Origin of the sequence: Pseudoalteromonas sp. Of7M-16 (genome assembly GCF_022347805.1) — a bacterium.
In the GTDB taxonomy this organism is placed as follows: domain Bacteria; phylum Pseudomonadota; class Gammaproteobacteria; order Enterobacterales; family Alteromonadaceae; genus Pseudoalteromonas; species Pseudoalteromonas luteoviolacea_F.
Window position 1 is genome coordinate 1 of the sequence record NZ_JAKRFY010000011.1, and the last position, 57,671, is coordinate 57,671.

A 57,671-nucleotide genomic window follows, 5' to 3' on the forward strand; every position below is an offset into this window, starting at 1 on the left:
GCCATATTAACCGCTTCACTTTTAAAGTCAACTAGAAAATTTAATTTTTCTTAATTAAGCTTTCCGTTTAACTTTGACCTTCACTTTGGTTTGCGTTTTTCGTTGCAGCCCGCCGTGTCAGTGGGTGCGCATTATAGGGAGATCTAAACTTTGATCAAGTGTTTTTTTGAGAAAACTTATAAAAACAACTTAAACGAGCAAAAATCATTCTAAAACAACCAAAACCACAAGCTTTGTCATCATTTTTTAATCAAAATGTCATGACTTTTCGAAAAAGGAATTTAAGTATTGTACAAATTTGAGAAGTTGCAAGAAATTTCTCGGCGCGACTTCACCGCACCGAGAACAAAAGACTCTAGTAGAGTAAGCTGTATAATTTTCTACGGAAGGTTGCTGCTGTCGCGTCACCATCAGGCAAAGACGCGATAATATCTAAAAACCCCTTTTTGGCTTCGCCAAAAGATAGGTCTTTGCTCAGGACCTTAAACAAAGACGTTAGCGCTTCTTCTTTCTGGCCTGCATCTACTTGTGCCTGTGCAAGCTCACATAATAACGATAAATCATTCGGATTTTGCTCTACCGCTTGCAGTAGCTTTTTCACCTCAGGGGATTCTTGTGCCTCTTGTGCTTGAGCTAACTTCGCTTGTAAATTGTGGTAATAGGCATCATGTTGATCCTCAGGGATCGTTGCGAGCAAAGCCGCTGCATCATCTGTTTTCTGTATTTGAATACAGATATCAGCAAACACCAAATTCACTCTCGGATTCCCTTTAGCTAAATCATAAGCCTGTTTTGCATGCGAGTAGGCCCCATTGAGATCTCCAGAAGTCAACGCCTGTTTAGCTTGATCCAATAAGATCAGCTCTGGTGAAGGTAAATGTTCAGTCAGTACTTTAGTGATTTCTTCTTTTGTTTTAGCACCCGCTAACACATCAACTGGGGAGCCTGCTTTTAAAACCACCACAGTTGGAAGCGCCTGTAGCCCAACTTGCTGTGCAAGTTGACCTGCTAAAGCCTGTTGTAGATCGCAATCTAGTGTAGCAATAGTGATGCTGCTACTATATTGCGTAGCCAACTCATCTAAAATGGCTGCCTGTGCAATGCAGTCAGGATGCTGGGCACTATAAAAGCTTAGCAACACTAAATGGTCTGCAGATGAAGATGAAAGTACCTGCTGAATGTTTTCTGGCGTTAATGTAATTTTGTTTTCCATAATGGGGCATTCTTAGTTGCAATTCTATTAGCTATATGGTGACTTGTTTTTCGTTTACAAGGTAATTATATAGAACTATTTGCTTTTTCCTTTGTTAGTCGACTTTCGACGTGTTTTTCTATAACCGCCTTTCTTTTTAAAGGGACTTGCTGTTTGAATACCTTTGAGTGGATCAGTATTTAGCGTCTGAGACAACCCGACTAACTCTGCCAATTCATTCTGCAATGGCAACATAAACTGATTATAAGAGGCAGCTTTTTCGGCGATATTAGTTAGCTGAGATTCCCACAATGCCGTTCTATCTGGTAGCGACAAATCTACTGGAATAGTGTTAATAAGGCCTCTTCCAAGATCCGTCGATTTAATTAATTTACCTTCTCTTGTTAAAAATCGCCTTTTAAAAAGCAGCTCTATTATCCCAGCTCTTGTTGCTTCCGTACCTAAACCGTCTGTTTCTTTGAGAACCTTTTTGATATCACCATTCTTTACAAATCGAGCTATACCTGTCATCGCACTGAGTAACGTAGCTTCAGTATAAAACTGGGGGGGCTGAGTGTGCTTTTCTATTATCAGTCCATCGATACAATGCAATGGCTCTCCAACATCAAGATGTGGCAACTGCTTTTTTTCGTTCTGCTCTTTCTTATTTGATTTAAAAAGAACTTTGAATCCTAAGTTGATAACTGTATCAGCTTTGGCGATAAACGTGCCTCCTGCAATCTTTAACTGAGCTTTGGTTTGCGAGTATTCATAGGGCAGGTAAAACTGAGCCAGATACTGCCTGCAAATCAATCCATATACCTGTTGTTCTTGATGCCCCAACTGTGCCGTTTTGAGGTTTTTTTTGGTGGGAATGATAGCGTGGTGCGCTTCTACTTTTTTATCATTCCAACACTTCCCCTTGATATTTGGATCAGCGTTCTCAATATGTTGCTTTTCTTCACCTTGATTGTTCAATATTGCAGCGAGAATGTCATTACGCTCAGCATAGTGGTCATTTGGTAGATACCGATTATCAGATCTTGGATATGTAATGAGTTTGTGCTTTTCATATAAAGACTGGCAGATGTCTAACACTTGCTTTGCTGACATTGCAAAGCGTTTATTTGCATCAATTTGCAATGATGAAAGATTATAAGGTAACGGCGGGTTTTGCTTTTTTGGTATTTTATCCAAAGCGATGAGATCTGCAGGTTTGTCTTTAATTCGACCTGCAACATTTTCTGCCAGCGATTTGACTAACACTCGCTTTTCTTCATCCATATACGGCAAGCAAGCATCACTGGGCACCCATTTAGCGTCAAATTGCTCACCACCTGTTTTGCGAATTACAGCTGTTACTTCGTAAAATGGTTTAGAAACAAAGTGTTTTATTTCCTCATCACGACGTACCACCAAACCAAGCACTGGAGTTTGAACTCGCCCAACTGACAATACTCCTTGTATACCCGCTTTTTGCCCAGCTAAAGTAAAAGCGCGGGTTAAATTCATACCGTATAACCAGTCAGCTCTGGCCCGCGCCAATGCTGAAACACTCAATGGAACAAAGTCTGCGTTCAGTTTTGTCTGGCTAAGTGCCTTTTTCACCGCACTTGGGTTTAAATCACTGATCAACACACGTTCAACAGTCGCTTTTTTCGTTTTGGAAAGTTTAGCTTCTTGGATAACCTCATCAACAAGCAACTGACCTTCCCTATCTGGGTCGCCAGCATGAACTAGTATTGAAGCTTTCTTTATCAATCGCTTCACTGTCGATAATTGCTTTTTCGTTTTTGGTTTGGCTTTAAACTTCCACTCTGAGGGTACGATCGGTAGATCTTGGATCAACCATTTTTTATAACGCTCATCATAGTCTTCCGGCTCAGCTTGCTCTAACAAATGCCCAATGCACCATGTAACACAATCGCCATTTCCGAGTTCAATAAAACCATCTTGCTTTTTATGCGGTTTTGGAAGGACGTCGGCAATGGCTCGACCAAGGGAAGGTTTTTCTGCAATGTAGAGCTTCATAAACGCCAATAACTGTATATTTTTACAGTTATTCTAGCCAACTCCATCCAACAAATCTAGATGTGTTCTTAATTTATCAGGATGAGTAGCTTATTGTGCTAATTGAATTGACAACAAGCTACTCAAAATTTCACCCCTTACGTTTTTAATAAGCTCAGCTGGCTATGCTTCTGTTCAACTAGTTGCGTCATAGCACTGGCCGCGTGCTCTACATCATCTGCGTACTTAGCTAATTCACGTGCAGCGTCGGAAATATTAGTGGTATTGGCATTAACCTCTTCTGTAACCATGCTTTGCTGTTCAGCAGATGTAGCTATTTGCGTTACTTCATGCGAAATACCGTGGAGCTCTGTAACTAAACTCGCCATAATTTTGGCAGCTTCACGACACAATACCGTTGCCTCATTGCCTTGTTCTACCGTTTGCTCGATAATTTGCTCAGATCCGCGGATCTCGCTTTGTAAATTTTCGATCAAGGTACTGATATCATCTGTTGAAGCTTGTGTCTTTGACGCAAGTGCGCGTACTTCATCAGCTACAACCGCAAACCCTCTTCCTTTCTCGCCAGCACGCGCAGCTTCAATAGCCGCATTTAATGCCAATAAATTAGTTTGTTCTGCAATAGATCTAATTACATCGAGTATTTTCGAAATATCCCCACTGCGTTTTGCAACTTTATGAAATGCAGCTTGCGCAGTTGATACTTGAGTGGCTATTTCTTCGACGGTTTCGGTTGTCGTAACGATACTCTGTTCACACTCCCTCACTGTGCCGACTGCACCATCGGTCGTGGTTGCTGCCTGTTCAGATGCCCTAGCAACTTCGCTTGCCGTCGCACTTAACTCGTTAATAGCCGTGACAACATTATCAATTTCAATATGCTGATTAGATACCTTATTTTTAATGTTAATTGCAGCTTCTGTCGTTACATATGACTGTTGATATGACTGCTCAGCAAGACCTTTTAAATCAGCTATCATAGCTCTCAATTTGTTCGTAAAAACATTGAAACCATTCGCTAAAGAAATAAGCTCGGCATGATGTGTGACTTCTAAACTATGCGTTAAGTCCCCTTCACTAGAAGCGAGGTTTACAATTCTAGCTTCTATGTGGGACAGAGGTTTCGTTATGGTGTTTATCAAAAAGATGCTTAGGGCCAAAGCCACTGAAATCACAATAAACCCGAGCATTAGCAACCAAAGTCCAAAATCGCTGGTTGATTGATGCAGTTGTTGCTCAATCCTATACGCTGACGCAAGCACTTGCTGCTTTGGAACTTCGATCACCAGTGACCATGTCTTGTTTGCCAATTCAATTTCAATTGATTTGGCAAAAAACACCTTACTTTCCGTTTCTGCATAGCCACCTTTTTGGTGCAATGTACCTAGCTTATTTGCCAATGACACATCTAAAACATCACTCAGAGGCTCACCCAATTTATCTGCGTTATGGCTCGCACCGGCAATTAACCCCAACTCACTCAATAAAAATACTTTGCCTTTGCCCTGATATAAATTGTTTGAAAGCTCTTCCACCAGTTTTTGCAAACTAGGCAAATTGACATCAACTCCGATAATGCCTTTAAAGCGCCCGTTCTCACGTATAGGCACAGTCAGAGAAGTCATCAGCATTTCTCGACCAGGCGAAATTTCATATAGATAGGGTTCCATAATACATGGCGCATTTATATCTCTCGCGCACAGATACCACTCAGCTTCACGTATACCAAATTGGTTGCGCGCTTCAGCATATTTTGCGTCAGAGGACTCTACAATGTGTTGCGTGACACCGCCGCTATCTCTAGTAAAGTACATTTCGAGCGCCCCACTTCCGGCAACAGAGTGTGACGCTCCCGATATGTAGTCCGTATCATTTTTATCGTAGCCATTTGGTTCGTAGTGCACATAGATAGAAGAGACGTTTGCGCTTTTTTCAAGTCCACCTCTAAGTAAGGATTGCATATCACTTCTGCTCAGTGGCGAGATATATGTAGATTCAAATGATCCTGCCAGCGTGTTTGGCACTCGATAAGCTGCATTTAAAAATCCGGCTATTCTCTGTCCATAATATAGCCCCTGAGCTGTCAGTCTTGCATTTATTTCCTCCAGCATTGCAGAGTGAACCTCGTCACTTTGCCTGTTATTTTCCTCTTGCAAATGTAACCAAGTCGTCACCACTAGAATCGCTATTACCGCAATAACTAATGTTGTTACAAAGAGCATGAGTTTATTTTTTATCGATACTTGCTGCATACGCGACCTTAAGAAATTCCGTCTATTTTCGTTGGGAACAAGGAGTATTTAACGTTTTAAAAACTACCAACTAAAGTTAACTGACTAAATAATAATAGTTTATTTTACTACAGAAATATTAAAGAATAATTGAAGGTAAGTTTTTGAGCTGAATTTTGCAAGAATAAATTGAGATAAGCGTGGAGGCAGGAAAAAACGATAATTAGTTAAATATTAGAATTGGTGGACGATCAGCAGTTGGGTGCCAAAGACACCCAACTCGAAGAAGGCTTTAATCTTCTTCTATTTTGTCTTTTCCCGTTGTCTTGTCTGTAGAGTCAATGCGGTGATGGATAGCCGATTTTATCAACATATACCCACTGATTGGAGCTGTTATAAGTAAAAACAAAGAAATCAAAATTTCTTTTAAACTCAAACCGTCACCGTACTGACTATAATGCGCCATTGCAGCAAATAATAAACAAGCCATACCCAGTGTCGTTGCTTTTGTCGGGCCATGCAAGCGCATGAAAAAGTCAGGCATTTTTACCAACCCGATTGACCCAACTAAAACTAAAACACCGCCCATTAAAAGTAAAATCGAAATAACTATGTCCACTTTCTCAGCCCCTATTCAATTATGTCGCCGCGTAATAAGTATTTACATACAGCAACGGTACTCACAAAGCCGAGTAACGCAATTAATAATGCGGCTTCGAAATACAATGACGTGCCCATATTCATGCCGTATAGGATAATAAGTGCAATGGTATTAATGTACATAGTATCCAATGCCAGTATTCTATCTGGAACTGATGGCCCTACAACTAGACGCCATAAATTCAGTAACAACGCCAAGCCTATCATGGCAAAAACAATTAAGATGATCGTATCTAACATTCAAAGATCTCCTTCAGTGGCGCTTCATAACGGGATTTAATTGTTTCAATCAAAGTTTGCTCATCATCCAGATCTAAGACATGGATCAATAAATACTTTTGGCAATCCGCCTGCTCACCTTCCAGTGTTTCTGGCCAAGGGTACACTTCAGCACTCACTGTACCTGGCGTTAACGAAACCGTACTTGCCAAAATGGTGATTGGCATTGCCTCATGTAAGTCTAAAGGAACTTTTACAAAGCCTGGTTTCAATTTTTTAGTTGGCCCAAGAATTTTGATAGCAACCTCAATATTTGCAGTCAAAATATCGTAAAGAACCAACATCAAATGTCTTAACGCCCTAAATGGCCTAACGACCAGTGGCTGCTTAGTTCTGAAAGGGTGAGTTATAAGCGGTATTACAATCGCTAAAACTATTCCCAATATAACATGTCCTAGCGCCACTGTATTATTAAGCAGTAACCAGACGGAAAATAGCAATAAGCTTCTAAAAGGCGTTGGTAGCCATTTATATTTAGCTTCAAGTCTCATTTACCTGCCCCCTAATACATGTTGGATAAGGCCGTAAAAATTATGTAATTCAACTGCTGCAAATTGTGCGTAATCAGTAACCGGACCAGCGAAAATCACCATCAGTGGCGAAGCCGCAACGAGCATTAATACTGCAACAATTTGCACTGGATGTGCCTTTTCTTCGGTATTTGCCTCACCCTTACCGGTATGATGCCAAAACACGGTGCTTCCCGCTTTTGAAACTGACACCAACACTGCTAAGCTCGCTATGAGGTATATTGGCCAAAACCAGTGACCATGGGCAGATTCCAATGTTGACTCTAATATCCAAACTTTACCGATAAACCCTGATAGTGGGGGCATACCAATTACAGTGACCGCTGCAAAAATAAACGCACCACCTAAAAATAGAGGCTGTGCTACTGGGCGACCCGCTGTAATACGATCTCCTACTTTACCCCTTTGTTTACCCACTAAATCTGCGATTAAAAATAGCGCTGCGGAAACCAGCGTTGAATGCACAAGGTAATAAATTGCTGCGGCACTGCTATCTACTGTTTGCGCAGCAACTAAAGCAACGAGGGTACCCACCGAAACCACAACAAGATTCGCAATCATTTTACGTAGATCTTGGCTCGCAAGAACCCCAATGGCACCCATAACGATGGTAGCCAATGCCAGCCACCACAGCCAATGCTGTGCCATATGACTTAACTCACCCGCCTGTTCGCCAAAAATTAGCGTGTACACGCGCATCATGGAATAAACGCCAACTTTAGTCATAATTGCAAACAAAGCTGCCACAACAGGCATAGCTGTTGAATATGTATTAGGTAACCACAAATGTAATGGTAACAGCGCGCCTTTTAATGCAAAGACAACCAATAACAGTAGACCACCAATTTTTGCCAGGTAAACATCATCACCTTGCAACTCCATAACGCGCGTTGCCATATCGGCCATATTGAGCGTACCTAAGGTACCGTACAGAATACCTAACGCGATGAGGAATACAGATGACCCCACTAAGTTTAGTATCACATATTGCAGTGCTGCTCGCGTATTACGCTTGTCGCCGCCATGCATAAGTAGCGAATATGAAGCAATCAACAGTACTTCAAAGAACACAAAGAGGTTAAAAGCGTCGCCAGTTAAAAACGCGCCGTTTACACCCAACACAAGGAAATGTAATAGCGGATGGAAAAAACTACCTTGCTCATCATCTCCGGCACAGCTATACAACGCACAGACAAGCCCCAAAAACGATGTCAATGAAACCAATAAGGTAGATAGTGGATCAGCTACGAGGACGATGCCAAAAGGGGCCGACCAATCACCTATCGCATATACCTGAGTACTATTGCCTTTGACAAATGCTAACAATGAAACAGATACGGCAGTTGTGAGCAACCCCATAAAAACTGAAACATAACGTCTAATTTTTAAGTTTTTCCCACACGGCGGCATTAACATTAAAATTGCCGCCAACATAGGCAGTAATACAGGTAAAGAGGTTAAATGTTGACTCATGCCTTACCTTGCTCCTTGACCTGACGCCCTTTAGTTTTGGTTTTGTCAGGTACTACACCATTTACGTGGTCGTTACCTAAGTCTGCACGACCACGGATCGCTAAGATAACCACAAAAGCTGTCATCGCAAAACCGATAACAATTGCCGTAAGCACCAATGCTTGCGGCAGTGGATCCGCATATGTTTCACTGTAACCTAGCACTGCGGCCTGATTCATTGACAATCGACCTGATGCAAACAGAAACAGGTTTACTGCGTACGAAAGCATGGTCAAACCTAGGACCACAGGAAAGGTCCTCGCTCGTAAAATCAAAAACACTCCGCAGGCCACTAATAGACCTACGCATGAAGAATACAAAAGCTCCATTAAATATTCACCTCTTCTTTGGGCGCATTCGCAGTCACTTTACCAAGGCTTGCCAATATCATTAACGTTGCTCCTACAACGGTTACATATACGCCTAAATCAAATACCAACGCACTGGCCAGCTCAATTTCACCAATCAATGGAATATCAAAATAGTCGAACCAAGTTGTTAAGAATGGACGGCCAAAGGCCCAGCTACCCAACCCAGATAACATCGCTATTGCAATACCAGAGGCAATGATTTTACGGTAATTCAAAGTGAATCGTTCTGCTATCCAGTTTGAGCCATGGGCAATGTACTGCAAGATAAACGCAATTGCAGTGACAAGACCTGCGATGAAGCCTCCTCCCGGTAGATTGTGACCTCTTAGGAAAATATAGAAAGAGACTAATAACGCCAGCGGTAATAGGCTTTGCGAAATTGACGCTAGCAACAGTGGATAGCGCTCTTTAGCCCACGGACGACCTTCCGAATCACTGCCCGGCATGAACAGAGGAAGGTGAATGATTAGCTTATAGATACCCAGAGCAGCAATACCCAATACGACTATTTCACCCAAAGTATCAAAGCCCCTAAAATCTACTAAGATGACGTTTACAACATTTGTGCCACCACCACCTGTTTTAGCATTTGCCACAAAGAAGTCTGAAATAGACGACAATGGTCTGGTAATGAGTGCGTAACAAATACTACCAACAATCACACCAATCGCAGAGGCAACCCCTAAGTCTCTTAATGTTCTAATCGAGCTCGATTCTTTAGGTGTTTTTTGAGGCAGGAAGAATAACGCTAACATCAGCAAGATAATGGTTACTACTTCAACAGTAAGCTGAGTCAGGGCTAAATCGGGCGCTGAGAAACGTGTAAAGGCGACAGATACCATTAAACCAACCACTGAGATCATCAGCAGTGCCACCATACGCGTACGATGCCAAATAACAGTACCAATTGCACCAATCATCAATAGACCCGCACCGATCCCATTGTGAATGTCTACAGGTGTAAGCGCATTTTCACCAACAAGTTGACTCATTTCAAACAATGGCCAACCTGCACTTAAGAGTACAACCAACAGCATCAGCATCAAATAGCGTTGCAGTGAACCATTTTCGATTGCGCTAATTTTGTTTTGACTCCAAGTAACCACTGAGTACATCGTTTTTTCAAAACCTTTTTTGGCATTGATAGGTGGCAAAGATGCTTGAAATTGGAATAGATACTTACGCTGAGTGTAAATCAATAAACCACCACATACCGCTATGGCACTCATTAATAGTGGCAGGTTTAGTCCGTGCCAAATTGCGATGTAAAACTCTGGAGCTTCACCACCCAATACCGCGCCTGATGCCAATCTTAATATGCCGTCTACTACAAAGTTCGGGAACATACCTACGATCAAGCAAAGTGCTACTAAGATTTCAATTGGCACACGCATATAGCGCGGCGCTTCGTGCGGCTCTTTTGGTAAATCTACCGGATCACCATTAAAGAATACGTCATGGATGAACCTAGCTGAATAGGCCACCGAAAATGCAGCAGCAATGGTTGCCAAGATAGGTATTAACCAAGACATAGAGCCAAGCAATTGCTGATGTAGCGTTTCTGCAAAAAACATCTCTTTAGATAAGAAACCATTAAGCAGTGGCACACCCGCCATTGAGGCCGCCGCAACCATGGCCAAAGTCGCGGTATAAGGCATAAAACGCCACATACCGTTTAATCTTCTCATATCACGAGTACCTGTCTCGTGATCTATGATCCCTGTGGCCATAAACAACGATGCCTTGAAGGTGGCATGATTAATAATATGGAAGATAGCCGCCACAGTTGCCAACTCAGTATCCAGCCCAAGTAACAGTGTAATAAGACCGAGATGACTGATCGTCGAAAATGCTAAGAGCCCTTTCAAATCATGCTTGAACAATGCGATATACGCGCCAACAAGCAAGGTTATTAACCCGGTTAATCCAACCAAAATAAACCAAATCTCGGTGCCAGCTAATGCTGGGTAAAAGCGCGCAAGTAAAAATATTCCTGCTTTTACCATAGTTGCAGAATGTAAGTAAGCACTCACAGGCGTAGGCGCAGCCATTGCGTGAGGTAGCCAGAAGTGGAAAGGGAATTGGGCAGACTTAGTAAAGGCACCCAAAAGCACAAGTACTAGTGCAACTTCATACAAGTTATGAGCTTGAATAAGCTCTCGACTAGCAAGTATGATATCTAGGTCATAGCTACCAACAATATTACCAATGAGTAGCAAGCCGGCCAGTAACGCTAGACCACCACCACCAGTAATAGCCAGCGCCATTTTAGCACCTTTACGTGCTTCTGACTTATGCCACCAATAACTGATTAATAGAAATGAGCTAATGCTGGTCAGTTCCCAGAAAACCCATAGTTGAAGTACGTTATTTGACATCACAATACCCAGCATAGCTGTCATAAACAGCATTAAGTATGCGTATAGCTTGGGCATAGAGTCATTTTCACTTAGGTAATAGCGAGCATAGAAAATCACTAGTATACCGATACCTAAGATCATAAATACGAATAAAAGTGCCAATCCATCCAATCTGAATGACACATCAAGATCGAGTATAGGCACCCAATCTAGCGTTGCGCGAACAGCTTCCCCAGCAAATACTGCGGGAGCTAAATCAATGGCCAACAAAAGGGCCACAGTGGGTGCAATCAAAGTGATTGCAGTCGACTGATTGCGAGAGAGTTTACCTGTAAATGAAGAGAGTAAACTGCCTAACAAGGATATCAAGGGTATCCAAAGCAAAGTCATAAAGAAGCCTTATATCTTCGATGCCGTTCATTACTATTAAATGCACGTTATGATTACGTCATGGCGATCGTGTTCTGTTTATTTTTTACGTGCATTTTTATCACACATAACGTCTACCAGTTATACTTTATTAGTGTTTGACTTGTCTAGGGTTTCACATACTGGCTGTTCAATTAATAGGCAAGATTAACAAACAATTCAGATCCTGTTCATAAAAGGTGCCCCCATTTAACCCTGACTAGTCGTTTACAGATAGCGCATTCAAATAATTTTGATAATCACTAGGTGCTAATAAAGTTTTATCCAATGACTTTAACCATAATCCTAAATATTGGTTTGACAAGTGGATCTCATGATATTCCATCTTTGATACTGCGCGCTGAGGTTTATGTGATGGCAACTTTCCAAACTTGCATGTTTCACTCTGATACCAACCTTTTGGGGCGTTTTCACCCACGTATAAATTGGGCGCTTTTAGGCCCTCAGTCGCACAGAGCCAATTGGCTTTACTTGCTGAAACTGGGTATTCGTCTTCAAAGTAGGTAAAATGCATCAGTTCATGAATAAATAACTCAAATCCATTTTTACTATTCAATGCCATAACCCCGTGGCGCACATTGGCCAGGCCAGGTTTATCTGTCATGATCACTAAGTGCCGCGCTTGTTTTGTAATTCGTTGCCCTATTAAGGGTTGTAAGTCACAACGAATAAACTCTTTTACTTTTCCTTCGCACTTTGCGAGATCACCAACATAATAGGGTTCAGAGAAACAATACGGTAACGCTGTGGCAAATGAGCTGTTCATATACTTAGATTTTAGCCATGTAAGCCGTTCAACACTTAGTAACGACTCAGCAAGTAAAACAACCTTGTGCTCACACTGCATACTTTGCTCTTGGCGGCCAAATACAGAAAAGCCCAATGTGTCTGCGCTATCAATATCAATTTCGCCTACAGGTTTACTTTGAACCATTGCATTTAGTGTCGAATATGGCTCTATCTCTCCAAATCGCTTCAACACACTGTTCATATAAGAAAACTGCTGTTGCTGCCTCAGCAGTTCTAATAAGCGTATATGGGATGATCTCGGTGCATGGCTCCAGTGCTGTTCAAGCACTAGCAACGCTTGTTGATGCTGATCTTTTTCAATGAGTCTAATTGCCCACTCAAACGCAAAAAAATCATATCCAGAGCGCCGAAGAGCCAAAACTTGGCTATTGCTCAATCGCTCAGGTGTCTGTTTTATTCGCTTGTAAGCAACACTGCCTAAGTTAAAACCTGACTCGGCTTGCGCGACAAAGGCGGCTATTTTCTGTGGGGTAAGGTCTTTAATATAAGTAAATTGTTGGCTGCTACTGGGCACAGCCAACAATATAAAAATGATGCCAGCAATATACTGACGAAACATCATTTAACCAGCGCTTTTTTGTAAAAGCGCTTGCCTAAGCAACTGCAACTCTAGTTTTGCATATTTGTGTTCTACAAACTCATATACATTAGTTGCCAACGTCAACCTAAAATACTCCGCAGCTTTCAAGTCGTTGCCTGCTCGAAGATGACGCTTGGCTATATAGAAATAGGCTTCACAAAGTCGCTCAGCATATTCCTTCTGCGACTGAACGCCTTGGGTAACGCCTGCAAGAAACTGTTCTTCATTTAGTTGATTTAAGTACAGTTGAACAATTTGCGTTGACCATGCAGAAGGGCTCAGCTTTTGGCTGTTAATTGCCAATTGCTCTTTAGCTACAACCGGATCAACGTCATTTTGAGCTAAAAACAACCATAATACTCTATAAGCATCGTCGTCTGCACTTGCCAAAAATCGCGTAAAATCGTCTACAGCAAGTTCGGCCCTATCTCCGTAATAAAGCGCAATACCTCGGTTTAAATATGCGTATTCATAACTTTCATCTAACTCCAATACGGAGTCAAAACGCTCATATGCTTGGGTAAACTCTTGACGTAAAGTGTGATGTATTCCCAAAAAATTATAGGTTTCTGCCAAATCTGGCTTAAGCTTCAAAGCCCGATTGAAGTCGATTTGTGCTAATTGAGGTAAACCCAAGCTATCGTATAGTTTACCGCGTATGTGGTATAACTCTGCTCTTTGAGTTCGCGTCAACTCTGGGCTATTGAGTAACTCACTGTACCGGGCCACTTCAATTTGAGCGCGTGGGTCTGGTTGCAATGGCTCAGTAAATGGGATTGGCAACAATGGCAGCATGGCACTATGCTCACCAGCTTTTTGCGTGCTCTGACAGCCCAATAAGCTTAATCCTAACAATGGTATTAATAAAAATCTCAAGGTACTTCCCTCTATGGGCCAGAAAATTGATGATGTCAGCCATTAAAGCACAAAAAAAGGGGCCATTCAGCCCCTTTTAACGAAACTTATTGTTTCTTTACAGAAAATTACTCACCTTTTGGAGCTTGCTCTGCTGCAGGCTCTGATGGCTCTAGCGCTTCTTTGATACTTAAGCGAACACGGCCTTGGCGGTCAACTTCCAGAACTTTAACTTTAACTTCTTGACCAACTTTTAAGTGATCAGAAACATTGTTAACACGCTCTTTGCTGATTTGAGAAATGTGAACTAGGCCATCTTTACCTGGTAAAACATTTACAAACGCACCGAAGTCTACGATACGGTTTACTTTACCGTTGTAGATAGTGCCAACTTCTAGTTCAGCAGTTAACGCTTCAATGCGAGCAATCGCTTCTTTAGCGCTGTTGCCGTTAGTTGCAGCGATCTTAACTGTACCGTCATCTTCGATTTCGATCGTCGTATCAGTTTCTTCAGTTAGCTGACGAATTGTAGCACCACCTTTACCGATAACATCAGCAATCTTCTTCGGTGGAATATTCATTGTATAAATACGCGGAGCAAATTCAGAAAGCTCTTGTGAAGGCGCTGCAATTGCTTGGTCCATTACGCTCAGGATGTGCATACGAGCTGCTTTCGCTTGACGTAGAGCAATCTGCATAATTTCTTTCGTGATACCTTCAATCTTGATATCCATCTGAAGTGCAGTAACACCCGCGCTGCTACCTGCAACTTTGAAGTCCATATCACCAAGGTGATCTTCGTCACCAAGGATGTCTGAAAGAACAACGAAGTCTTCGCCTTCTTTAACTAGACCCATAGCAATACCAGCAACAGATGCTTTAACAGGTACACCTGCGTCCATAAGAGCAAGTGAAGTACCACATACAGATGCCATTGAAGATGAACCATTAGATTCTGTAATTTCAGATACAACACGTACTGAATATGGGAATTCTTCAAGGCTTGGCATTACCGCTTGAACACCACGCTTTGCAAGGTTACCGTGGCCGATTTCACGACGTTTTGGAGAACCAATGAAGCCTGTTTCACCTACACAGAATGGAGGGAAGTTATAGTGAAGCATGAAGTGATGCTTGTGAGTACCTACTAGGTCATCCATCATTTGTGCGTCACGCTCAGTACCTAGAGTAGCAGTTACTAGTGCCTGAGTTTCACCACGAGTGAAGATTGAAGAACCGTGAGTACGCGGAAGTACACCAGTCATCACGTCAAGCGCACGAACCATATCCGGTTCACGGCCATCAATACGCTTTTCACCAGCGATGATGCGACCACGTACGATTTTCTTCTCTAAAGAGCTGAATAGTTTACCAACTTCTTGCTCGTCTAGCTCTTCGCCTTCAGCAAGTTCAGCAGTTAGCTTTTCAATTACTTCAGCTTTTGCTTCAGATAGAGACTCTTTACGCGCTACTTTGTCAGTAATAAGGTAAGCCGAACCAACTTTCTCTTCTGCAATTGCAGCTACTTTGTCTGCAAGTGCAACGTTTTTCTCAGGTGCAGTCCATTCCCAAGCTGGTTTGCCAGCTTCAGCTTTAAACTCTTCAATTGCTTTGATGATAGCTTGAGATTGATCGTGACCATAAACAACCGCACCTAACATCTCTTCTTCAGTTAAGATTTCGGCTTCTGATTCAACCATCAATACTGCATTTTCAGTACCAGCTACAACTAGATCTAGCTTACTTTCAGAAAGCTCTTTTACAGTTGGGTTAAGTACATATTGACCATCGATGTAACCAACACGAGCTGCACCGATAGGGCCATTGAATGGCACACCAGAAATAGCTAGTGCTGCAGAAGTACCGATCAACGCAACCATATCAGGTTGAATTTCAGGGTCCGATGAAACAACCGTCGCAATTACCTGAACTTCGTTTACAAAACCATCTGGAAATAGAGGGCGGATAGGACGGTCGATTAGACGTGCAGTCAATGTTTCTGAGTCTGAAGGACGACCTTCACGCTTTAAGAAACCACCTGGAATACGGCCAGCTGCGTACATTTTTTCTTGATAGTTTACAGTAAGAGGGAAGAAGTCCTGACCAGGCGCAGCTTCACGCTTACCAACAACAGTAACTAGTACTGAAGTATCACCAATGCTTGCTAAAACCGCACCGTCAGCTTGACGCGCGATAGCACCAGTTTCCAGGGTCACTGTATGTTGACCTAATTGGAATTCTTTAATTATTGCTTGCACAAAAATATTCCTTAAAAAATATATTAAAACGCCAACAACAACCAATTACAGTCTTAAATAGAACACCCAAAAAACTTTGGTACTCATATAGATCTACTTAAGCACTACAATTGGCAGAAGTATCGGCGCTTGCTCAGCACTATGCTTGAGCGAGGGTAAGTATACTGCTAGTACACGCACAAAAAAAGGGGCGAAGTCGCCCCTTTTTTATTGTCGGATAAAAATCCAACAATTCATCAAATTCTTAGCGACGTAGGCCAAGCTCTTTGATCAACGCAGCGTAACGCTCAACGTTCTTACCTTTTAGGTAATCAAGAAGGTTACGACGTTGGCTAACTTTACGTAGTAGACCACGACGAGAGTGGAAGTCGTGTTTGTGGTCAGCAAAGTGGCCTTGTAGTTTGTTGATATCAGCAGTTAGAAGCGCTACTTGAACTTCAGGAGAACCTGTGTCGCCTTCTGCGCGAGCGAATTTTGCTACGATTTCTGCTTTTTCTTTGTTGCTTAGTGACATAATAAACTCCAATTTAAATAAATTTAATGCTTTAGCCGATCACTAATTCAGCCAAAGCGACAAAGCGGCGGCATTGTATCAGTAATTCATGCCGCTGACAAAATTATTGTGCACTCGATAGCGCTCTTTTTGCTTTAAGGTGGCCATGTTTGTTACGTTCACCGATACCAATAAAGGTATCTTCGGCCATAACCTTAATTACGCCCTCAGGTACTTCGCCTACAACAACGGTTTGGCCATGGCTAAATGCAACACCTTGCTCTTTAGTTAAAGTGATCGTTGGTAGATCAACAAGTGCTGTATCCATTGGCAGTAACAGCTCGTCAATATAGGTAGATGGCTCAACCTCATCATCTTTAGCTTGTTGTAACTTTTCTTCTAAAGCTTCAATGGTGATCATCTTTTCAGCTGGATAATGACCTACGCCACTACGGTGAAGCATAATAACGTGTGCACCACACCCCAGTTTCTCGCCTAAATCATCAACGATAGTGCGAATATAAGTACCTTTTGATACATGCACAGTCATTTGAATTTGTTGGCTTTCAACATCATATTCATCAAGCGTAATGCTATAAACGTTGATTTTTCGACATTTACGCGGTACTTCAATTCCTTCACGAGCATACTTGTATAGTGGCTGACCTTGATATTTCAACGCAGAATACATAGAAGGATACTGGTCTGATTCACCTAAAAAGCTCGCGACCTCCTGCTCCAATTGCGCTTGGGTAATGTCAACTGAGCGAGTCTCAACAATTTCACCATCGGAGTCTGATGTAGTAGTTCGTTCACCTAGTTGAGCACGAACAACATATGTTTTATCCGTATCTAATAAAAACTGAGTAAACTTGGTTGCTTCACCAAAACAGATTGGCAACATGCCCGTTGCAAGCGGATCCAAAGCACCAGTGTGCCCGGCTTTTTGCGCAAAATAGATGCCTTTGGCCTGCTGCAGAGCTTTGTTCGATGAGATCCCTTGAGGCTTGTGTAAAAGTACAATGCCATCAACCGGGCGACCTTTACTACGGCGGGCCATTACTCTTCACCACCTTCTGCTGAGTCAGTATCTTCGCCACGCTTTTCTTTATCTGAACGAATCACTTCATCAACTAAATTGGAAATACGCATACCTTCCATCAGTGAGTTGTCTAGGACAAACTTTAGCTCTGGCATAATACGCGCACGAATACGCTTGCCTAAGATCGAACGAATGTATCCAGTCGCATCGTTCATAATAGCGAGGTTTTGTTTTGTATCCTCATCACTCTTACTGTTTAATACAGTTACAAAGATCTTTGCATAAGATAAATCACGAGATACTTCAACTGCAGATACAGTTACCATACCAAGTCTTGGATCTTTTATTTCTCGTTGCAAAATAACCGCAATTTCTTTTTGAATTTGCTGTGCAACACGATCCGTACGAGAAAATTCTCTCATTGTCACCACTTTTAATAAGCTATTGATTTTTATGTTATAAAAATCTAAAAAACACAAACACAAATGGGGGCTAACGCCCCCATTTCAAGGTTTAGACCCTGTTAGAATTACAGTGAACGCTGTACTTCAACAGTTTCGAATACCTCAATCTGATCGCCAACTTTAACGTCATTGTAGTTCTTAACACCGATACCACATTCCATACCGTTACGAACTTCTTGAACGTCATCTTTAAAGCGACGAAGTGATTCAAGCTCACCTTCGTAAATAACCACGTTTTCACGTAGTACACGAATTGGCGCGCTGCGCTTCACAATACCTTCAGTTACCATACAACCTGCTACTGCACCGATCTTAGGCGACTTGAACACGTCACGTACTTCAGCAAGACCAATAATCTCTTGTTTGAACTCAGGCGCAAGCATACCAGCCATTGCTTGTTTCACTTCTTCAATTAGGTCATAGATAACACTGTAGTAACGTAGATCTAGGTTTTCTGCTTCAATCACTTTACGCGCAGACGCATCCGCACGAACGTTGAAACCAACGATGATTGCATTTGAAGCTGCTGCAAGTGTTGCATCTGTTTCAGTGATACCACCTACACCACTACCTACAATCTTCACTTTAACTTCGTCAGTCGACAGTTTAGTAAGTGAATCTGAGATTGCTTCAATTGAACCTTGTACATCAGCTTTAAGAACAACATTAACTTCAGAGATATCGCCTTCAGTCATGTTTGTAAACATGTTCTCAAGTTTCGCTTTCTGCTGACGAGCAAGCTTCACTTCACGGAACTTACCTTGACGGTATAGTGCAACTTCACGCGCTTTACGCTCATCTTTAACAACTGTTGCTTCATCACCTGCCGCAGGTACACCAGAAAGACCTAGGATCTCTACAGGAATTGATGGGCCAGCTTGTGAAATTTCTTTACCGTTTTCGTCTCTCATTGCACGGACACGACCGTACTCAAGACCACATAGAACGATGTTACCTTGCTCAAGCGTACCGCCCTGTACAAGTACAGTTGCAACTGGACCACGGCCTTTATCAAGACGAGATTCAATAACAACACCTTGTGCCATACCTTCTTGAGGAGCTGTCAGCTCTAATAGCTCAGCTTGCATCAAGATAGCTTCAAGAAGGTCATCGATACCTAGACCAGTTTTCGCTGAGATATGAACAAACTGCGTGTCACCACCCCACTCTTCTGGAATAACATCCAATTGAGCAAGCTCGTTTTTAACGCGATCAGGGTCGATGCCCTCTTTATCCATTTTGTTTACAGCGATGATAAGCGGTACTTCAGCAGCTTTTGCGTGCTGTACAGCTTCTTTCGTCTGTGGCATTACGCCATCGTCAGCAGCAACAACTAGTACAACGATATCTGTTGCTTTTGCACCACGTGCACGCATTGATGTAAACGCCGCGTGTCCTGGAGTATCTAGGAACGTGATCATGTTGCCATCAGTTTCAACGTGGTATGCACCAATGTGCTGCGTAATACCACCGGCTTCACCATCTGCTACTTTCGCTTTACGAATGTAGTCAAGCGTTGACGTTTTACCGTGGTCAACGTGACCCATTACAGTAACAACTGGTGCACGTGGACCAACGCTCTCGTTGTCGCTACGGTCACTCAATACTTTCTCTTCAAGTTCGTTCTCTTTAACAAGAACAACTTTATGACCCATTTCTTCTGCAACATACTGAGCAGTTTCTTGGTCAATAACTTGGTTGATTGTTACCATTTCACCAAGCTTCATTAGTGTTTTAACAACTTCAGCACCTTTCACAGCCATGCGTGATGCAAGCTCAGATACTGTAATTGTTTCACTAATGCGCACTTCTTGCTTAACTTCCGCCGCAGGCTTTTGGAAGCCATGTTGAAGAGATGTAGGCGCTTTAAGCTTGCCTTTTTTACCACGTGACTGTTGTGCGTTAGTTTCGCCTTTCGCTTGTGGCTTTTTCTTTTTCTTACGACGTGCACTTTTCTCTTCACGTGCATCAGACTCATCTTCTGCTTCACGTGCATAGGTAGAAGTAGTCATATGGTGATCTGCAGAAGCTTCGCGACGTTTGCGCTCTTCTTCTTCAGCTTTCCAACGTGCTTCATTCTCTTCTGCTAGACGACGAGCTTCTTCAGCTTGACGATTTGCTTCTTCTTCAGCTTTTTTTACAGCTGCTGCTTCTGCTTCGGTACGAAGACGTTCTGCTTCGATTTTCTCTTGCTCTTGTTGGGCGCTATCCACTTCTTTACTCTGCTGTTCTTTCGCTTGACGTTCTGCTTCTGCTTTACGTTTGGCTTCTTCTTTAGCTTTGCGCTCAGCTTCCTCTTTGGCTTTTCGCTCTGCCTCCTGTTGGGCGTTGCGTTCAGCTTCTTCTTTCGCTTGTTGCTCAGCTTCTTGTTGAGCTTTCAATTCTGCTTCTTTGCGCGCAGCTTCCTCTGCAGCTAAGCGTTCTTGCTCTTTTTGCTGCTCGATTGCGCTCTTTTTAACGTAAGTGCGCTTTTTACGTACTTCTACCTGAACCGATTTAGCTTTACCAGTAGAACCAGTAACACTTAAGGTACTCTTGCTTTTACGCTGAAGAGTCATACGCTCAGGGCCATCTGAACCTGTACCGCCATGCTGCTTACTCAAATGGTCTAGCAACTTGGCTTTTTCAGATTCACTTACCTGATCGCCTTTGGCTTTGGTGATCCCTGCATCTGTTAACTGCTGCAGTAATTTATCAACAGTTGTACCAATGTTCTCGGCTAGTTTCTCTATGCTCACTTCTGCCATGTTATGCGTTACCTCCCGTTAATAAACTACTCTTCACTAAACCAGCAAATGTTGCGTGCAGCCATAATAAAGTCGCCCGCTTGCTGTTCAGATAATTCAGTGATCTCAACTAATTCGTCGATACCTTGCTCTGCTAAATCTTCAAGGGTGATTACGCCTTTGCTCGCCATCACAAACGCTAAGTGGCGATCAAGACCTTCAAGGTCTAGTAAGTCTTGAGCAGGTTCAGCACCTTCTAAAGACTCTTCATCACGAAGTGCTTTAGTCGTCAATGCATCTTTTGCACGTTTACGTAACTCTTCGACAGTTTCTTCGTCTAGTCCCTGAATTTCTAGGAATTCAGCAACTGGTACGTATGCGACTTCTTCAAGAGTTGAGAAACCTTCGTTAATCAAAAACTCTGCAAAGTCATCATCGATATCTAGGTTGTCTGTAAATAGGCTAATAAGTTTATCAGATTCTTCGGCGTTTTTACGCTCCATATCTTCAACTGTCATTACGTTTAGTTCCCAACCAGTTAGTTGGCTAGCTAAACGTACGTTCTGCCCATTACGGCCAATCGCTTGTGCTAGGTTATCTGCTTCAACCGCGATTTCCATCGTGCGTGAATCTTCATCCATCACAATTGACGCAACTTCTGCAGGTGCCATTGCATTAATAACGAACTGAGCTGGATTGTCATCATATAATACTATATCAACACGCTCGCCGCCTAATTCTGTCGAAACAGCTTGTACACGTGCACCACGCATACCAACACATGCACCTACCGGGTCAATACGCTTGTCATTTGATTTAACCGCAATTTTGGCACGTGAACCAGGATCACGAGCTGCACCTTTGAGCTCGATCATCTCTTCACCGATTTCCGGCACCTCAATGCGGAATAGCTCCATCAGCATCTCTGGTTTAGAACGAGTTACAAACAACTGTGCGCCGCGTGCTTCAGGCTTCACTTCATATAGCAATCCACGAACGCGGTCACCAGGACGGAAGCTTTCGCGAGGTAGCATATCTTCACGGTAAATTACCGCTTCAGCGTTGTTGCCTAAATCAATTACAACGGTATCGCGCGATGCCTTTTTAACAACACCGGTTACCAGTTCACCCTTTTGGTCTTTGTATGCATCAACAACTAATGCACGCTCAGCTTCACGTACTTTTTGCACGATAACTTGCTTAGCCATTTGGGTAGTAATTCGGTCAAATTGAATTGATTCAATTTGCTCTTCAACGTAGTCACCTAGTTGCAACTCTGGCTCTTCGACCTGAGCAGCTTCAAGGGTGATTTCAGAGTATGGATGCTCTAGTGAGCCATCTTCTAATGGCTCAGCTACTTGCCAACGACGGAATGTATCATATTCACCCGTTTTTCTATCAATAGAAACACGTACTTCAATTTCACCGTCATGTTTTTTCTTTGTAGCAGTCGCCAGTGCGAACTCTAACGCCTCAAAAATTTTCTCTCTTGGGACTGCTTTTTCATTGGATACAGCTTCTGCAACCAACAAGATCTCTTTTGCCATAGGTTTTGCCTCGCTTGCCCTGGTCCTTCGCACTTAATCTTAAAATTTGGCGATGATATTAGCTCTTTCGACATTGCTTAGCATAATGTGATGCTCTTGCCCGTCGACAGTCAGCGTGATCATGTCGCCTTTAACTGCTATTAGATCGCCTTTAAAGTTGCGGCGACCATCTTGTGGAAGTTTAGTGCGCAAACGCACTTCTTCACCTTGCGCGTCCTCATAATGAGCTTGTTTGAATAATGGTCTATCCACACCCGGTGAAGACACTTCTAAGTTGTATTCATTTGTAATGGGATCTTCTACATCCATAATCGCACTAATTTGGCGACTTACTTCTGCACAATCGTCAACATTAATACCATTCTCATGTTCGATGTACACTCTCAGTGTAGAATGACGACCAGCTTGCACAAACTCTAAACCGAGCAGCTCAAAACCACACGCTTCAACAGCAGGCTCTAGCATAACGGTTAAATCTTGCTCGAGTTTTGACACAAATTACCTCCATACAAACAAAAAAAGGGCTCATGGCCCCATCAATTCAGCTGCATGCTCTTGGGCCTAAATTGCTATTATCTAGCACTAGACACAACAACGCCCCGAACCAAGCGGGGCGTCACACCAAAAACAAACTGTGTGGCCAAAGGCCGTGCTTGGTTGCGGGCTGTACCAGCCTAAATTAAGCTTGCGCTTAAACGCAAAACGCGCATTACCATGAATGCGCGACCTAATAAGAAATAATCAAATTTCTTAATATTGGTTGCGGGAGCCGGATTTGAACCGACGACCTTCGGGTTATGAGCCCGACGAGCTACCAAGCTGCTCCATCCCGCGTCCACATGCAGCGATATGCTGCTCAATTGGCGTGTATTATAGAGATTGTTCCATTAATACGCAACCACTAACTAGATAAATTAGACACACCTAAACATCTTCAGAATTGATTAAGTACTTCTTTAACAATCATTAACATACATCACTTGTACCCGTTTTAGTTTGCTCTATACTTCACTTTTCTTACAATCCGGAGACAATTAAATGAATAAAAGGTCATTCCAGATAACTTTGACAGCGTTATCAACTTTGTTTTTCAGTGGTATTGCAACTGCAAACACATGCGCTAGCGCCGGTCCACAAACACCACGGGACATCGACAACCTTTACGGGGAAAACAAACGCATCTTTAGCCTCGCGCCTCCTTCTTCACAAATGAACCTGTGTAATATTCATTTCCACAAAAATGCAGAGCACAAAGCAAAAGACTTCTCTGTATTTGCAGGTGACGGTAAATATGGTGGTTACCAGTGTAATGCTACATCAAGCCTAACAGCCGCAGAGTTAAAAGCGCCAAAAGGAAAAGTTTGTAAAAACGTAAAACCTGGAGATACCATCGAAGTACATTGGGTACACAGTTCATGTGATGTCAAACCAGGTAAAGGACTGGGCTCTTGCCTTAATGATCAATGTGCAAACCCTGACTTACGCGTAGAAACACAAGTTTTCCTAGTTGTAAATGATGAAGATGCACTAGACTTCAATGACTTGAGCTACGACGGTAATATTGTTGATGGTTATCATCAGCCTAAACATATCCCAAATACGACCGGTAAACCTGTTGAGTTTTTAGGGTCTACAACGGGACCAAGTTACAACGATAAACAATGCTCTCCTTTACAAGTTACTTGGAGTGTTCGTCCAGCTTGTGCCAAAATCGACATCAATAGTCTCGCCGAGTGGTGTGAAGACAACGTCTTTGAAGAAGATCATGCACACGGTGTCAGACAGCTGGTAACCGATCCTAAGTTACTATCAACTATCAAATAAGCATTAGATGATATGCAGAACTACAATATTTGTATTTCTGCATTATTGATAAATAAGTTTGCAATCATAAAAGTCTACTGGCTATACTCAAATCAAATGCGGTTTTTTCGTACAACACAAAACACGCATCATAGGTAGTCACCCAAGTTTATTTTGTTTTGTTTGCTGTATCAGTTTGAGTGATAGCGAAACAGAGTTGATTAAAAACTTGAGCACGGATCCGCTCTAATCGTAATTGGAGCGATTATGAGTATTTCACCTTATCAATATCAGCTTTTAAGTCAGTCATTTGCGACTATCAAACCAAATTTTCACTGTTTTTGCGTGAGCTTTAACCACCGCTTAAAAATGCATCCAATGTCAATGGTCATTCCTAGTGCTGAGTCACAAATTTTAGCCATTGAATATCAGCTTAGGGCATTTATTCAGCAAAGTCTTATCCGTATGGCGAATCAAAAGGAGCTCTGTAGTTACATTGTCGGCAATATTGCCACCATTAAGTCCCTTCACCCATCGGCCTGTGACATTAGAATTTTGTGCAATTGCTTTTTAGACACGTTAAAGGTCCATTTAGGCAAACAATTTACACTTGCAGTGAGAAATGCTTGGAAGCGAGCACTGCATATTATCGCCAACGTACTCAAATCGGAACTATTTGGCATGTCAAATATTGTTTACTTAGATCAAGTTCGGCAAAAAAGACAAATTAGTCATTCTTGATGTGAAGGTGACAATCAAACTTGGAATCAGTAGACTGACCCTAATTTAGGTTAATTTAGGTGAGTTTATGAAACGTATCGCTATTTTATTGGGTTTGAGTGCATTGTTAACCACAGGCTGTGATGTATTTGAAGACTCTAAAGCCCAAATTGAAGCGCAATACTTAGCAGAAAACCAAGAGTTGCAAGCCGTTATTGAGCAGATCCGTGAACATGGATTGGAAGCAATGGCGCACAGCGCTCAAGCAGGAACAATGGCCAGCTGTGTTGCCAGCAAACTTGATGGCGATCCAATGGGCGCACTTGTGGAAGTTGAAGGCGCCTTGCAAGATGGTGCAAGCGTGGCGGAGCTTGCAAATTCTATCGCGAGTTTAACTGAGCAAGAAATCAGCTTAGAAAGTATCCCTGAATTGCTAAAAGCAGGCGCGGAAACTGTGACCTACTTGAAAACACTGTTAAGTACATACGATTTGGCTGAACTACAAACTCAGTTTAGTACTTTACTAGAGCAAGGTCAGACCAAAAGCGAAGACATTGGCACACATTTGCGTGGCTTGATTGAGCAATGTAATTAATTTACTAAGGTCATGCTTTATCTAAAGCATGACCTTGTTGCATCCAACTAGAATAAACGCCATCGACGCTTTTTAGTCCGCACTTTATGAACCCAATTGACCTCAATGGTGGTTACTGCCAGCACGTCTCTTTGAGCTTTAGCAATAAGTTCATAACTGACACTTTCAACAGATCCAAAATTTAGCGTATAACTGAAACTATCTGTATTGGCCCAACACTGTAAAATGCGTTTAGATTCACTCTCTCTAAGGCAATAATCCCCTGCTTCAGGCGCTGATATATCAAATACAACATCAGCATAACAGGTACGTCCTTGGTTTAGCGCAACACATTTTGTTGGTGAAGCATGCAATATCCCTTTACGTTTGTCGTTGGCTATTGACTCAGTCGTCAATGTAGCCAGCGATGCCCAAATTACCCAAGTGAATCTAGAATACATACTTCACTCCAGTAAAGAAAACCCGTGCATAGTTTGAGTCAACTAGGGGGCTACTTTTTACCCCGCCAGATCCTATTAACACTGAAGCGCCCGCGCTGTATACCCAATCTTGTGCAATTGGGTAGTTAATTTGCGTCTGGACAAATACTGTTGCGCCGTCTCCAGCCGTAAACCCATGCAGGTAATCATTTACTTCAGAAGGAGATACACCGTAAAAATAGTTGTTGAAATTCTGAGAGTAATAATTGGCACCAAAATTCAGCCACAAGTCCCAGTTTCTTAACTCAAAGTTACGCGTCGCCTCGACATGAAAAACCCAGCCATTGGATTCACCAAGTACATCGTACACCAACTCCGCAACAGCTAAAAAGTTGCCAATATTTCGATAATAGGCAAGGCCAATAGACTGATCGACTTTACGTGATTTTACGCCCCTTAACTCTTCAACAACATCGTCTTCATTAGAGTAATAACCAGTTTCAGAAAACGGGATCTGATAGTTACCAAATATGGCATCCAGCCCCCATTCTTCCTCCTGAACCAATTGATACCCAAGGTCAGAACCCCCAAAAAAATCGCCTGAATGTGTATTCAAGTAAAACTTTTTATATTGAAGCTTGGCATCGATTAACGGTGCAAGAGAAGAGAATTCATGCTTGGAGCCAATAAGCTTTGGTAGCTTGGTATTGACATAGAATGCGCCTAAACTCAATTGCCATTCAAAGTCATCTTCATCATACCAAGGCTCAGCATGTGCTTTCCCCATAATCACCATGCAAAGTGCAAGGAACACAGAAATTATATTATTCATTACTTATTATCTTTATTTAGCATTTGTGCCTAAATTCAGTACCAGATCATACCTGAGCACTTCTCATACAACAAGAAAACAATTTAAAACCCAGCAATTAACATTTTTTTAATCATATTGTCATCTTCACATTTTTAAATGCGCACTCTCACAATCGAGTAATTATTCAATACGGAAATAAAATGAAAAAACTCCTTTTAGTTTCTTTACTTATGGCTAGTGCCGGAAATGCTTATGGGTTTAGCCAAGAAACACATAAACGGATTGTTATTGATGCTGTTAATTATATGGCACAAAATCCACAAACGACAGAATATCGCAAGCTGCTATCATTCGCCCAATCAAAAGGGATGAGTATTACTCAACTTGGCGAATTGATGGGACAGGCTGCTTATGACGTCGACGACTTTGAAGACACGTTTTTATGCGGCGCGATCACAGGAGACTGTGTCCAAGCTCCGATCTGGGGGGTAGCAGAAAGTATCGTCAAATACACCAGTTACTGGCACTTTCAAAACCACACCCAAGGCGCTGACCAACATGGTAATGACTTTGGCGGTTACAACTACGATAAACTCACTGTTTGGGGAGCCATCGATAATATGGCAGCAACCTGGCTGAAGGGAGATTACCTCGATGACGGCCCAGGTGGAGAAACTGGGTGGTTCAGTGCCGACGACAGCGAATACAACAGCTACGGGATCACTGAAAAAAATTACCGTATCGACGGACACTCACATTACAACATGTATGACGACTTTGAAGAAATGCCTTTTCAGCCAATCGATAATCTTGGGCAATATTGGTATCAGAGCTATCTAAAAACTGGCAACCCGCAAATTTTAGGTTTTGTTTTCCACACAACGGATCTACTACAGCCTCACCATACATGGACTACCTCAGATCTCAACCATTCAGATTGGGAGTCATGGGTAAAAGATTATTACGACCAAGAAAACCTGAACGATATGGCATTAGTTAAGCAAGCAATGCAAAGTTTCACAGCATTAAATGCAAAAGATACCGATATTCGTCCACTACTGACCGAAGGCGGCGCTTTTTCATACGCGCAAGGTGGCATAGTGCTCAATTCCAAAGATCATTATGACAGGTTAAATACTGCCAAAATGGTGATCCCCCATTCAATCGCGATGGTAGTCCACCTACTTAATCATGCGATGGTGGCACGTTAATGCGTTTTGCTATCTTTTTATGGGTAAGCTTTGTTAGCTTACCCTGCTTCTCAGCACTCGACCACATTACTGAAGCAGAGCTTGCATTAATGCACAGCTTGTACCAAGCACAAGACAGGCAAATATCTAAAACAAGCCTTAAGACTAGGCTATTAGAAAACCAGTTTCTCCTATCACACGCACGTAAACTAAACTTATCTTTGTTAGATAGGCATGCATCCGTAGGTTTTGACAATGCATATCATGTACGTAGATATATAAGCTCTATGTTATTTCATAAATTTCCACAGCTTACACATACGAAACGAAAAGCACTTCAAATATCATTGTCAGCTGAAGAACTAAAATCACTATTGGGCCCATACCCTAATAATGGACAATATACTGAACAGCAAAGACAAAAGTGGCGTCAGATATCAATGAGTAAACAACCAAAAATCACCCTTGATGACATATTGGCGAGTCAATCTATGCAAGGTAGATTTTCATTGCATGAAGGGGATATTGGGCTGCTAAGCAAAGACGTTGAAGATCTTATCAGCTTTCATCAATTGAAGAATAAGGCTGCACCTCTGCTCGCTGAGCAAAAATTGTCTCTCACTCGACTTAACCTGCTCGCACTTGGTGAGTTGCTGAGGCCGTCGATCCAAGCTTATTTAGGCGTTAAATCTCAACTGCACGGCGAGCGAAGCGATTACGTTGACAATATCAGATCAGATGTTTCTGATCACGAAATAGCTCAATTTTATATCACTCATAAAAAAGAGTTTAAATACTTACAGCATATTTCTGCATTCGCAGCAATTTTTGAGAATCAACAAGACGCAATGGCGACATACAGCAATGCAAGTCGAAACAACACTCGGCAGATATTGTTAAATAGTGGCCTACGCAACCACTTTAGTACATCCAAAAACGTTCAGCATCTTGTGCAGATCAGTCGCCACCACCCGAAAAAGTGGTTGGCACAAGTGGCATTTAATAATCAGGTAGATGAATTGTCCAGACCTATCCGCACACCTCAGGGTAAATGGGCATTGATATATACCACGAAACCAAGCTTCGCGTATCATGTAAAAGACAGTGAAACGGTCCGCTACCGCGCATTGCAACATATCACTCAGCACAAAGCCAAAACCGCATATACACACCTTTTTAATCAGTGGTTACACTCAGAAAAGACTAAAACATGAAACAGATACAATTGATCTTATGCGGCCTTTTACTGTTCGTAATCCTTATCGGAACTTGGGCGCTGATATCAGCGCTTCAAGTTACCATCATTGCAAGCCCCCCTTCAACGAAGGCCTTACCGGCTGCTCACTCAGCCCAAACTAAAACACCAATGGTTAACGAAACAGACCTCTCCCTAATTCACCTAAGTAGTAAAGACTCACCTTTGAGTAGCTCACCCAGAGGGCCTGCCATATCTGACATTACCGAAGGTGACGTATATATCCCCCCCATTGTTCAATCACCACCACAGAGCAATACCTCCTACAGTGGTGACTTAGACGATCATCAAAGTTACAACGCGTATTTATTGGCAAAGGAGCATGCGCTAAAACATGAGTTTATCGCAGCTGTAGATAAAAAAGTTGCAAGAATTAATAACTTGCTTGAGCGAGGGGTCCAAGCAAATCTACCTAGCGAGCAGCTACAAGAAGCCAGAGATAAAATAGCCGCTCTTAAAACAATGAAGGCTCAACTAATCAAGGAGTTAGATTCAGTTAGAGTCGACAACTAACTCGCCATCACTTTGCTTTTGTGATAGGTATGCTGTCAATATTCGCTCATAGATCCGTTCAATCGTCACAAGATCTGTGATAGGCACGTGCTCATTCACTTGATGGATTGATTCATTCTTGACGCCACACTCAACTACCTGAGTATTTTCATTGGCAAAAAAACGGCCATCAGATGTACCACCAGCAGTACTCAATGTCGGATAGTTACCCAGCTCTTCAGAGATAACAGTTTCAATCAAAGACAAAAAACAATTGTGCGCTTGTTTACCCGTATAATATGACTCACATGGACGTTCCCAAGCAACACTTACTTCCGCGTTTACAGTGTCGCTTACTGCTGCCAACCTTTGGCATATTTCATCGCTTTTATAACTATGACTATAACGAACATTGAATGTAATTTCACAACTTGCAGGAACGAGATTATCAACAATATTTGGTACGGTAAGTCCAGTTACTTGCAGTGTCGTTTTTGACCCAGCCACATCCTTTGGCCAATTCAATTGGGCTAATTTCGTCACCAACTCTCCCGCAATATGCGCTGCATTTTTGGCTAATTCGGGGTAAGCCACATGTCCAGCCTTCCCTTTCACGATAAATCTGCCAGAAATAGCGCCGCGCCGGCCATTTTTAATGGTATCCCCCACCAGCTTATGAGATGTAGGTTCACCAACCAAGCAGGCATCCAGTGCAACACCTTGGCGTCTTAAATACTCCGCGATTAACACAGAGCCATCCGTCGCTTCACCTTCTTCGTCAGATGTGATCAGCCAATACAATGTGCCACTGAAATTTAGTTCAGACTCACATAAAGACCTCGTCGCATTGAGCATCGCGGCAATCGAGCCTTTCATATCGGCCGCACCGCGACCATATACGATACCGTCGACAATTTCCCCGGAAAACGGGTCGACAATCCAACCATCAGTAGTCGCTGGGACAACATCAACATGGCCCGAATACGCTAATGTAGGGCCCTCTCCAAAACGTCGATGCGCAATCAAGTTTTTAACGCCGTTGGATTCAATAACAACGACCTCAAACTCTAGCTTTGACAATTGTTGTGAAAGGTAAGCCAAGGTTCCTGCATCATTTGGGGTTACTGATCGAGCTCGGATCAATTGTTGCAATATATCTACAACGGGAAAATGAGCTTGCTGACTGTCTTGAAGAACTTGAGGCATATTGAATAACCAATCGACTGTTTGCTCCATTAAACGTGCTCAAAGTGTCCAGATTATGTCGAGTTAATTGCATATTTATTACTAAAAACAGAGAAAAATAGGGACTCATAGCCTATTGGGCGATACTTTATTGCTAATTTTCAAGGTAATTCAGCTAGAAAACTTAATCCAAATCAAACTTTCAAAACCTTCTGAAATATGAAAAGTCAAACTTGATCTAGAACAGCTTTTTTTCCTCCAAAGCCCTTACTATGAAGCCATTAAACAAGAGCCACCTTGTATAGGTTCAGGAGATGAAAATGAATAAACTAACAGCTGCTTTGATTTCAACTTTATTAGTAACAGCACCTTTAGCTCACGCTCAGTTTAGCGTCAACGTTGGTGCTATTCATGTTAACCCTATTGACTCAGCATCGGCTATCAATGAAAACAGAGCGCTTGGACTTGCAGCGGATTCAGATACTCAGTTAGGTATTACTTTCGACTATCACTATAACGACAATATTGTATTTGAGTTAGTTGCTGCTACGCCATTTTCTCACACTGTTGAAGGTGCTGGCGGCTTAGCTGGGAATGACATCGCAAAAATTAAACAATTGCCACCCACCCTGCTAGCCCAGTATCACTTTTTTGACAGCAGCGCGAAACTGCGCCCGTTCATTGGCGCAGGTTTAAACTACACTGTCTTTTTTGATGAAGAACCAACAGCAGCATTAAAACAGACACTTGGTACTGACAATGTAAAAGTAGACTTAGACAGCTCTTTCGGATTGGCATTACAGCTTGGTTTAAACTACGAAATCAATGAAAAATGGGGCTTACATGTCATGGTATCGAAAATGGACATAGACACAGATGCTACTGTCTATGCTGACGGCAAACAAGCGTTAACATCAGATGTCGAAATCGACCCATTTGTCGCAATGATTGGCGCAAAGTACAAATTTTAATTGTGAACAGGTATAAATTCTCAATCTTGGGCCACTTAAGTGGCCTTTTTATTGTTCACTTTTTTTTGCTCTAACATCTCTTTCCAATGCACTATTTCGTTGGGAAGCTCAGGCTGCTCTCCATTGAATTCAGCGACTTCAAGTAAATCCTCAACAGAAACGATGCCTTTTTTACTCTTAAATACACCCCGTACGTATGCGATAGCATGCAGCCCTCTTTCTGAGTGAAACTTTTGTTCTATATAAAAGTATTTGTGATCCCAGCCAACAACTTGTGTCGTTACTGAAAATTTTTGCAACGGCTTTATATCTCGGATATAGGTTATTGCAGTGGCATTCACAATTGGAAACCACTTCCTTTTTAGCAGTTTTCCCAGCAAACCTAATCGCTCTGTCATCCATGTTCGAGCAAGATCCATCATCGCTAAATATCGCGAATTAGTAAGGTGTAAATTGATGTCACAGTCACTTGGTAAAGCCCTAAAATCAATTGTTGTAGGTTCTAACATGCCTTCGTGGCTTTTGTTTTGTCTAATTTTCCAAAACAATAGGAGTAACCGAAAATATAAATTCATGCTTCAATTGGTCTAACCAGTAATTTGTAGCGCCAGTGTATCATAGCACTTATTAGCAACAAGCATGTTCAGTGATATTTTCGACAATATGTTAAATTCATAGCAATTTGCTATATTTAACAAACTGAATTAAGTTTTAATTATCTTTAAGATAAGTATTTATTTATGAATAATATATTCAAACTTGGTCTTTTTTTAACTACGTTTAGCTTTAGCAGCAGTGTTTTGGCTAACTTTGATTTGACTGGAAAAGGCGTAGTCACATACCCAACTGGCATATCAAAAAACTTTGATTTTGGTTTCGGGTGGCAAGCAACGAATAAAAAGTTTCGCATCGGGAAAAAAGCCTATTCAATGTCTCAACTACCTGAGTCCTATTCGATTGCACTCACTCTCAGTAAAGATGAAACAAGAGTGTGGATACAAGAATTCAATGCGGGTTACATCGAGTCATTTGAATGGAAAATCGGGGATAATACACTCAAGTTGGCTAAGAGATCTTTCAACTCCCCAGTAAAGGGGAACTACATTTTGACACTCAATAAAGTGGATTACTTTTTAAGTAGAAACAATGTGAGCATCGATGTGTATTTTGAGGAATCCGGTGTTAAATATGTCAGGTTGGACGGCGTGACTAGAAATATGGGTACTAAAAAGTAAGTACCCACATACAGTTTATACCTTCACAGTTTTTCGATTAATGCCATACTCTCGCAGTTTGTTAGCAACTGCTGTGTGGCTAAGTCCTAACCTTTTGGCTAACTGCCTAGAACTTGGGTAAGCAGGATACAACTTTCTCAGTAAAGTTGCTTCGAAACGTTTCACCGCCTGCTCTAACGTCCCTTCAAAATCTGACTCCAAATAACCTAAGTCGTGTGTAAATGTCGGCAGTTGCATATTTTCAATGCGTAACTCTTTGTCATCCAATAAAGATACGGCACGATAAATGGCATTTTCGAGTTGACGAACATTACCCGGCCAAGGGTACTGCTCTAAAAATTCTAAGCACTCTGGGTGTAAAGAAGGCACTGCTTGACCATTTTGCTGCGCATATTTTTGAATAAAGTGCTCAGCCAAAGGCTTAACGTCCGCTTTACGGTCTCTTAATGGCGCAATCTCTAGCGTCAATACGTTGATTCGATAATAGAGATCTTCTCTAAAGCCGCCTTCTTGCACCATAGCCGGTAAATCTTTCTGAGTTGCAGCAATGATCCGAACATTCACTTTAACTTCATTTTCATCACCAACCTTTCTAAACGTGCCGTCTTGTAAAAAGCGAAGCAATTTAGTTTGTAATTGCTCAGACATCTCTCCAACTTCGTCGAGAAATACAGTGCCGCCATCAGCCTGCTCTAACACACCACGTTTTGAGGGAACTTGATCGTCAAAACTGGCAAAACCAAATAGTTCAGACTCTGCAACATCATCTGGCAATGACGCACAAGATAACGCAATAAACGGCTTTAACGAACGGTTTGAGGCATAGTGGCAAGCCCTTGCAAGCAGCTCTTTACCTGTACCCGTTTCGCCAGTAATCAAAATAGGCGCTTCCAACTGGGCCATCTTTCTCGCTTCTCGCACCACTCGTCTCATCGCTGTGCTTTGGTTGTGAATAGTCGCGAAGCTTTCTTGCCCATATCGTCTAAAAGCACTGACTTGTTGACCTAAACGACTTTGAGATTTTATATTGATCACGGCACCAGCGAGTACATCGCTCTCCGTGCCTTGGGGAACAGAAATAGGTAAGATATCGGCGATGTAATCTTCACCGGCAACTTCAACACGGGTCGTTTGACCAAGCACTTCATTGCCTTCCAACCACCTTGTAAAATTAAACCCTTTCAATAGCACATTAATACTGCTGCCAATCACTTCATCGAGTGATAAGTTTAAATCTCTACAAGCTGCGTCATTACAATGCCTAACTCCACCTTTAGCGTCGATTGAAATAACACCATCAGGCAATGCACTCAGTAGCGTATTTAGCTCATTATGCTCACGCTCAGACGGCAAAAAGGCCGTTGTTCGCACATCTTCAACGCCATCGATCAATCTAATTTCAGGCATGATTTTCTGAAATTGCTCAAATTCAATGGGTGGAAAGCTAACATACATACGGCAATTTACCGAGTCGACTTCAATCCCCTTTAAATCTACTCGATAGTTCACCAATATATTGAGTATTTCTTGTGCAATACCAATACGGTCGGCGCAATGAATCTCTAAACGCATCTGTTCCTCAAAACGGTTTTTTACCTCTGAGCGGATCATACTCTAAGAATAGTCATCAGCCTAGCAAATTGTAAACATTTTTGGACAGATATTTTCCTGATCAGAATTAATAATAATGACCTATAATAACTACATGATAAACATAGCATTTAATTGATGATAAATGATTGCATGCCGTTTACCTTACATTTTATAATACTAAATAACTAAACAATGTTAAATTAAATGGTGGGAGAAGCGATGAAAGCAAAAATAATAGCCTTAGTTCTAACAACCATTTTCATTAGTGCATGTTCTGTTGAAGACCCATACGAAACTGGGCCAACCGAATCACAGCAGGCTGAGCAAGAAGAACAAGACAAACAAGAAAGCCAAACTGCGCAATGGCAAATCACGATTGCAGACACCAACGGCAATGCTGTGAATAGCGCATCAATTGTCGTTGCAGGTGTGTCCTATCTGAGTGACAATAATGGCCGGGTTTCTCTGCCTTCATTTAAACCGGGTAACTACAGTATCTCAGTTACTAAGGCAGGTTTCGAACCGTTACTAATCACTCAGCAGCTTTTATCGTCAGATCAACAGCTCACATTACAACTAAAAACTAAACCTACAGATGCCATCACATTGTTTTTTGCGGGTGATACCATGTTTGGTAGACGATATATGGATCCATCCTTAGTCACCATGGGAAACTCCCTTCCAGACGTCGAAGGGGCACTAATTAGGGCGCAAACAGCCGCCCAAGACGCAGTAGCAATTACAAAGTATATTAAGCCATTAGTTGAGCAAGCTGACTTTTCATCTGTTAATTTAGAAACCCCAATATTGAGCACCCCTATAAGCGTGCACCCAACCAAAGAATTCGCATTTTTCTCCTTACCGGAAACACTTCAGGGGTTAACTGAAATCGGTGTAGATTATGTCGCACTGGGTAATAACCACGTCTATGATTATTTGCAACCAGGTCTTGAAGATACCGTAGAATACGTTTCACAAGCTGGTTTGCTATTTAGCGGTGTAGGAAATAACAGCACCGAGGCATTTGCACCACTCATCACATCCGTTAAAGGCATGTCTTTGGGGCTCGTTTCTGCCACTTCAATCACAGGCGATGACAATCCAATTAATTATGTTGCTGAAGTACAAAAAGGGGGGGCCGCAGATCTCACTGACAGCAGTCAAGCCGTTGCAGCTGTCGAGCAAGCCATTGAAAAAAGTGATTTTGCTATTGCACAACTACATGGTGGCGACGAGTACTCCTATGCACCCACACGATACATCACTAACCGATTCAATTTACTTAGCGAAGTTCAGCCAGACCTCTTGATTGCTCATCACCCCCACGTAGCACAGGGTTTTAGTTTACTTAATAACACGCCTGTATTACTTGGTCTTGGTAATTTTGTTTTTGAACAAAACCGTATTGAAACCTTACTTGGTGTCGCCGTCACGTTAGAGGTATCCCCTCAGGCTCAGCCAAAGACCACCAGAGCTCGGGCTTACGCTATCTATCTCGAAGACTACCAGCCCAAGTTAGTCACGGGTTTTTTAAGTGATTATTTAATGAGGAGGTTGGGTGAATTCTCACAAGGTGGTGTATCTGTCGTCCCCCGACAAGGCTACGCTGATATCGACTTCTACAACAGTGTTGCACCAAAGCCATCTGAAACAGCTCAAATCACCCTTGAACCTGGACTGCATACCGTTGATTTAAGAGAATTTGTACCGAGTAAGGCCTTTTTAACTAAGGTATCCTCTTCAGGGTCCGTAACACTAAAACTAGGTAGAGATTTGATGTTATTTGGAGACTTTGAGGACTGGGATAATGATGACACATTTGGTGAAGTATCACGCTGGGAAAATGACAGTGAGAATATTACCCCGTGTCTAACTGGAGCACGTAATGGTAAACAAGGCATGTGTATGGTACGAACGCAATTTGACAACCGCCCTTTACGTATGCCGTTTAAGCACACCATTAGAACTATGCCTATTACCCCAAGTGAGACAACCATTGAAGCCTATCATGACATGACTTTGATAGGTTACAACAAAGGGCTCAATGCAGGCGCGCTTGATGCTGAGTTGTCTATTACCACCTCAGAAGACAATTTATTATTCTCTGAGCAAACAATTCGCATATCGGAGCCGGGAGAATACAACTGGCAAATGTTTGAACACAGCTTTTCCTTACCGAGTGACAACAATACTTTAGGGCCCGAACAGCTCCCAGCACGCGCCGTAAAACTTGCGTTTTTGCACACACCACCCCAAAACGGAGAAGCCACCCTCATTTTAGACGACCTAGCTCTTATCTCATGGCAAAAAGATCTCCTTTTAGATAATAATATCTGGCAGGCCAATGAGATACATGGCCTAGACTTTTTACGAGTATCAACGCAACAAGAAGTCACGTTATCTCTCGAATTTTCGACACTTGACTAGGTTGCTCAATATGTCGATAAAGCAGCAGTTTTTTATAATCAAACGACAAAAGACTTTTTGGTCTACTATGCTGCTGTGCGCACTGACGTTACTGATCACGTTTACCGGTACGTTAGACAAATTAAATGCGCTTATTTACCTTGAATTTAGCCAAAACCTGAACAGGCAAAATACACAAGTTGTGGTGATCGAGTCCAATAACTTGCTGGCGGAGCAAACAGCACTCATTTCTAAGCTCAGGGAGCAACAAGCAAAAGCAATTGTCATATTTAGCCACGTTGGCGGAAACCAACAATTGTCTTTTGACAATGTCTACTTCCCCTACGCAGATCCAAGATACTGCCTGCCAACACTGGAATCTTGGCTGGGGTATGAAATTATCATTCAACAAGCTCCCAGCCATTGTAAAAGTGTTTGGCAAGCTATACTTGGCGAGCAATATCGGGCGCGAGGCCAGTTGCTTGATTTTTCACTTGCACCACAAGCTTTAACCAAATTCAGCTCAGACAGGCTGCTATCTGATGATGTTTTCTTAACCCAACTACAAGGTAAAGTCGTTTTGGTTTCCCAAAACCAATTGAACTTTGCGCTGCCTGTAAGGGCGCCAAAAATTGATACATTCAGAGATCCGGTTTATCTTCACGCTTATATCGCAGATAATTTTTTAGAGCAAACCTTAGTCACGTTGACACCGACCACATATGCAGCTGCGATGCAATTGCTCATTTTGGCCATCTTGCTCATCACCTACCAGAGGTGTAGCTTTAGTACAGGACTGATGATTGCCTGCGTGGTGATCGTGTGCTGTATTCTATCAGCCTATGTATGTGTCAGATTCTTCAATTATTTTTTACCGAGCGGGCAAATTATATTTACCAATTTGGTGACTTTGCTCTGGGTCTTTTTCTCTCGAAAGTGGGCCGAAGAGATTGAATTGAACGACATCATTGGCAATGTTCAGCAGCGAATGATGGGCAGGTATCTACCGCAGGCATTTAGTGCACAAAGCAGCCCTTGGGATGCCATTATCACCTTGGTAAACCAACAATTGGCATTGAAACGCTCAATTTTTCTAGCGCGTACCGAGGGGGATCACAGGCTTCACGAGATCCGCGCTATCAATTGTAGTTTATCTGATATTCACGAAATGCGTCGAGATTATGAGCGCCCTCCTTACTCTGATGCCATTAAAGCTTTTGGCGCATTACATATTACACGCCCCTTTTTCAATGAGTTAACTGAGTCTGAAGCTCAGTATGTGGTGCCGTTAATGTATGCAGGAGATATACGTGGTTTTTGGGCCATGACGGTAGAACCCAACGAGTATTTTGACGAAGAACGATTTATTCAAAACGTGAACCGCTTTGCCAATCAAATCGGAGAGCTACTTTTCCACTTTCGCATCTTTGAAAATCAACAAAAAGCCAATACCAGTGCGCTTACAAAAGCGCTAACGTTAGCGCTTCAAAAGCCGTTAAGCCAGCAAGTTAAGTCATCTATCGGTGACATGGAGCAAAAGCTCTCGACACTTGAACACGTTTTCAATCAGATCCATACAGCAGCCATCATGTTTAATCTTTTTGGCCAAGTCGTACAAACGAATCAAAGAATTGAGGAAATCGCAAAACACAATGAGATGTCGCTATTTGAAATGACGGCGCTAGATTTACTAGAGCGCGTAACTCATCTCGACAGTGAAAAAGCCAAAGGAAAACTACGCTACATCACTTTACAACAAGGTGAACTATACATGCCCGCACAACTCGGTCAGGCAACTTTCATCTTAAGCATACGTTCTTTGCGCGCGGCACGTACCACCAGCAGTATTGGCGAGCCTTTCGAAGTTGGTGGTATATTGTTTGAATTTATTGATATTTCTTTTTTAATTAAGCAACTGGAAGACCCTGCTCAGCTGATAAAACAGCTCGAAATGATCCAACCTATCAGTGAGCTAGAAAGCCACGATATTAAGGCGCAACCTTAATGGATTGGGTACTACAGCTATTTCCCAATGGTAGTGGTTTAGGGCAGTCCGTCATTACCACTGTGTGGGTTGGTATTGCTGTAGTTTGTATGCTTAATTTACGTTTTGGTTTTCCTCTGACAGGGCTTGTCGTACCAGGTTATCTCGTCCCCCTATTCATAGTTACACCTGTTTCTGCCGTGGTCATCATTATTGAGGCCATAGTGGTTTACACCGTGATGCTTTTTAGTGCCAAAACCTTGATGGAAAGATTTGGTTTTGGCGAAATGTTTGGTCGAGATCGTTTTTTCGCCATCATTCTTATTAGCATTTTAGTTAGGGTGGTTATGGACACCTTACTGTGGCCACTGGTAGCAATGTATCTGGCTCAGTGGGATATCACGTTTGATTACTCAAGCCAGCTATACAGTCTCGGGTTGGTCATCATTGCTTTGACCGCCAATGTCATGTGGAATGGTGGGTTCAAATATGGCATGCGAGTTACCTTGATCCAGCTCTTCGTGACCTACTTGCTAGTACGTTTTATTTTGATGCCATTTACAAACTTTAGTATTGCCAACCTTGCTATTATGTACGAAGCAGTAGCAGCATCCATCGTGGCAGCACCTAAAGCCTATATTATTTTGGTGATAACCGCCTTTATTGCGTCCCGGGCCAATATCAAATATGGCTGGGAATTTAATGGTATCATGCTGCCCGCGCTGCTTGCTCTGCAATTGATGCAACCAACTAAATTACTTACGTCTTTCGCCGAAACAGCTGTGATCTTGATATTGGGCGGGTCAATATTGACCTTCACAAAATTGCGCCATGCAAATTTTGAAGGTGCAAGGTTACTACTGTTCTTTTTTAATATCGGATTCTTATACAAAATCGTCTTAAATTATGTTGTGGTAAATTATTACCCAACGTTAAAAGTCACCGACACATTTGCATTTGGTTACATGCTTTCAACCTTGCTCGCTTTAAAAATATATCAAAAAAATGCTCTAGGTTTAGTTATACGTGCCACTTTTCAAACATCAATTGTCGGAGGGTTAGTTGCCATTACGACCGGCTTTTTAATAATGTTTATCCCTGCTATTTTTACAACACCAGCAGAACAATTAAATGCCAATGGCGATACTGAAGTTGCTTTGAGTCAACAAATTAGCGCATATAAAAGCTATTTATACACACAGCAAAGCGAACATGTTTCGATCAGTCAATACCAACAAGCGCAGTCTATTCAAAGCTTCATTAGCGCTATCAGAGTACTCAATCGCGATAGGCAAGATCAGGAGAATATTCGCCTAGCGAGGCGCCTGCTCTCACAGGCCCAGTTCTCTCTATTTGAAGACCAACAATATTTATATATCAGAGATACCAATACAAATATGGTTAGAGGCTTTTATGTGCTCTCAAAAACACCGAGCAAATCTCATGTTATCAGTGTGCCATATCCCTCAAGTGAGCGCGTAGCCAGCGATGCCGCAGGACTGTTGTTTCAATTGTTAGAAAGTAACGCTCTAGTATTGGGTACACAATTCACCCCTTCTATTGCAACACAACAAGTGTCTCAGCAAAGTCCCTTTTACAATGCATTCTTTACGGTGATTGACGAGCCTGAAGTACTGCAAATACGGTCGGTTAATCAATATACCCGAACTCAACTGCAATTGAGTCCATTTGGAGTGCAAAGCCAGTTTTGGATTTTTAATCAACTACCAACATCACTGTCTCAGCGTCAGCTAACTAATTTGATGGGCTTCGAGCGCGGCCAATTTGGGATGCTGCATAGTAGCAGCCTGCCAACTCCCGATTTTAATGGCAAAATGGTCGAAGCCTATATTGACGGGCCGAGTTACTCAAACCTCTTGTCTGAAGTGGTGCTAAGTGCCAGTACTGGCACAGATGTCGCCGTCACATTTATTGACTCAGAACTTGATGAAATCATCGACGCTTTTGCTCCGCACATCAGTGCCAAAGGCAGTAACCAATATCAAGAATTGACCAACAATGAGGCGGCCCTTTGGGAATTTGAAATCCTCGGCCCCTTATATGATCTTGTTGAGCAGCAATCAGATAGAGAATTTGATCAAAATGAGTTGAACCGCTTAGCTCGCATCAACCATATTGCCAATATGATGGGCTATCAAATCCAAATTCTTGACAATGAGCAAGCGCAATACATTGTACTTGCTCCTTTGAATACACCGCAAAGCTACCAACAAGGGCAAGGACTTTATGTCATTAACATGCACCCAGATGCAATGTTAAATATCCAAGTACCTAGGCCCTTGTTTGAAAGTAACACCCTCAAGTTTTCTGGTAAGCTATTTGCCAGCACCAATGCTAAGTCCCTGCTCATCGCAGGTGCTCACCCTTATGCCAACGAACAAGCAAATGTTATGGCTCCAGCGAATGTCAGAAGCTTATTCAACGTAATTCATCAGGGTACGCTTCGTTATTTTTCCGCCCAGCCAATTCTTAGTCTTCAAGTGCGTAGCCATAGCGCCCCCTCATATATCAGGCCCAGCGCAATTGCATTCCAATTTACTCATCCCGATGAGCAACAAAACAACACCCTCAAGGAGTTACAGCACACGTTGAAAAATTTGGGAGTCAACACCCAAATTGTTGCTGGACAAGTAGAAACACGCGGGCTTGAAATTGGTACTTCACCGCAATCCGGTTATCGGCTATTTAGCCCAGTTAGTGAGCTTGCCACACTGTGGTTAGCGTCAGACTTTAAACAGCACTTCGCTATTTCTGAACAAGCGCTACTACAACGTTTGCTCGCAGTATCCGCGCAGCCTTATATTAAGCCGCTCAACACAGTCGTACTGAGCCCAAATGATTGGCTGTTAGAGACTGCAACTTCTATCACCCATGATATTCGTACGCTCGCCGAGCAATACTCGCAGGATCAGCACCTGCCTCTGCTCTTTGAGTTTTGCAAAAGGCACTCAGATTGTCACTTGCAGGCCGTTCGAATAGAGCAAACACAGCAACTCGCACTCACCATTAGGTTGCGTAATAAGATATTGGCAATATACACCCCCACAAGCAATAAAGTGCTGACCATCAACGACTTTAACTATGCGTCAGGGAGGCTACAGCATGTATTGGATTAAAAAAATACTGCACTTGGTCATTACTTTAGTACTTCTGATTATCATGTCGTGGGTTAGCTTTAATGGGGTTTTGTGGTTAACCTCTGCTGAGCAGCTGGAGGAGCGCAGCGAAGACGAAACACGCTCTGTGGTTCATTGGTTACCAAACGACAAATATATTTCATTCAACTTTTCTTCATCTAGAACTCGATCCATACGATTACTTTCTAATGCTATTTTTGATGGTCAACAAGCTTTTGACGAACCTGTCAATTACGCTGTCCAATATCAACTATTTAATAGCCAAGGGGGACTATTAGATGAACACACATACCATCACGCATCAAAATTGGTGCTGGCAGCGCAAGAACAGCAAGTCAAGCAAATCATTGAAGACCGAAAAGCTTTGTCTGTCGCGTCGGGGCAGTCTTTTTATATCGATGTATCAAATTATCCTGACGCTAGCCAAATCAAATTAAAACTGATCCCTGAAGAGGATACATTGCGAGGTGTCGTTGTTAGGTTACATGCGCAAACTCCCACAGATATAGATGACAGCCAACAAATATGGTTGAAGCTGCCGGTAGATTGGCGTGAGCGAATGTTGAATTACCACACCCTAGGTGGCAATGCTCTCACCACACATGAGCTTACCAACGCAGTTAGTTATGACTGGACGAAACTTGCACCGCAAGGGATCCCCAATATTGATTTTGTCAGCGACATCTTGTACGAAACGCTACCCTATAATGTGATTACCTATGACTTTTCCGCACAGCAATGGGATCTAGATAGCTTTTATTCTGCCCCCAATTTAACCGCAACATTTCGAGTGAAAAACAACGAACCGCTGCAATTTAATAGTACCGTGCCGCTGAGCACTCTGCGCCTAACTTGGCATGACTTAAGTCAGCAAGTCGCCCCTTACGAATTGCAAGCAAGGTTAATCTTCGATAACACCTTTCAAATTGACGACATTCGTCCCGGTTTGATAACCATTCAGTCCAGTCTACCAGCACTCACACATTGGTATCAGTCAGAGCAATCCGTTGCAGCTTTGCATAGCTATTATTACATATTGACACCAGATACCCCTGCTAATTACACCGTCGCAGGGGGCAGCGATGTGGTGATGGATATACGTGCGCTAAACGCACAAGATACACAAGCCTTGCTCTCATTGTATGACGAAAAGGGCCAAGTATTCGCTCGCCATAAAATTGACTTGGAGTCCCGAGTTTCCCAATTCGATCGCTTGATCACTCCTGAAACCTTGCGACTCATTGTCAACGAAAGTGAAAAGTACTATCTGCGACTGCCTGACAACACCGCAAAAATCAGTATCTCAAGCCAAGGTAGTTTAGCGGTTAAACTGCAAAGCCGACGCCGAGAATTTCATTATCAAAATGTTGTATGCGAGCAACTGTGTGAGAACCCATTGAGCAACTTTACCGAAATTGGTGCCTGGTTCGCGCAAAAAGCCAGCAATGAATTTGTCTTCACTGAATTGCAGCAGATCTTAAAAGTGCGTTTATTTGAAGCACCGCCTCTGCCTGTTGTTAAAGATACTGATTACGCTTCAGAAGCACTGTTTGACCAACACCCTATTTCAAACACTGCGCTCATTTTCAGCCCGCCTAACTACTTTGAACCTAGCAGCGAGCCAACTCCAGTGCATTTTAGTCAAATTGACGGCATCGATGCCATAACTCTCAACAACGATACGCAGTTAAAAACACCAAAGGTGATTGCCCTAACCGATAAAAAACCCAAATATGTTGAATTTGATGCCACTGCGAGTACGTTGAGCAATGAGTTAGTTTCCAACACGAATAAAACAACTATGCTGTTTACAAATCAGGGCAGCAACCGCCACTTTATTAAATCACGTCTATATAAAATTAATCGTGGTGATACCTTTTCTATGGACTATCAGGGCAAAGATAAGCCTCTTTCGATCGTTATTAAACCATTCACATATCCAGCTGATCGAGTTGAGCGGTCTCCGTTAGTTATCAATACACAACTCAGTGGGCAATACCATGCAGGTATCACCAATGAGTACACTGTTGCGACAAAAAGGTATGCACTTATCCCCACAAACAAACAGGCATTTATGCTTCACCCGCAATCGACCGATATTGTCAGTTACCCGCCCATTACAATCAAAATCGGAACAGACATGCAAACACTTGAAAAATTTGCGATATCGGCTGAAGATGAGATGTGGATAAGTATTTTAGAAGAACATAGCGCACAACCACTTACCCCCCAATGGTGGCAGAATGAAAATACATAAAATCGTCACAGTACTGCTTGGCAGCGCCAGCTTGCATTGTTTTGCCACGGCAGAGATACAGTGGCAACAAATAAGCAATTGGCTCTCTCAGCCCCATACAATCGCGCCTTGGGAATATCATCAACAGGGGTCGCAACAACGCCCCGTACATGCACTAATATCGCCAACTGCTGTCAATGGAGGGGGGGCATTGGTGTACCAGCCAGCGGGCAAACCCTGTTTTGTTTCGATTCCCCATCAGTTTCACGACAAACACACGCTTCAAATTGGTCAGACACTGTTTGAGTCCACATGTAATATGATGGTTTACAATACCTACCACAGATATAGCGAAAGCATGGACAGTCAACCCATGGACTACTCAAAACGACAACGCGGGCTTCATGTCGCGGCCGTTCAAGCTTTTCACTCTATGCACCCTAATGCTTCTATATTTCAATTGCATGGATTTAATCAAAAAAAGCGTAAATCCGCACAAGGAAAAAAAGCCGACTTTATATTGAGTCAAGGCAGAAGCTACAACGCAAAACTCGCTAAGTTACAAACATGTTTATTGGGACTAAGTGAACAGACCTTTGTTTATCAAAAAGACGTCTTTGAACTCGGTGGAACCAAAAATGTATTACACAAAATAGGGCTCGCTCCGCACCGGTTTATCCATATTGAAATCAGCAAACCCATGCGCTCAAAACTTATCTCTCAATCAGCCAGTATGGAGCAATTTAATTTATGCCTCTCTTACTCACGCTGATATTAGTTTGCGGGTTATTTATCACTCAGGCATTCGGAAAAAATGCAAACTTGCAAGCCGATGTACGATGGTATGACGCTGGCACCTATCAACTCACGCGAAGCGCAGCAGACATCAGCCTTAATCATGAGCAGGCCAAATATCTATTTTTGCCTGCTGGGCAATGGCTTTCGACCACACTAGAGTCGTTGGATTCTCTGTCTTTTTGGCAGGGTCAAACCTTCAGTGCGCTCATGCAAATAAACAAGCAACAGTGGATCTGCCAACAAAACATGTGTCAGCTAAATGCCTCTTTGCGACCGCGAGTGATAAAAGTCATCAACCAACAACAAGATGGTCAGTTTGAATTATGGCGTGGCTTTCAACATGCTCACAGAGACCCCTTTCGTCGTGCTGTGGCTCTGCCTTTACCAGGAAAAACCATCGCATTAGCACAAGAATATACGACTATTTACCCGTTGAATAAATCGCAAAGTATTAAGGTGTATTTTGAGCAAGCAAAAAAGCTAAAACTGACAGTGCATCGAAACCTCCATGACTTAAGTCAAGGAGGTAAAGTGCAGGCCTTGATCAATGGAATTCCAGCAAGCATCATAAACGTTTCTGAAGCACAGGCTCAGGAGTTTATCCACCATAAATTAGGGGTAGCGAATGTGGATTATATCGCAGTCCCCGCAAACAGCTATTTAACTTTACATAGTAGCTCTAGCACTTGGGTCAAGCTCGAACAAATGCACCGTGGAATATATGATCAAGGTGCGGGTATAAAACAGCAAGAGAAACTGCTCAATCCATATTGGGTCAATAACTTAGATAGCGCGCTTCACCAAATTTATTTTGACCATGACATTTCGAGTATCACGCAATTTAACCCTGAACATGCAAGCGCTTTGGCACTCAGACGCCACCAAGACTTCATTAGTACTATCTCTACTGGCACGTTTTTAACACCTCAAAGCAATACCAATAAACCATTGACCACTCACCGTAGGCTCGTGGCGATTTATCAAGCGCCGCGCGAAGCAAAGCAGCGGCTAATGCAAAGCCATACAACAGGAATGCTGCAATATAACCGCCTCGTAAAATCTTTGACGTATAACATTAGCGATGAACCGCGAGTCAGCGAAAATACCATTTTTTACGTCAGGTCAAACAGACCGACTGAACTTGTTATTGATATTAAAAAAGTACGTCATAAAATTAAAGTGCTCCCCAAACAAGGCTTTGTACCGCTTAATCTACATATTGATATGAGCGCAACAGAAGTCACTGTATTTTCTGCCAGTGACGCCAAGGTCGATATCGCCATGCAAGTGCGCACACTGCTGCCTTTACCCAATAACGAGCTCCTTTACGCTCAGCCTGACCCTTTGTCACTTAAAAGCCCCACTATTGCGACACTCATGCAACATATTCAAGCAGATAAAGCAAAGAGCTTTTTAAACAGTCTATCTAACTTTAAATTGCAAACAACAGCACAACCCCCTCCTTTGCTCGCACTTGCACACAGTCAAAGCCACTGGATGTATCAATTAGGGGAAGTTGAATATCTGGCGAAACAATCCCCAACAAAGGCACTGCCAAAGTTAAGAGCTTTATTGGATAGCCCTTTCCCTAATGTGCAACTACGTGCATGGCAATTGAGATTGGACATTCTCACCAGCCTCAACCGTCAAAACGCCGTGTTGCGTTATTTAGCAGCACTACTGCAACAAGACAATAAAGCATTAAGTGATTTCGCCGCGCAAAGACTGCTAAGTAGATACCAACAAACCAACCAAATATTTAATATTCAAGGCTTATGTGCATTGAAGCAACAGCTCAAAGGCTGTGCAAAGCTGGTAACAAGCACATTGTTGGCACAGGGAAAACTGTTAGAAACACTATGGTTGGATCACGACAAACGCCAAACTAACTCAAACGATAGCACTCTCTATGATCGACTCGGTTATGCTTCATATGGGGGACAATTGTTGGATATACAGCCTAGGTATGACATTACACACGCTCAACATGTGCAATTGACTGCCGAAACAGCGGAATACAAAGCGTACCGTTTGGAGCAGCAACCTCTAACCATCACGGCTCACTCTGATATTAATGTAAACGTTAGTGCACGCACTTATGGATTAAAGTCAGGTGAACACGCCATTAGCTGGCTACACGCAGACAAAGGTGCCAAGCTGCACTTTATGCCAATATATAGTGACGTGTTATCCACAACATCCGTCCATACACCTATAGAAGCGCCTTTGTCAGTGGCATCCAATAGTGTAATTTCTTTGCGCGCAGGCGAAACCCTCACATTGAGCAGCAAAGAAACAACCTTTGTCCAATTGCAAATATTTGACTCGACTTACTTTAATCCATATTCATCGCAGCAACTTAGCGAGTTTGCATTTGGCACACCTTTTTTGGAACTGTTGCACACTACCAACACTTACAATTCGGCAGCGTTTACCAAGCTACTTAATAATAGTCTGTATCGACTAGAGCAAAATTCGTTAAAGGATCACGAATTTACAGCGCTATTTTCCAAACTAAACAAGCTCAATGTGCCACCCTCACTCTCTCAACTTCACGATCGGGTGCACAGTTATGGTCACTGGGTGCCGGTGCAAAAATATCTCAATTATGCCGGAACACAACTTGTTGACCTAACGCCCATTGAAACACGTAGTATTGCTGAGCAACTGAGTCGTCACACTGCCACAAATGCAGAAACAAAGGGGATCACCATTCGCCCTTATCACACGCTTTCTCTAGATTTCAGCGCATTATCAGCCATGCAAATACGATTAATGTTCTATTTTTCTGATGCTGAGTTAATTTCCAATGCCGCCACATTAGTCGCGATAGAAACAGCCAATGACAATACTGTATGGCCTGTTTCAAACACGCAAAGTCCATTTGGCCTAGAGCAAGCTGAGCTGCGCGATGGGATAGTCAAAATCCGTTGGCTTAACCCTTACTTATCACAAGTGTTGCAGGTTGAAGTTCAGGTGCTCAAAGGAACACAGTGGCAGAGTGTTGAACTGGATCAAAGACAGCTGTTTTACTATGCCACCAGCGAGCAGCCAATCATCGCTAAACTTGACCATGACGCTTTGGTTAAGATAGAACAGTTCAAAGACAAACAGCGACAAGAAGAAATCGGGTTTTATCCTGCGGGCACCATTAAAATCCCCCACCACTACGCAAATCTAGCCCGCCTGTTTGCATGGCAACTCAATGCAAATCGCCAAAAGCTTGCAGTGGCCCCGCCGGTTACGCCGCTTAAATTAACGCGCCCAACTTTGCACTTTGAACAGTTAGCAAAACATTTTAATACACCCCTGATCAATGCTAATGGCAATAAGACCCATATTGAAGGCTTTATGAGTTATGACAGAGATGGCATTTTTCAAACAAGCGAGCCAATAGACACTGCACACCGTCTCGATTTCGGGATCAGATTGCGCAATCGTTATCGGCAAAATTGGTACAGGCTAGAAGGCGCATACCGCCTAAACAATTTACGCTACGAATCTTTCGCTCTAAACGGCATTTATAACTGGCTGGATGACGACACCCCTTGGTTCGTAGAAGCAGGCATGTACAACCGCTGGCAAGAGGCTGAACTCAACAATGAAAGTCACTTAACTTCACATATTGATGCAACAATCGGTCAGATTTGGCGAGATGATGTTTCTGTTCGGCATCAGTGGTGGTGGCAACCCTATTTTTATTACACCAGTATCGAAAAACAAGAATACTTGGATGACCCACTTATCAGCCAAGATATGTATAACTTTTACCGTGCTCAGCACATGCACGGCTGGCAGGGGGGCTACCGGATCCGATATCAACCTTGGGTTGATAGCCAATTCAGTGCCCAAATTAGCACCGTTTCTAACGAAGACTGGACTAGCTTAGATACCGCAACACTCAGTGGCAACTGGCAACAATATTATGAAGGTCATATTTTCAGCGTTGGATTAAGCAGCAGTTATGTCTTTGCCGATCAACATCGTCCCAATGCAACGTGGCAGTACTTAACTTCAATCAGTTGGCAGACGCTTTTCGATTTTAGCGAAGAAACGGCTGGGTGGATAAGTTTAAACTGGACGCAGGACTGGTTTAGAAACAACCACAACGTGCGCTTTGAAGTCACCTTAGGCAATTTACAAAATACCGGCTTCGCGCCGTTTGCTCACGACGAAATTATATTTGAATCTCTGCAACTAACCCATTTCCTAGAGCAAGACATTAATGGCAGATAAAACCTTAAAACGACAATTACAAGACCTCTTATTTGCCGATACAGAGCGATTTTGGCTCAACCTGTATCAGCACAAATACCAAACTCTTGTCGATGAACTAGCTGAATGGGAGCTGGTTAAAAACAAGCCTGAGCAAGAACAAACATCTTATTGGCAGCTTTTACAAACCATCGCTTTTTTACGTCATAAAATTGAAAATTACCACAGCAAACTTCAGGCGATTGATGCCGATTACAAGAGCTTCATTGAAAGGCTTAATAAAGCGGAATTAAAAGCGGAGAAAGAACTGCATATTTTAAAATATGCGGAGCAGCTAGGGGCAACACGCTTACAGTTACAAAAAGATAAGTTAGCCTTTGCTCGCTGGTTCGATGAGGGAGCGGTCATTTCCCGCTATCAATCCAAGGTTTCTGAAATAGAACAGGATTTAAAGTTTTTGATAGCCAAGTTAGGGGCATTGACGAATCGTTACCTTCGTTCGAGTAAAGATGATTTAAACACAGCTTGGCAGAAATTAGATTTGCAGCCATTTTTCATTCATTTGCTCGCGCATAGCAACAGCTTTCATATTCGTCACGGCATGATCCGTGCGCTAGTGAATCAAGTTTCCCTGATCCACGAATTTAGCGCCGATCCTGAGCTGGATGCGGATTTAGTCGCGCAGCTTATAGAATTGTTAGAGGCTGAAAACACGCCTTACCTTGCTGTCATAGATATTTTAGAAATTCTTATACACCAGCGCCCTACATTTATTCGCAGCTTTATGTGGTCTAAAGTGGCTGAGTCTGTTAATGACTTTCCTGAAAAGCCCAAAAGTAATGATCAGCTATTCATTCTGATAGCCCTGCCAAAAGTATTGGTTCAGCAACGCACTTTGACAAATTCAGACTTAAAACTTTTGCAGCAACTCGCCACCCACCCCTACCCTAGAGTAAGACAAGCAACAATCGAATTCATCCCCTATTATGAAGACAGTTTTGCAATTCAACTGTTAGAACAAAGATTTGCCGATGAAACTGCTGACGCCATTCGATTTACGCTTATCAAACAATTAACCGCGGCGCGATTTAGCGAAAACAACTTTGCATTTAGCCATTGGCAGCACTGCTTGCAAAGTGAAGAAAGCTTTGAGATCAAACGTATTATATTGGAGCAAAGTGCTCGACTCATGCTCAATATGCAACTTGAGACTGAGCAACCAGATGCGATATTTGAGCGCTTTATCGATGTCCTCAACACGCAATTAGAGCGGGAGCCAAATCTCGCGGTAAGGCGTTTTATTTCGCGGACGCGCGAGCAACTCAATAGTTTTTATATTCAGGAACTTATCGTAGATATTGAGGACCAATTAGCCGCTAAACAAACGATCTCGCTACATAGCGACGCCGGATTGGATGAGATTGGCCGCGCATTGAGTTTTATAGCGCAGTCAGAGCTCGGTTTTAATGGTTACAAACAAGGCCAATCGTGGCAGATCCATGAAGGTACCATGAAGGGCCGCAGGTTTTGGCGAATATGGCATGAGTTTTTTACACCTAGCACGGACAAAAGGCAAAGCTATAGTCATACTAAAGCTAAAAAGCCCTCTGCTGAGTTACATGTTCCTAGTTGCACCACAGCTGAGATCAGTGAAACCAATGTGCCAGGGGAAGCGCTCTACCATTTAAACGAGCATTCCGCGCGTCCTTACTTACCACTGCCTGATTACTTGCTCTCGATACTGAGTCAAGACCACTTACCAACGCAAGCAAAAAGTTACACACCAGATGGTATTTTGACGATCACTCGTCCAGATTCTTTGCTCAAAAGGCTGCGCGCATACTGGCATATTTCACTCAAATTTGCGTCATTCGATCAACTGAGAAAAGGCGGAGAAATTGAACAGCAAAATTACATTGAAACGATTCGGCAGCTTGGTTTTAAAATTGAGTTTAATGAATATGGCTCTACGCTCAATGCTGAGTTTCCAGTTGAAAGCGGTATTCGCCAACTATTTGCACGCTCCTCAATCACCACTGCGCTGATTAATATTAGCTTGGGCTTCAAAGAGTACTTATATTCAATTTACCAAAACAGCATTGGCCAGCTGGTATTTTTTGTCTGTGCCTTTATGGCTTATTTTTGGTCTCGCCATATAAAAGTAAGCCAGGATATTCAGCGCAACCGAAAACACATTCCAATCTCAATTGGTGGCTGGGGAACCAGAGGAAAATCAGGGACTGAGCGCCTAAAATCTGCGCTTTTTAGCAGCATAGCGCTAAAGGTGATCACCAAAACCACGGGCTGTGAAGCCATGATGATTTATACAACCAGCAATGGGGAGCAACACGAGCTGCCATTGTTTAGACCATTCGATAAGGCCAGTATTTGGGAGCAAAGCGATGTATTGGCATTTGCCAAATCAGTCAAAGCTGATGTGTTTTTATGGGAATGCATGGGGCTTACGCCAAGATACGTCAGAATTTTAAGGCGCTGGATGAATGACAACTTTGCCACTATCACCAATGCCTATCCAGACCACGAAGATATTTTAGGCCCCACAGGTATCGACGTAGCCAATGAAATGTCTGCATTTATCGGCTCAAATACACAAGTATTTACTGCCGAACAATGCATGTTCCCAATTCTCAACAAATCGGCGGAACAAAAAAACTCCACTCTAATTCAAGTGCATTGGGGGGATGGCTTTCAAATTACCGATGATATTCGCGCTTTGTACCCCTATGAAGAGCACCCCGATAACATCGCATTGGTCTGTAAAATGGCCCAATATATTGGCATCAACAAGGATTATGTGTTTAAAGAAACAGCGGAGAGGATTGTCCCTGACATTGGCGTTTTACAGCATTTTGAACAGGCACCAATAGGCAACATCACGCAGTCCTTCGTCAACAGTATGTCTGCCAATGAGCGGCTCGCGACCATAGAGAACTGGCGACGCCTAAATTTGTTTACCCTAAGTCAACAGCCAACGGTACAAACCGTCGCGTTGATCAATAATCGAAATGATCGCATCGCTCGAACCAAAGTCTTCGCTCAGATACTGGTTGAAGATTTAACCTTTGACCATATCGTGGTGATTGGCACTAATGTTGATGGTTTTCTCGCATACTTCAAACAAGCTGTGCACTCGCGCATCACTCGCATTATCACAAACAATGATAAAGAAGATTTAACTAAACTTTTAGAGCAGTTTAAGTGTTTAGTATCAGAACACACACTGTGTGAAAAATTCGCAGCCCTGCTGCCCAACAGCCAATCCACAATCCAAACATTGCAAGATAAAGCGCAAGTTATCGCTTTTCTAGAACAACATGTAAGCTGCGAGCGTCAGCGTCAGCACTTTAAAGCCCTCTTAGATAGCTGGTACATGGCTCAAGAATTAATTGCCATAGAAGATCTGAGTCAAAACGAAAAAGCGTTTAGCGACAAGCTAATTCAACTCCTGTTAGAACGTACACATTTAATTGAAAACCCCTACATCAGTGCTGATGAACTGACGCAAAAAATTGCACAGCTTGGAATAGATGGCCAACACCAACTCATAGTAGGCATGCAAAATATCAAAGGTGCCGGACTAAATTATGTATACGCCTGGCAAAAGTGGCATCATCTTCACCAAACTTGCGACCAATTACTCAGCCATCATATTAGCCAAGCTCAATTTCGCCAAGGACTGCTCAAATTATCCCAGACATCACGCATCGGCGTTATAGAACACGACTATTTCAATGCATTTCTGGCCAAGCTAAGTAAATTGCCTCATGCACAAAATGAATTTAGTCAGGCAGAAATAGCCCACCTTAAAGAGCGATTACAAACAAAAGACACTCAGTCAAACAAAGAGGTCGAAGATATTAAGCAAAATAGAGTGACCCGTTTTGTCTTGCAAGTCGTCGAATCCTTTTTAGATGCTGGCGCAGCGGTTAAACGCAAAAAAACTGCGCAACAGGTATATAAAGACATAGCTTCACAGCGAATTACTTTGGAAAAAGCTATTGCAGTTTTAGCTGCACTTAACCGCAGCCAAAAACCGGGTTGGTTGGCCCTGCAACAGAAACGTAAAAAGTTCACCGGAAGTAAAAACTAATACTTTTACATTAAATTAGACTAAAATTAAATTTAAGGAATAATAAATTCCAGTCATTTTTTGTATTTTAATTGACCTGAGGGTATAAAACTAAGAAAATAAGATTAGAAGAAATGAATTGAATTTAACATTTTACTAACAACGGATGTTTGGTAAGTAAGTTGGGAGTAAAGTATGAAGCTATCCTCGTCATCTGTATTATTTATTGCTGCATTGACATCAAGCCAGAGTGCGCTGGCTGACACGAATTTAATTACCAATGGTTCATTCGAACAATCAGGAAATATTTCAGGGACTTGGAAACTCTTCAATAATCTACCTGGCTGGCAACGTGCTGGTGCTCGCTTTGAGATCCAAACTGACCGCCTCGGATTAATTGCACCACAAAATGGCTCACAATATCTCGAGCTCGACTCAACGAGCAACTATACAGCGTACCAGTCCATCGCAACAGAAGCTGGAAAACGCTACGTTGTAAGCTTTTACTATTCACCCCGGGTGAGCAACAATAGCCAAACAAACCAAGCTACTGTTTCTTGGGATGGACAAGTTGTTGCAAGTTTAAATGGCACTAGTCGCGGCTGGCAGCATGTGACTGTCACTGTAACTGCTAACAGTGCTCAAAGTGTGCTGGCATTTTCTGGTAGTGGTAAGTCTGACTCTTATGGCGCATTAATTGATAATGTGTCAGTGACCGCTGATTGTGTCACAGGTTTATTTGGTATAAACAACTATGGTAACGCAGGCGACGGTTACATTTTCAACTTCAATTTAGATACCATGACTTATAGCAAAGTGGCTGGCGTTTCACACACAGCGTCTAATATCGCCAGTAAAGATGGCGTGCTGTATTTCATGGAACAAAATGACAAACAAACCAAAGCTTCTACTTTATGGTCACTCGATCTAGATGGCAATGTAGAAACTGCCGTTGCAAATGCCACTTCATGGCCAATATACCGCTCGGCGATCAGCGATGACGGCATGCATCTGCGCGCGACCAGCAAAACCTACATGTATGATTACAATCTAGAAACGGGTGCAAAAACAGTACTTGGAAAATTGAAATATGCAGGTGATGACTTCAGCCACGGTGATATTGCCTATTCTGCTGACAACAACATTTTGTATGTATTGACAGGTAAAGCACTATATACCCTTGATACCGCAGATATGAGCTTAAGTAAGATCGGCGAGCATGGCGTAAACTGGGCATCTGGTTTGGCAATTTCTGACGACGGTACCTTGTATGTTGCAGGCCGACAAAATGGACAAAATGCGAAAATTTACTCGCTCAATCCAAACACAGCGGTTGCCACCGAGCTTATGGAAGGTCCTGCCCATATTAATGACTTGACCTTCGTTGATAATTACTGCCGCTAATATTTATCGGTTCTCAAAACCAGCCTGTTGGCTGGTTTTTTTATGCCTTAAGTCAACTAATGCCATCTGGTAAGGCTTCCCCAATGCCATTACGCTGGGTATACTGACGCGTTTTTATTGCATAGTTAGTCATTACTGACTACATGCGTAGAGCTTTTGGGGACTGGCCTCCCTTTCAAAGCAAGTGTGATTTTTTGTTGGAAATAACGATAAATGACCGCTAATAATTAAAGGCCAAATAACACATTATGACTAAGTTTGGGAACAAAACATGAATTCATTACCTAATCGAGGTGAGTTTTTAGGCCATCCTAAAGGCCTATTCTTACTGTTCGGCACGGAAATGTGGGAGCGATTTGGCTACTACGGCATGCGTGCAATTTTAGTACTTTATCTAGTAGCTCAGGTACAAAACGGTGGCTTTGGTTGGACCAATGCCGATGCATTGAGTTTATACGGTACTTTTACAATGGCCGTATACTTAACGCCCCTGTTTGGTGGCTGGCTAGCAGATAACGTACTTGGACAACGCAAAGCCATCATTATTGGTGGCATCTTAATGGCCGCAGGCCACTTTATTATGGGTATTCCGCACAGTGTTGTGGCCGGTCAAGAAGAAAACGTCTTTTATATTGGCCTAACACTACTGTGTATCGGTAATGGCTTATTCAAGCCTAACATTTCCACCATGGTAGGTGATTTATACGAGGAAGGCGACAAACGTCGTGATGGTGCTTTCACTATCTTCTATATGGGTATCAACTTAGGGGGTGCATTAGGCCCTATCGTTGCGGGTTATGTTGCGTCAGAGATCAACTGGCAAGCAGGCTTTGTTGCAGCTGGTGTCGGCATGGTCATTTCTGTGGTTATGCAAATGCTACTGAGCAAAAAATACTTAGGCGACATTGGTGTTGTACCATCCGCTAAATTATCTCAGCAACAGTCAGAGTCTGGTACTAAAGAGCCTCTAACAAAAATTGAGAAAGACCGTATCCGCGTGATCTTTACTATGTCTGTATTTAGTATCATCTTTTGGATGGGCTTTGAACAAGCAGGTGGTCTAATGAACCTGTTCGCCAATGATTACACTAACCGAGTATTAATGGGCTTTGAAATCCCAGCATCTTGGTTCCAATCTTTGAACTCAATATTCATCATCATCTTTGCACCTATTGTCGCGATGATCTGGTTAAAGCTAGATAAACGCGAGCCCAATTCGCCAGTTAAGTTTGCCATAGGCTTGGTGTTTTTGGCTCTGGGCTTCCTAACCATGATGTTTGCTTTGATGACAGAAAGCGCGGCACCAGGTGGAACTCTGCAGATCAGCATGATGTGGTTAGTACTTTTCTATTTATTCCATACGCTCGGTGAATTGTGCTTGTCTCCTATCGGTCTATCAATGGTGAGTAAACTAGCGCCACTTCGCCTCGCATCTTTACTTATGGGTATTTGGTTCCTGTGTACCGCCGTGGCTAACAAAATCGCTGGATTTGTCGGTTCGTTCATTGGCGAAGGCCAAGAGGCTATGAATAACGCAATGGGTATTTTCATCGGCCTAGGTGCAACAGCACTGATCTCAGCTTTGGCAATGTACCTTTTAAGCAATAAGTTGGTTGATTGGATGCACGGTGCAGAAGGCGACAACGAACCACACACACAAGCACACTACCTCGAAAAAGAGCTTGAAGTGAGCGGTGAAAGACAATAAACCGCAAATAAAATTTACTAAAAGCCGCACTTTATAGTGCGGCTTTTTCATTTCACAGCTTCAAAACGTAAAGATAAATTTACATCATTTTGTGATATGCAGCACACACGACCAAGACCTGCAGCAACAGATCCGTGTATTGAAAAATGTGTCAAAAAAGTTAAATTCAATATAAACCATAAAGTTATAAAAAATAAAACTCATAAACTAGACAAAACACTAACCCGATTTTCTGTTCAATTACTGCATTTCAATCTAAAAAAATTGTCGATTTCCATTTTGTCTTAAAACAGCACCAAATGTGCAGTCAAATTTACAAAACGGCTAACAGTGAATTGCGGTGAAAACCTTTCACTTTAGGTCATTTTGATTAATTATCCACTGCATAAATTACAACAAGCAATCCAGTGCTTAATGCAGGAGAATGACAATGAGTGAAGTAAATAATCCTCTTGGCCTTGTAGGTATCGAATTTACTGAATACGCAACCCCAGACGCAGATTACATGGACAAAATCTTTGCTGATTTTGGTTTCTCTAAACTTAAAAAGTTTAAAGGTAAAGACATCGTTCATTACAACCAGAACGAGATCCACTTCTTACTAAATAACGAGCGTGGCGGCTTCTCTGCTGAGTTTGCTAAGTCACACGGTCCGGCTATTTGCTCAATGGGCTGGCGTGTAGAAGACGCACAAAAAGCGTTTGAAATTGCCGTAGAGCGTGGTGCAAAACCTGCAACTGATTCTGCAAACAAAGACCTACCATACCCTGCTATTTACGGTATTGGTGACAGCCTAATTTACTTCATCGATGTATTCGGTGATAAAGGTTCTATCTTCGAAAATGATTTTGAAGACCTAGCTGAGCAAAACATTGTTGAAGATAAAGGTTTCATTCGTATCGACCACCTAACTAACAATGTTTACAAAGGTACAATGGAAACATGGGCAAACTTCTATAAAGGCGTATTTGGTTTTGAAGAAGTTCGTTACTTCGACATCAAAGGTCAGAAGACTGCACTACTTTCTTAC

General features: G+C 42.5%; 41 protein-coding genes and 1 tRNA gene (1 of these 42 running past the window's edge). 18 read left to right on the top strand and 24 right to left on the bottom strand.

The window, feature by feature from the left end; translation table 11 throughout:
* Positions 1–355 precede the first annotated feature (355 nt).
* From MHN81_RS12820 to MHN81_RS12910, 19 genes are all read right to left on the bottom strand, one after another.
* Positions 356–1,213: a tetratricopeptide repeat protein gene (locus tag MHN81_RS12820; protein ID WP_023397679.1), complete on the bottom strand. Its 858-nt coding sequence runs from the start codon at positions 1,211–1,213 to the stop codon at positions 356–358.
* Positions 1,214–1,288: 75 nt separating this feature from the next.
* Positions 1,289–3,223: a DNA topoisomerase III gene (locus tag MHN81_RS12825; protein WP_023397678.1), complete on the bottom strand. Its 1,935-nt coding sequence runs from the start codon at positions 3,221–3,223 to the stop codon at positions 1,289–1,291.
* A gap of 137 nt (positions 3,224–3,360) precedes the next feature.
* Positions 3,361–5,475, bottom strand: coding sequence for a methyl-accepting chemotaxis protein (locus MHN81_RS12830; protein ID WP_239425907.1), 2,115 nt, complete (start codon positions 5,473–5,475; stop codon positions 3,361–3,363).
* 271 nt (positions 5,476–5,746) lie between these two features.
* Positions 5,747–6,073 (bottom strand): Na+/H+ antiporter subunit G, encoded by a 327-nt coding sequence (locus MHN81_RS12835; protein ID WP_023397676.1) that lies wholly within the window; start codon positions 6,071–6,073, stop codon positions 5,747–5,749.
* A gap of 11 nt (positions 6,074–6,084) precedes the next feature.
* The gene (locus tag MHN81_RS12840) at positions 6,085–6,354 is read right to left on the bottom strand and encodes a K+/H+ antiporter subunit F (RefSeq protein WP_023397675.1); all 270 of its coding nucleotides are present in this window, start codon (positions 6,352–6,354) and stop codon (positions 6,085–6,087) included.
* Positions 6,348–6,884, bottom strand: a complete 537-nt coding sequence (locus tag MHN81_RS12845) for a Na+/H+ antiporter subunit E (protein WP_023397674.1) — start codon at positions 6,882–6,884, stop codon at positions 6,348–6,350. Before MHN81_RS12845 ends, MHN81_RS12840 begins: the two co-directional genes overlap by 7 nt.
* Complete coding sequence (locus MHN81_RS12850; protein WP_239425908.1) at positions 6,885–8,396, bottom strand: monovalent cation/H+ antiporter subunit D; 1,512 nt, start codon at positions 8,394–8,396, stop codon at positions 6,885–6,887.
* A complete protein-coding gene (locus tag MHN81_RS12855; RefSeq protein WP_023397672.1) occupies positions 8,393–8,764 on the bottom strand; it encodes a Na+/H+ antiporter subunit C in 372 nt (123 codons plus the stop codon). Before MHN81_RS12855 ends, MHN81_RS12850 begins: the two co-directional genes overlap by 4 nt.
* Positions 8,764–11,556, bottom strand: coding sequence for a monovalent cation/H+ antiporter subunit A (locus tag MHN81_RS12860; protein WP_023397671.1), 2,793 nt, complete (start codon positions 11,554–11,556; stop codon positions 8,764–8,766). Before MHN81_RS12860 ends, MHN81_RS12855 begins: the two co-directional genes overlap by 1 nt.
* A gap of 238 nt (positions 11,557–11,794) precedes the next feature.
* Positions 11,795–12,967 (bottom strand): hypothetical protein, encoded by a 1,173-nt coding sequence (locus MHN81_RS12865; RefSeq protein WP_239425909.1) that lies wholly within the window; start codon positions 12,965–12,967, stop codon positions 11,795–11,797.
* Entirely contained in the window at positions 12,968–13,861 is an 894-nt protein-coding gene (gene nlpI, locus MHN81_RS12870) for a lipoprotein NlpI (protein ID WP_036975066.1), read from the bottom strand.
* Between the two features lie 107 nt (positions 13,862–13,968).
* The gene (gene pnp / locus MHN81_RS12875; protein WP_023397668.1) at positions 13,969–16,098 is read right to left on the bottom strand and encodes a polyribonucleotide nucleotidyltransferase; all 2,130 of its coding nucleotides are present in this window, start codon (positions 16,096–16,098) and stop codon (positions 13,969–13,971) included.
* Between the two features lie 244 nt (positions 16,099–16,342).
* Complete coding sequence (gene rpsO / locus MHN81_RS12880) at positions 16,343–16,612, bottom strand: 30S ribosomal protein S15 (protein WP_036975065.1); 270 nt, start codon at positions 16,610–16,612, stop codon at positions 16,343–16,345.
* Between the two features lie 103 nt (positions 16,613–16,715).
* Positions 16,716–17,651, bottom strand: coding sequence for a tRNA pseudouridine(55) synthase TruB (truB, locus tag MHN81_RS12885; RefSeq protein WP_023397667.1), 936 nt, complete (start codon positions 17,649–17,651; stop codon positions 16,716–16,718).
* A complete protein-coding gene (rbfA, locus tag MHN81_RS12890; RefSeq protein ID WP_023397666.1) occupies positions 17,651–18,055 on the bottom strand; it encodes a 30S ribosome-binding factor RbfA in 405 nt (134 codons plus the stop codon). Before rbfA ends, truB begins: the two co-directional genes overlap by 1 nt.
* Positions 18,056–18,162: 107 nt before the next feature.
* A complete protein-coding gene (gene infB, locus MHN81_RS12895) occupies positions 18,163–20,844 on the bottom strand; it encodes a translation initiation factor IF-2 (protein ID WP_023397665.1) in 2,682 nt (893 codons plus the stop codon).
* Positions 20,845–20,870: 26 nt separating this feature from the next.
* Positions 20,871–22,370: a transcription termination factor NusA gene (gene nusA / locus MHN81_RS12900; RefSeq protein WP_023397664.1), complete on the bottom strand. Its 1,500-nt coding sequence runs from the start codon at positions 22,368–22,370 to the stop codon at positions 20,871–20,873.
* A 39-nt stretch (positions 22,371–22,409) separates the two neighbouring features.
* A complete protein-coding gene (rimP, locus tag MHN81_RS12905) occupies positions 22,410–22,865 on the bottom strand; it encodes a ribosome maturation factor RimP (RefSeq protein ID WP_023397663.1) in 456 nt (151 codons plus the stop codon).
* Positions 22,866–23,127: 262 nt separating this feature from the next.
* Positions 23,128–23,204: transfer RNA gene (locus MHN81_RS12910), tRNA-Met, on the bottom strand.
* Positions 23,205–23,408: 204 nt separating this feature from the next.
* On the opposite strand from MHN81_RS12910, the gene MHN81_RS12915 reads away from it, so the two are divergent.
* The 3 genes from MHN81_RS12915 to MHN81_RS12925 all read left to right on the top strand — a co-directional run bounded on the left by MHN81_RS12915 (position 23,409) and on the right by MHN81_RS12925 (position 25,488).
* Positions 23,409–24,194 (top strand): delta-class carbonic anhydrase, encoded by a 786-nt coding sequence (locus MHN81_RS12915; protein ID WP_023397662.1) that lies wholly within the window; start codon positions 23,409–23,411, stop codon positions 24,192–24,194.
* Between the two features lie 246 nt (positions 24,195–24,440).
* Positions 24,441–24,914, top strand: coding sequence for a globin (locus MHN81_RS12920; protein WP_023397661.1), 474 nt, complete (start codon positions 24,441–24,443; stop codon positions 24,912–24,914).
* 67 nt (positions 24,915–24,981) lie between these two features.
* Positions 24,982–25,488, top strand: a complete 507-nt coding sequence (locus MHN81_RS12925) for a hypothetical protein (protein ID WP_023397660.1) — start codon at positions 24,982–24,984, stop codon at positions 25,486–25,488.
* Between the two features lie 47 nt (positions 25,489–25,535).
* Here the strand turns inward: MHN81_RS12925 and MHN81_RS12930 are convergent, their stop codons facing one another.
* Positions 25,536–25,928 carry a DUF3019 domain-containing protein gene (locus MHN81_RS12930; protein ID WP_023397659.1) on the bottom strand — a complete coding sequence of 131 codons (393 nt, stop codon included), beginning with the start codon at positions 25,926–25,928 and terminating at the stop codon, positions 25,536–25,538.
* Complete coding sequence (locus MHN81_RS12935) at positions 25,918–26,739, bottom strand: MipA/OmpV family protein (protein ID WP_023397658.1); 822 nt, start codon at positions 26,737–26,739, stop codon at positions 25,918–25,920. Before MHN81_RS12935 ends, MHN81_RS12930 begins: the two co-directional genes overlap by 11 nt.
* Positions 26,740–26,921: 182 nt before the next feature.
* On the opposite strand from MHN81_RS12935, the gene MHN81_RS12940 reads away from it, so the two are divergent.
* From MHN81_RS12940 to MHN81_RS12950, 3 genes are read left to right on the top strand one after another with little or no spacing between them, the layout of a single operon-like run.
* Positions 26,922–27,932: a hypothetical protein gene (locus MHN81_RS12940; RefSeq protein ID WP_023397657.1), complete on the top strand. Its 1,011-nt coding sequence runs from the start codon at positions 26,922–26,924 to the stop codon at positions 27,930–27,932.
* Entirely contained in the window at positions 27,932–29,125 is a 1,194-nt protein-coding gene (locus MHN81_RS12945) for a hypothetical protein (protein ID WP_239425911.1), read from the top strand. The genes MHN81_RS12940 and MHN81_RS12945 overlap by 1 nt, the downstream gene beginning before the upstream one ends.
* Positions 29,122–29,679, top strand: coding sequence for a hypothetical protein (locus MHN81_RS12950; RefSeq protein WP_239425912.1), 558 nt, complete (start codon positions 29,122–29,124; stop codon positions 29,677–29,679). Before MHN81_RS12945 ends, MHN81_RS12950 begins: the two co-directional genes overlap by 4 nt.
* On the opposite strand, the gene dapE is transcribed toward MHN81_RS12950, so the two are convergent.
* Entirely contained in the window at positions 29,659–30,864 is a 1,206-nt protein-coding gene (gene dapE, locus MHN81_RS12955; protein ID WP_239425964.1) for a succinyl-diaminopimelate desuccinylase, read from the bottom strand. The two genes, MHN81_RS12950 and dapE, sit on opposite strands and share 21 nt — an antisense overlap.
* A gap of 293 nt (positions 30,865–31,157) precedes the next feature.
* Here dapE and MHN81_RS12960 point away from each other — a divergent pair, with 293 nt between their 5' ends.
* Entirely contained in the window at positions 31,158–31,814 is a 657-nt protein-coding gene (locus tag MHN81_RS12960; protein ID WP_036975064.1) for an OmpW family outer membrane protein, read from the top strand.
* Between the two features lie 35 nt (positions 31,815–31,849).
* Here the strand turns inward: MHN81_RS12960 and MHN81_RS12965 are convergent, their stop codons facing one another.
* The gene (locus tag MHN81_RS12965) at positions 31,850–32,389 is read right to left on the bottom strand and encodes a thioesterase family protein (RefSeq protein WP_023397652.1); all 540 of its coding nucleotides are present in this window, start codon (positions 32,387–32,389) and stop codon (positions 31,850–31,852) included.
* 165 nt (positions 32,390–32,554) lie between these two features.
* Between MHN81_RS12965 and MHN81_RS12970 the strand changes: the two genes are divergently transcribed.
* On the top strand, positions 32,555–33,049 hold the full coding sequence (locus MHN81_RS12970; protein ID WP_023397651.1) for a hypothetical protein: 495 nt from the start codon (positions 32,555–32,557) through the stop codon (positions 33,047–33,049).
* Between the two features lie 15 nt (positions 33,050–33,064).
* On the opposite strand, the gene tyrR is transcribed toward MHN81_RS12970, so the two are convergent.
* A complete protein-coding gene (tyrR, locus tag MHN81_RS12975; RefSeq protein ID WP_023397650.1) occupies positions 33,065–34,621 on the bottom strand; it encodes a transcriptional regulator TyrR in 1,557 nt (518 codons plus the stop codon).
* 240 nt (positions 34,622–34,861) lie between these two features.
* Here tyrR and MHN81_RS12980 point away from each other — a divergent pair, with 240 nt between their 5' ends.
* The 10 genes from MHN81_RS12980 to hppD form a co-directional block, all read left to right on the top strand.
* Positions 34,862–37,069, top strand: coding sequence for a CapA family protein (locus MHN81_RS12980; RefSeq protein WP_239425914.1), 2,208 nt, complete (start codon positions 34,862–34,864; stop codon positions 37,067–37,069).
* Positions 37,070–37,079: 10 nt separating this feature from the next.
* Positions 37,080–39,053 (top strand): hypothetical protein, encoded by a 1,974-nt coding sequence (locus tag MHN81_RS12985; RefSeq protein ID WP_239425915.1) that lies wholly within the window; start codon positions 37,080–37,082, stop codon positions 39,051–39,053.
* A complete protein-coding gene (locus MHN81_RS12990; protein WP_239425916.1) occupies positions 39,053–42,169 on the top strand; it encodes a poly-gamma-glutamate biosynthesis protein PgsC/CapC in 3,117 nt (1,038 codons plus the stop codon). Before MHN81_RS12985 ends, MHN81_RS12990 begins: the two co-directional genes overlap by 1 nt.
* A complete protein-coding gene (locus MHN81_RS12995; protein ID WP_239425918.1) occupies positions 42,156–44,447 on the top strand; it encodes a hypothetical protein in 2,292 nt (763 codons plus the stop codon). The genes MHN81_RS12990 and MHN81_RS12995 overlap by 14 nt, the downstream gene beginning before the upstream one ends.
* Positions 44,434–45,198 (top strand): hypothetical protein, encoded by a 765-nt coding sequence (locus MHN81_RS13000; RefSeq protein ID WP_023397645.1) that lies wholly within the window; start codon positions 44,434–44,436, stop codon positions 45,196–45,198. The genes MHN81_RS12995 and MHN81_RS13000 overlap by 14 nt, the downstream gene beginning before the upstream one ends.
* Positions 45,177–49,460: a HEAT repeat domain-containing protein gene (locus MHN81_RS13005; protein WP_239425920.1), complete on the top strand. Its 4,284-nt coding sequence runs from the start codon at positions 45,177–45,179 to the stop codon at positions 49,458–49,460. Before MHN81_RS13000 ends, MHN81_RS13005 begins: the two co-directional genes overlap by 22 nt.
* Complete coding sequence (locus MHN81_RS13010) at positions 49,450–53,550, top strand: hypothetical protein (RefSeq protein ID WP_023397643.1); 4,101 nt, start codon at positions 49,450–49,452, stop codon at positions 53,548–53,550. Before MHN81_RS13005 ends, MHN81_RS13010 begins: the two co-directional genes overlap by 11 nt.
* 174 nt (positions 53,551–53,724) lie before the next feature.
* Positions 53,725–54,933 (top strand): DUF642 domain-containing protein, encoded by a 1,209-nt coding sequence (locus MHN81_RS13015; RefSeq protein WP_239425922.1) that lies wholly within the window; start codon positions 53,725–53,727, stop codon positions 54,931–54,933.
* Between the two features lie 271 nt (positions 54,934–55,204).
* Positions 55,205–56,641, top strand: a complete 1,437-nt coding sequence (locus MHN81_RS13020) for a peptide MFS transporter (RefSeq protein ID WP_023397641.1) — start codon at positions 55,205–55,207, stop codon at positions 56,639–56,641.
* A 430-nt stretch (positions 56,642–57,071) separates the two neighbouring features.
* Positions 57,072–57,671: the 5' portion of a 4-hydroxyphenylpyruvate dioxygenase gene (gene hppD / locus MHN81_RS13025; RefSeq protein WP_023397640.1), read on the top strand. 447 nt of this gene lie beyond the right edge of the window; 600 of the gene's 1,047 nt are visible here — the first part of the coding sequence; its start codon is at positions 57,072–57,074; its stop codon lies off the right edge, out of view.

What these genes read in the sequence shown, in the direction of transcription:
- MHN81_RS12845 (WP_023397674.1), bottom strand. Translation starts at nt 6,884, where the DNA reads ATGAGACTTGAAGCTAAATATAAATGGCTACCAACGCCTTTTAGAAGC.
- MHN81_RS12855 (WP_023397672.1), bottom strand. Translation starts at nt 8,764, where the DNA reads ATGGAGCTTTTGTATTCTTCATGCGTAGGTCTATTAGTGGCCTGCGGA.
- MHN81_RS12840 (WP_023397675.1), bottom strand. Translation starts at nt 6,354, where the DNA reads ATGTTAGATACGATCATCTTAATTGTTTTTGCCATGATAGGCTTGGCG.
- rpsO (WP_036975065.1), bottom strand. Translation starts at nt 16,612, where the DNA reads ATGTCACTAAGCAACAAAGAAAAAGCAGAAATCGTAGCAAAATTCGCT.
- MHN81_RS12865 (WP_239425909.1), bottom strand. Translation starts at nt 12,967, where the DNA reads ATGATGTTTCGTCAGTATATTGCTGGCATCATTTTTATATTGTTGGCT.
- MHN81_RS13020 (WP_023397641.1), top strand. Translation starts at nt 55,205, where the DNA reads ATGAATTCATTACCTAATCGAGGTGAGTTTTTAGGCCATCCTAAAGGC.
- MHN81_RS12850 (WP_239425908.1), bottom strand. Translation starts at nt 8,396, where the DNA reads ATGAGTCAACATTTAACCTCTTTACCTGTATTACTGCCTATGTTGGCG.
- dapE (WP_239425964.1), bottom strand. Translation starts at nt 30,864, where the DNA reads ATGCCTCAAGTTCTTCAAGACAGTCAGCAAGCTCATTTTCCCGTTGTA.
- MHN81_RS12925 (WP_023397660.1), top strand. Translation starts at nt 24,982, where the DNA reads ATGAAACGTATCGCTATTTTATTGGGTTTGAGTGCATTGTTAACCACA.
- MHN81_RS12860 (WP_023397671.1), bottom strand. Translation starts at nt 11,556, where the DNA reads ATGACTTTGCTTTGGATACCCTTGATATCCTTGTTAGGCAGTTTACTC.
- MHN81_RS12980 (WP_239425914.1), top strand. Translation starts at nt 34,862, where the DNA reads ATGAAAGCAAAAATAATAGCCTTAGTTCTAACAACCATTTTCATTAGT.
- nusA (WP_023397664.1), bottom strand. Translation starts at nt 22,370, where the DNA reads ATGGCAAAAGAGATCTTGTTGGTTGCAGAAGCTGTATCCAATGAAAAA.
- MHN81_RS12965 (WP_023397652.1), bottom strand. Translation starts at nt 32,389, where the DNA reads ATGAATTTATATTTTCGGTTACTCCTATTGTTTTGGAAAATTAGACAA.
- MHN81_RS12920 (WP_023397661.1), top strand. Translation starts at nt 24,441, where the DNA reads ATGAGTATTTCACCTTATCAATATCAGCTTTTAAGTCAGTCATTTGCG.
- MHN81_RS12960 (WP_036975064.1), top strand. Translation starts at nt 31,158, where the DNA reads ATGAAAATGAATAAACTAACAGCTGCTTTGATTTCAACTTTATTAGTA.
- rbfA (WP_023397666.1), bottom strand. Translation starts at nt 18,055, where the DNA reads ATGAGAGAATTTTCTCGTACGGATCGTGTTGCACAGCAAATTCAAAAA.
- MHN81_RS12930 (WP_023397659.1), bottom strand. Translation starts at nt 25,928, where the DNA reads ATGTATTCTAGATTCACTTGGGTAATTTGGGCATCGCTGGCTACATTG.
- MHN81_RS12935 (WP_023397658.1), bottom strand. Translation starts at nt 26,739, where the DNA reads ATGAATAATATAATTTCTGTGTTCCTTGCACTTTGCATGGTGATTATG.
- MHN81_RS12830 (WP_239425907.1), bottom strand. Translation starts at nt 5,475, where the DNA reads ATGCAGCAAGTATCGATAAAAAATAAACTCATGCTCTTTGTAACAACA.
- MHN81_RS13000 (WP_023397645.1), top strand. Translation starts at nt 44,434, where the DNA reads ATGAAAATACATAAAATCGTCACAGTACTGCTTGGCAGCGCCAGCTTG.
- MHN81_RS12915 (WP_023397662.1), top strand. Translation starts at nt 23,409, where the DNA reads ATGAATAAAAGGTCATTCCAGATAACTTTGACAGCGTTATCAACTTTG.
- MHN81_RS13010 (WP_023397643.1), top strand. Translation starts at nt 49,450, where the DNA reads ATGGCAGATAAAACCTTAAAACGACAATTACAAGACCTCTTATTTGCC.
- MHN81_RS13015 (WP_239425922.1), top strand. Translation starts at nt 53,725, where the DNA reads ATGAAGCTATCCTCGTCATCTGTATTATTTATTGCTGCATTGACATCA.
- truB (WP_023397667.1), bottom strand. Translation starts at nt 17,651, where the DNA reads ATGGCCCGCCGTAGTAAAGGTCGCCCGGTTGATGGCATTGTACTTTTA.
- MHN81_RS12825 (WP_023397678.1), bottom strand. Translation starts at nt 3,223, where the DNA reads ATGAAGCTCTACATTGCAGAAAAACCTTCCCTTGGTCGAGCCATTGCC.
- infB (WP_023397665.1), bottom strand. Translation starts at nt 20,844, where the DNA reads ATGGCAGAAGTGAGCATAGAGAAACTAGCCGAGAACATTGGTACAACT.
- MHN81_RS12945 (WP_239425911.1), top strand. Translation starts at nt 27,932, where the DNA reads ATGCGTTTTGCTATCTTTTTATGGGTAAGCTTTGTTAGCTTACCCTGC.
- MHN81_RS12970 (WP_023397651.1), top strand. Translation starts at nt 32,555, where the DNA reads ATGAATAATATATTCAAACTTGGTCTTTTTTTAACTACGTTTAGCTTT.
- MHN81_RS12950 (WP_239425912.1), top strand. Translation starts at nt 29,122, where the DNA reads ATGAAACAGATACAATTGATCTTATGCGGCCTTTTACTGTTCGTAATC.
- MHN81_RS12995 (WP_239425918.1), top strand. Translation starts at nt 42,156, where the DNA reads ATGTATTGGATTAAAAAAATACTGCACTTGGTCATTACTTTAGTACTT.
- MHN81_RS12990 (WP_239425916.1), top strand. Translation starts at nt 39,053, where the DNA reads ATGGATTGGGTACTACAGCTATTTCCCAATGGTAGTGGTTTAGGGCAG.
- MHN81_RS13005 (WP_239425920.1), top strand. Translation starts at nt 45,177, where the DNA reads ATGCCTCTCTTACTCACGCTGATATTAGTTTGCGGGTTATTTATCACT.
- tyrR (WP_023397650.1), bottom strand. Translation starts at nt 34,621, where the DNA reads ATGCGTTTAGAGATTCATTGCGCCGACCGTATTGGTATTGCACAAGAA.
- MHN81_RS12820 (WP_023397679.1), bottom strand. Translation starts at nt 1,213, where the DNA reads ATGGAAAACAAAATTACATTAACGCCAGAAAACATTCAGCAGGTACTT.
- MHN81_RS12985 (WP_239425915.1), top strand. Translation starts at nt 37,080, where the DNA reads ATGTCGATAAAGCAGCAGTTTTTTATAATCAAACGACAAAAGACTTTT.
- MHN81_RS12940 (WP_023397657.1), top strand. Translation starts at nt 26,922, where the DNA reads ATGAAAAAACTCCTTTTAGTTTCTTTACTTATGGCTAGTGCCGGAAAT.